General features: G+C 70.0%; 56 protein-coding genes and 1 pseudogene (2 of these 57 only partly in view). 30 read left to right on the forward strand and 27 right to left on the reverse strand.

The window, feature by feature from the left end; translation table 11 throughout:
• Together DMH01_RS33750 and DMH01_RS33755 are read right to left on the reverse strand one after the other, a co-directional pair.
• Positions 1-693, reverse strand: the 5' portion of a protein-coding gene (locus DMH01_RS33750) for an ABC transporter permease (RefSeq protein WP_125682015.1). 27 nt of this gene lie to the left of the window's left edge; the window shows 693 of its 720 coding nt (coding positions 1-693); the start codon lies at positions 691-693; the stop codon falls past the left edge of the window.
• An 18-nt stretch (positions 694-711) separates the two neighbouring features.
• Positions 712-1593 (reverse strand): ABC transporter ATP-binding protein, encoded by an 882-nt coding sequence (locus tag DMH01_RS33755; protein WP_125682017.1) that lies wholly within the window; start codon positions 1591-1593, stop codon positions 712-714.
• Between the two features lie 118 nt (positions 1594-1711).
• Here DMH01_RS33755 and DMH01_RS33760 point away from each other — a divergent pair, with 118 nt between their 5' ends.
• Both DMH01_RS33760 and DMH01_RS33765 read left to right on the forward strand, forming a co-directional pair.
• Complete coding sequence (locus DMH01_RS33760; RefSeq protein ID WP_125682481.1) at positions 1712-2815, forward strand: sensor histidine kinase; 1104 nt, start codon at positions 1712-1714, stop codon at positions 2813-2815.
• Complete coding sequence (locus DMH01_RS33765) at positions 2812-3414, forward strand: response regulator (protein WP_125682019.1); 603 nt, start codon at positions 2812-2814, stop codon at positions 3412-3414. Before DMH01_RS33760 ends, DMH01_RS33765 begins: the two co-directional genes overlap by 4 nt.
• Before the next feature lie 318 nt (positions 3415-3732).
• Here DMH01_RS33765 and DMH01_RS33770 read toward each other — a convergent pair whose 3' ends face one another.
• On the reverse strand, positions 3733-4302 hold the full coding sequence (locus DMH01_RS33770; protein ID WP_125682021.1) for a helix-turn-helix domain-containing protein: 570 nt from the start codon (positions 4300-4302) through the stop codon (positions 3733-3735).
• A 68-nt stretch (positions 4303-4370) separates the two neighbouring features.
• On the opposite strand from DMH01_RS33770, the gene DMH01_RS33775 reads away from it, so the two are divergent.
• From DMH01_RS33775 to DMH01_RS33790, 4 genes are read left to right on the forward strand one after another with little or no spacing between them, the layout of a single operon-like run.
• Positions 4371-4964, forward strand: a complete 594-nt coding sequence (locus DMH01_RS33775) for a bifunctional 2-polyprenyl-6-hydroxyphenol methylase/3-demethylubiquinol 3-O-methyltransferase UbiG (protein ID WP_125682023.1) — start codon at positions 4371-4373, stop codon at positions 4962-4964.
• The gene (locus tag DMH01_RS33780) at positions 4961-5425 is read left to right on the forward strand and encodes a DinB family protein (protein WP_125682025.1); all 465 of its coding nucleotides are present in this window, start codon (positions 4961-4963) and stop codon (positions 5423-5425) included. The genes DMH01_RS33775 and DMH01_RS33780 overlap by 4 nt, the downstream gene beginning before the upstream one ends.
• Positions 5426-5438: 13 nt before the next feature.
• Complete coding sequence (locus DMH01_RS33785) at positions 5439-6410, forward strand: alpha/beta fold hydrolase (RefSeq protein WP_125682027.1); 972 nt, start codon at positions 5439-5441, stop codon at positions 6408-6410.
• A 36-nt stretch (positions 6411-6446) separates the two neighbouring features.
• Complete coding sequence (locus DMH01_RS33790; RefSeq protein ID WP_125682029.1) at positions 6447-6929, forward strand: DinB family protein; 483 nt, start codon at positions 6447-6449, stop codon at positions 6927-6929.
• 46 nt (positions 6930-6975) lie between these two features.
• Here the strand turns inward: DMH01_RS33790 and DMH01_RS33795 are convergent, their stop codons facing one another.
• The 3 genes from DMH01_RS33795 to DMH01_RS33805 all read right to left on the reverse strand — a co-directional run bounded on the left by DMH01_RS33795 (position 6976) and on the right by DMH01_RS33805 (position 9539).
• A complete protein-coding gene (locus tag DMH01_RS33795) occupies positions 6976-8133 on the reverse strand; it encodes a S1 family peptidase (RefSeq protein WP_125682031.1) in 1158 nt (385 codons plus the stop codon).
• A 221-nt stretch (positions 8134-8354) separates the two neighbouring features.
• Positions 8355-9071 carry a TioE family transcriptional regulator gene (locus DMH01_RS33800; RefSeq protein WP_125682033.1) on the reverse strand — a complete coding sequence of 239 codons (717 nt, stop codon included), beginning with the start codon at positions 9069-9071 and terminating at the stop codon, positions 8355-8357.
• A gap of 21 nt (positions 9072-9092) precedes the next feature.
• Positions 9093-9539, reverse strand: a complete 447-nt coding sequence (locus DMH01_RS33805) for a DUF6194 family protein (RefSeq protein WP_125682035.1) — start codon at positions 9537-9539, stop codon at positions 9093-9095.
• 80 nt (positions 9540-9619) lie between these two features.
• Here DMH01_RS33805 and DMH01_RS33810 point away from each other — a divergent pair, with 80 nt between their 5' ends.
• Positions 9620-10312: a MerR family transcriptional regulator gene (locus tag DMH01_RS33810; protein WP_125682037.1), complete on the forward strand. Its 693-nt coding sequence runs from the start codon at positions 9620-9622 to the stop codon at positions 10310-10312.
• Positions 10313-10321: 9 nt separating this feature from the next.
• Here DMH01_RS33810 and DMH01_RS33815 read toward each other — a convergent pair whose 3' ends face one another.
• Complete coding sequence (locus DMH01_RS33815) at positions 10322-10576, reverse strand: hypothetical protein (protein WP_125682039.1); 255 nt, start codon at positions 10574-10576, stop codon at positions 10322-10324.
• 115 nt (positions 10577-10691) lie between these two features.
• Between DMH01_RS33815 and DMH01_RS33820 the strand changes: the two genes are divergently transcribed.
• The 4 genes from DMH01_RS33820 (at position 10692) to DMH01_RS33835 (ending at position 14785) form a co-directional block, all read left to right on the forward strand.
• Positions 10692-11495, forward strand: a complete 804-nt coding sequence (locus tag DMH01_RS33820; RefSeq protein WP_125682041.1) for a class I SAM-dependent methyltransferase — start codon at positions 10692-10694, stop codon at positions 11493-11495.
• Positions 11496-11555: 60 nt separating this feature from the next.
• Positions 11556-13118: an adenylate/guanylate cyclase domain-containing protein gene (locus DMH01_RS33825; RefSeq protein WP_125682043.1), complete on the forward strand. Its 1563-nt coding sequence runs from the start codon at positions 11556-11558 to the stop codon at positions 13116-13118.
• 212 nt (positions 13119-13330) lie between these two features.
• Positions 13331-14002, forward strand: coding sequence for a papain-like cysteine protease family protein (locus tag DMH01_RS33830; RefSeq protein WP_125682045.1), 672 nt, complete (start codon positions 13331-13333; stop codon positions 14000-14002).
• 9 nt (positions 14003-14011) lie between these two features.
• The gene (locus DMH01_RS33835; protein ID WP_125682047.1) at positions 14012-14785 is read left to right on the forward strand and encodes a hypothetical protein; all 774 of its coding nucleotides are present in this window, start codon (positions 14012-14014) and stop codon (positions 14783-14785) included.
• Here DMH01_RS33835 and DMH01_RS33840 read toward each other — a convergent pair.
• Positions 14772-15686, reverse strand: a complete 915-nt coding sequence (locus DMH01_RS33840) for a helix-turn-helix transcriptional regulator (RefSeq protein ID WP_125682049.1) — start codon at positions 15684-15686, stop codon at positions 14772-14774. The two genes, DMH01_RS33835 and DMH01_RS33840, sit on opposite strands and share 14 nt — an antisense overlap.
• Before the next feature lie 158 nt (positions 15687-15844).
• Between DMH01_RS33840 and DMH01_RS33845 the strand changes: the two genes are divergently transcribed.
• A complete protein-coding gene (locus DMH01_RS33845; protein WP_125682051.1) occupies positions 15845-16927 on the forward strand; it encodes a M20 family metallopeptidase in 1083 nt (360 codons plus the stop codon).
• Here DMH01_RS33845 and DMH01_RS33850 read toward each other — a convergent pair.
• Positions 16840-18924 carry a tetratricopeptide repeat protein gene (locus DMH01_RS33850; protein WP_158633272.1) on the reverse strand — a complete coding sequence of 695 codons (2085 nt, stop codon included), beginning with the start codon at positions 18922-18924 and terminating at the stop codon, positions 16840-16842. The two genes, DMH01_RS33845 and DMH01_RS33850, sit on opposite strands and share 88 nt — an antisense overlap.
• A gap of 165 nt (positions 18925-19089) precedes the next feature.
• On the opposite strand from DMH01_RS33850, the gene DMH01_RS33855 reads away from it, so the two are divergent.
• The 7 genes from DMH01_RS33855 (at position 19090) to DMH01_RS33885 (ending at position 25424) form a co-directional block, all read left to right on the forward strand.
• A complete protein-coding gene (locus tag DMH01_RS33855) occupies positions 19090-19362 on the forward strand; it encodes a hypothetical protein (RefSeq protein WP_034324749.1) in 273 nt (90 codons plus the stop codon).
• A gap of 42 nt (positions 19363-19404) precedes the next feature.
• Complete coding sequence (gene glmS / locus DMH01_RS33860) at positions 19405-21225, forward strand: glutamine--fructose-6-phosphate transaminase (isomerizing) (protein ID WP_125682056.1); 1821 nt, start codon at positions 19405-19407, stop codon at positions 21223-21225.
• 27 nt (positions 21226-21252) lie between these two features.
• Positions 21253-21606 carry a YciI family protein gene (locus DMH01_RS33865; RefSeq protein WP_125682058.1) on the forward strand — a complete coding sequence of 118 codons (354 nt, stop codon included), beginning with the start codon at positions 21253-21255 and terminating at the stop codon, positions 21604-21606.
• A gap of 5 nt (positions 21607-21611) precedes the next feature.
• Positions 21612-22793, forward strand: coding sequence for an RNA polymerase sigma factor (locus tag DMH01_RS33870; protein ID WP_125682060.1), 1182 nt, complete (start codon positions 21612-21614; stop codon positions 22791-22793).
• Between the two features lie 149 nt (positions 22794-22942).
• A complete protein-coding gene (locus DMH01_RS33875; protein WP_125682062.1) occupies positions 22943-23704 on the forward strand; it encodes a DeoR/GlpR family DNA-binding transcription regulator in 762 nt (253 codons plus the stop codon).
• Positions 23701-24594: a carbohydrate ABC transporter permease gene (locus DMH01_RS33880; RefSeq protein WP_125682064.1), complete on the forward strand. Its 894-nt coding sequence runs from the start codon at positions 23701-23703 to the stop codon at positions 24592-24594. Before DMH01_RS33875 ends, DMH01_RS33880 begins: the two co-directional genes overlap by 4 nt.
• A gap of 2 nt (positions 24595-24596) precedes the next feature.
• Positions 24597-25424, forward strand: a complete 828-nt coding sequence (locus tag DMH01_RS33885) for a carbohydrate ABC transporter permease (protein ID WP_199745731.1) — start codon at positions 24597-24599, stop codon at positions 25422-25424.
• A 250-nt stretch (positions 25425-25674) separates the two neighbouring features.
• Here the strand turns inward: DMH01_RS33885 and DMH01_RS33890 are convergent, their stop codons facing one another.
• The 5 genes from DMH01_RS33890 to DMH01_RS33910 all read right to left on the reverse strand — a co-directional run bounded on the left by DMH01_RS33890 (position 25675) and on the right by DMH01_RS33910 (position 35500).
• A complete protein-coding gene (locus DMH01_RS33890; protein ID WP_233621760.1) occupies positions 25675-26910 on the reverse strand; it encodes an HNH endonuclease signature motif containing protein in 1236 nt (411 codons plus the stop codon).
• A 177-nt stretch (positions 26911-27087) separates the two neighbouring features.
• Entirely contained in the window at positions 27088-28437 is a 1350-nt protein-coding gene (locus tag DMH01_RS33895; RefSeq protein WP_125682068.1) for a GH1 family beta-glucosidase, read from the reverse strand.
• An 11-nt stretch (positions 28438-28448) separates the two neighbouring features.
• Positions 28449-29708 (reverse strand): ABC transporter substrate-binding protein, encoded by a 1260-nt coding sequence (locus DMH01_RS33900; RefSeq protein WP_125682070.1) that lies wholly within the window; start codon positions 29706-29708, stop codon positions 28449-28451.
• A gap of 20 nt (positions 29709-29728) precedes the next feature.
• Complete coding sequence (locus DMH01_RS33905) at positions 29729-33376, reverse strand: BTAD domain-containing putative transcriptional regulator (RefSeq protein ID WP_125682485.1); 3648 nt, start codon at positions 33374-33376, stop codon at positions 29729-29731.
• A gap of 60 nt (positions 33377-33436) precedes the next feature.
• Positions 33437-35500 carry a BTAD domain-containing putative transcriptional regulator gene (locus DMH01_RS33910; protein ID WP_125682072.1) on the reverse strand — a complete coding sequence of 688 codons (2064 nt, stop codon included), beginning with the start codon at positions 35498-35500 and terminating at the stop codon, positions 33437-33439.
• A 275-nt stretch (positions 35501-35775) separates the two neighbouring features.
• On the opposite strand from DMH01_RS33910, the gene DMH01_RS33915 reads away from it, so the two are divergent.
• Together DMH01_RS33915 and DMH01_RS33920 are read left to right on the forward strand one after the other, a co-directional pair.
• Positions 35776-36027 carry a hypothetical protein gene (locus tag DMH01_RS33915; RefSeq protein WP_034316198.1) on the forward strand — a complete coding sequence of 84 codons (252 nt, stop codon included), beginning with the start codon at positions 35776-35778 and terminating at the stop codon, positions 36025-36027.
• Between the two features lie 82 nt (positions 36028-36109).
• Positions 36110-36745 carry a response regulator transcription factor gene (locus DMH01_RS33920; RefSeq protein ID WP_125682074.1) on the forward strand — a complete coding sequence of 212 codons (636 nt, stop codon included), beginning with the start codon at positions 36110-36112 and terminating at the stop codon, positions 36743-36745.
• Positions 36746-36792: 47 nt separating this feature from the next.
• Here the strand turns inward: DMH01_RS33920 and DMH01_RS33925 are convergent, their stop codons facing one another.
• Complete coding sequence (locus DMH01_RS33925) at positions 36793-39309, reverse strand: hypothetical protein (protein ID WP_233621761.1); 2517 nt, start codon at positions 39307-39309, stop codon at positions 36793-36795.
• A 78-nt stretch (positions 39310-39387) separates the two neighbouring features.
• Entirely contained in the window at positions 39388-39915 is a 528-nt protein-coding gene (locus DMH01_RS33930) for an EF-hand domain-containing protein (protein ID WP_199745732.1), read from the reverse strand.
• 130 nt (positions 39916-40045) lie between these two features.
• Here DMH01_RS33930 and DMH01_RS33935 point away from each other — a divergent pair, with 130 nt between their 5' ends.
• The 3 genes from DMH01_RS33935 (at position 40046) to DMH01_RS33945 (ending at position 41220) form a co-directional block, all read left to right on the forward strand.
• The gene (locus DMH01_RS33935) at positions 40046-40252 is read left to right on the forward strand and encodes a hypothetical protein (RefSeq protein WP_125682078.1); all 207 of its coding nucleotides are present in this window, start codon (positions 40046-40048) and stop codon (positions 40250-40252) included.
• Positions 40253-40311: 59 nt separating this feature from the next.
• Positions 40312-40488, forward strand: a complete 177-nt coding sequence (locus DMH01_RS33940) for a CsbD family protein (protein WP_125682080.1) — start codon at positions 40312-40314, stop codon at positions 40486-40488.
• Between the two features lie 66 nt (positions 40489-40554).
• A complete protein-coding gene (locus DMH01_RS33945; RefSeq protein WP_125682082.1) occupies positions 40555-41220 on the forward strand; it encodes a pentapeptide repeat-containing protein in 666 nt (221 codons plus the stop codon).
• Here DMH01_RS33945 and DMH01_RS33950 read toward each other — a convergent pair.
• Positions 41205-41540 carry a cupin domain-containing protein gene (locus tag DMH01_RS33950; protein WP_125682084.1) on the reverse strand — a complete coding sequence of 112 codons (336 nt, stop codon included), beginning with the start codon at positions 41538-41540 and terminating at the stop codon, positions 41205-41207. The genes DMH01_RS33945 and DMH01_RS33950 overlap by 16 nt on opposite strands.
• Before the next feature lie 71 nt (positions 41541-41611).
• Here DMH01_RS33950 and DMH01_RS33955 point away from each other — a divergent pair, with 71 nt between their 5' ends.
• Both DMH01_RS33955 and DMH01_RS33960 read left to right on the forward strand, forming a co-directional pair.
• Positions 41612-42556, forward strand: a complete 945-nt coding sequence (locus tag DMH01_RS33955; RefSeq protein WP_125682086.1) for a GlxA family transcriptional regulator — start codon at positions 41612-41614, stop codon at positions 42554-42556.
• A 45-nt stretch (positions 42557-42601) separates the two neighbouring features.
• The gene (locus DMH01_RS33960; protein WP_125682088.1) at positions 42602-42934 is read left to right on the forward strand and encodes a helix-turn-helix domain-containing protein; all 333 of its coding nucleotides are present in this window, start codon (positions 42602-42604) and stop codon (positions 42932-42934) included.
• Here DMH01_RS33960 and DMH01_RS33965 read toward each other — a convergent pair.
• The 4 genes and pseudogenes from DMH01_RS33965 to DMH01_RS43380 form a co-directional block, all read right to left on the reverse strand.
• Positions 42931-43521, reverse strand: a complete 591-nt coding sequence (locus DMH01_RS33965) for a ClpP family protease (protein ID WP_016335566.1) — start codon at positions 43519-43521, stop codon at positions 42931-42933. The two genes, DMH01_RS33960 and DMH01_RS33965, sit on opposite strands and share 4 nt — an antisense overlap.
• Positions 43518-44144, reverse strand: a complete 627-nt coding sequence (locus tag DMH01_RS33970; RefSeq protein ID WP_125682089.1) for a ClpP family protease — start codon at positions 44142-44144, stop codon at positions 43518-43520. The genes DMH01_RS33965 and DMH01_RS33970 overlap by 4 nt, the downstream gene beginning before the upstream one ends.
• A 56-nt stretch (positions 44145-44200) precedes the next feature.
• The gene (locus DMH01_RS43375; protein ID WP_233621782.1) at positions 44201-44593 is read right to left on the reverse strand and encodes a hypothetical protein; all 393 of its coding nucleotides are present in this window, start codon (positions 44591-44593) and stop codon (positions 44201-44203) included.
• 136 nt (positions 44594-44729) lie between these two features.
• Positions 44730-45404: pseudogene (locus DMH01_RS43380) on the reverse strand (serine/threonine-protein kinase); the annotation flags it as partial.
• 117 nt (positions 45405-45521) lie between these two features.
• Here DMH01_RS43380 and DMH01_RS33980 point away from each other — a divergent pair.
• On the forward strand, positions 45522-47081 hold the full coding sequence (locus tag DMH01_RS33980; RefSeq protein WP_125682091.1) for a PucR family transcriptional regulator ligand-binding domain-containing protein: 1560 nt from the start codon (positions 45522-45524) through the stop codon (positions 47079-47081).
• On the opposite strand, the gene DMH01_RS33985 is transcribed toward DMH01_RS33980, so the two are convergent.
• The 3 genes from DMH01_RS33985 to DMH01_RS33995 are packed head-to-tail and all read right to left on the reverse strand — an operon-like array spanning position 47069 to position 49667.
• A complete protein-coding gene (locus tag DMH01_RS33985; protein WP_125682093.1) occupies positions 47069-47938 on the reverse strand; it encodes a polysaccharide deacetylase in 870 nt (289 codons plus the stop codon). The genes DMH01_RS33980 and DMH01_RS33985 overlap by 13 nt on opposite strands.
• Positions 47935-49056: a tRNA-dihydrouridine synthase gene (locus DMH01_RS33990; RefSeq protein ID WP_125682095.1), complete on the reverse strand. Its 1122-nt coding sequence runs from the start codon at positions 49054-49056 to the stop codon at positions 47935-47937. Before DMH01_RS33990 ends, DMH01_RS33985 begins: the two co-directional genes overlap by 4 nt.
• Positions 49053-49667 carry a DUF1989 domain-containing protein gene (locus DMH01_RS33995; protein WP_125682097.1) on the reverse strand — a complete coding sequence of 205 codons (615 nt, stop codon included), beginning with the start codon at positions 49665-49667 and terminating at the stop codon, positions 49053-49055. The genes DMH01_RS33990 and DMH01_RS33995 overlap by 4 nt, the downstream gene beginning before the upstream one ends.
• 151 nt (positions 49668-49818) lie before the next feature.
• Here DMH01_RS33995 and DMH01_RS34000 point away from each other — a divergent pair, with 151 nt between their 5' ends.
• The 3 genes from DMH01_RS34000 to fahA all read left to right on the forward strand — a co-directional run bounded on the left by DMH01_RS34000 (position 49819) and on the right by fahA (position 52465).
• On the forward strand, positions 49819-50370 hold the full coding sequence (locus DMH01_RS34000; RefSeq protein WP_125682099.1) for a MarR family winged helix-turn-helix transcriptional regulator: 552 nt from the start codon (positions 49819-49821) through the stop codon (positions 50368-50370).
• 80 nt (positions 50371-50450) lie between these two features.
• Positions 50451-51293 carry a hypothetical protein gene (locus DMH01_RS34005; RefSeq protein WP_125682101.1) on the forward strand — a complete coding sequence of 281 codons (843 nt, stop codon included), beginning with the start codon at positions 50451-50453 and terminating at the stop codon, positions 51291-51293.
• Positions 51290-52465 (forward strand): fumarylacetoacetase, encoded by a 1176-nt coding sequence (fahA, locus tag DMH01_RS34010; protein ID WP_125682103.1) that lies wholly within the window; start codon positions 51290-51292, stop codon positions 52463-52465. Before DMH01_RS34005 ends, fahA begins: the two co-directional genes overlap by 4 nt.
• A gap of 318 nt (positions 52466-52783) precedes the next feature.
• Here the strand turns inward: fahA and DMH01_RS34015 are convergent, their stop codons facing one another.
• From DMH01_RS34015 to DMH01_RS34025, 3 genes are all read right to left on the reverse strand, one after another.
• Positions 52784-53128, reverse strand: coding sequence for a hypothetical protein (locus DMH01_RS34015; protein WP_125682105.1), 345 nt, complete (start codon positions 53126-53128; stop codon positions 52784-52786).
• 423 nt (positions 53129-53551) lie between these two features.
• Complete coding sequence (locus DMH01_RS34020; RefSeq protein WP_125682107.1) at positions 53552-53989, reverse strand: hypothetical protein; 438 nt, start codon at positions 53987-53989, stop codon at positions 53552-53554.
• Between the two features lie 101 nt (positions 53990-54090).
• A protein-coding gene (locus DMH01_RS34025) for a vWA domain-containing protein (protein ID WP_125682109.1) crosses the window boundary here: on the reverse strand, positions 54091-54695 show its 3' portion. Its footprint extends 103 nt past the window's final position; 605 of the gene's 708 nt are visible here — the last part of the coding sequence; its start codon lies beyond the right edge, outside the window — the gene reads right to left on this strand; the stop codon is at positions 54091-54093.

The raw sequence follows: 54695 nt of genomic DNA on the forward strand, positions 1-54695 counted from the left end.
CCGCGCCGCCAGGGCGATGGCGACGACGACCCACGCCAGTGTCGGGGCGAGCAGGAGCAGGGAATCGGTGAGGGCCACGCCACCGTTCCAGGCGTTGACGGCGAGTTCGGTGGCCGAGCCCCCGGGCAGCAGCCGCTTGAGCAAGGTCAGGTCGTCGGTACCGGAGATGCCGACCCAGCTGGCGACGGCGATCACCCCGAGACTGACCGGCAAGGTGGTGACCTGGGCGTGCTCGGGGGAGTTGGTCAGGCCCGCGGTGGCGAGGCCGAGGCCGATCATCATGGCGACGCTGGCGAGCACCGCCGCGACCAGCAGGGCGACGTCGGCGGGTGTTCCGGCGACCGCGCCCAGCACGACCATGATCACCGCCACCTGGACGAGTGAGATGACGGTGACCGGCAGTACCAGACCGACCAGGATGGACGCGTCGCCCGCCGCGGTGGAGCGCAAGCGTTTGAGGAAGAGATTCTGCCGCCGCGAGGCCAGCGTGGTCACCGCGCTGGTGTAGAGGCCGAACGCGCATACGGTGAACATCACGATCGCCGCGATGTACCCGAGACTGCCGATCTTGGTGAACACTTCGTGCTGATAGACGAAGAACGCGGAGATGGCCAGCGGCATCACGAAGCTGGTGATCAGGACCGAGCGGTTCCGGAAGATCTGGATCAGTTCGCTACGGGCTATCGAAAGCATGGCTTGAGTCCTTTGTGGCTAGTCGTTGTCGATGGCGCGGAACACGTCGTCGAGCCGCGTCGGGCCCGCTTCGAGATCCGCTAGCTCGACCGCGTTGTCCCGTGCCCACCGCAGCAGGACGTGCAGGTCCTTCTGCAGGCCGAAGGTCTCGATGACGAACTTCCCGTCGTGTTCACGCTTGCGCTGCAAAGGCAGCGCCGGAGCCGACGGCGGCAGGGAGAACCGGATCACGGCGGGCAGCGTCCGCGTGAGTTCGGAGACCGTGCCCTCCTGGTGGAAGGTGCCCCGGTGCATCAGGCCGATGCGGTCGGCGCGCTGCTGGGCCTCTTCCAGGTAGTGCGTGGTGAGTACGATGGTCGAACCGTCCTCGCGGAGTTTGTCGACCGCGTCCCACAGCGCGTCCCGGGACTGGATGTCCAGACCGGTTGTCGGCTCGTCCAGGAACACCAGCCGCGGCGAGCCGTACACCGCGGTCGCGAAGTCGAGCCGCCGCTTCTCGCCACCGGAAAGCTGGGACACCTTCGTGTTGGCCTTGCGGGTCAGGTCCACGACGCCGAGGACCCGTTCGAGCCGGTCCGTGCGCCGGGTCAGGCTCCCGATCAGGCGGATCGATTCCTTCACCGTCAGATCCGGTGAAAAACCGCTCTCCTGCAACATGATGCCCATCTCGGGGCGGATGGCGGCGCGGTCCCGCGGGCTCTTCCCCAGCACCCGCACCGTGCCCGACGTCGGGTTCCGGTGCCCTTCCAGGGTTTCCAGGGTCGAGGTCTTCCCGGCGCCGTTCGTGCCCAGCAGGGCGTAGAACTCGCCCTGCCGGACCTGGAAGGACAGGTCCTTCACGGCGTGGAAGTCACCGTACTTGAGGTTCAGGCGGTCAACGTCGATTGCTGTCGAGGTCATGGCACGATTTCAGCCGCTCGGACGCGGGCCGGCCAGTGCGGTCACGTCATGGTCGGAGATGACGTGGTGTCACTGTTGTCCGCGGCGGCGGAGGGCCGATACTGGACTCATGTCTGATGTGGACACCGAGCCGGCGAAGGGAAAGCTGCGCCGGCTCAACCTCACCATGTTCTTCCCGCTGCTGGTCGTCGGCGGGGTGATCGTGGTCGCGTCCGACGCGCGGACCTGGTGGCACGCGGTCGTCCTGGGCGCGGGCGTGCTGGCGGCCATGGTCGCCTTCGTGCGGTGGGCGGCGGGCGAGGTCCTGCGGGTGGCGATCCCGTGCCTGGTCGTCACGGCGGCCGTGTGGCCGTTCTCGGTGCTGGTGGCGGGCGGGAGTTCGTCGTTCTTCGGCGTCTTCCTCGTGGGTTGCCTCGTCGTCCCGCAATTGTCCCGCCACCGGGTGGCGGCGGCGGCCGCGCTGGTCGCGTACGTCGCGGGCGTGGGTGCGCTGAGGCTGCTGGTCTCCCACGAGGACGTCTCCGGTGAGCTGGTCAGCTTCGTGTTCGTCCCGGCGGCGATCACCGCGGTCGTGCTCGGGCTCATGTTCCCCAACAAGCGGTTCTACGACGTCGTCAAGGAGCTCGAGGAGTCGCGCGAGCGGGAGGCGGAACTGGCCGTGATCCGGGAACGCGTCCGGTTCGCGAGCGACCTGCACGACATCCAGGGCCACACGCTGCACGTGGTGAAGCTCAAGACCGCGCTCGCCAGGAAGCTGGTGGACATCGACGCCGAGCGGGCCAAACAGGAACTGGGGGAGATCCACGCGCTCGTGGCCGACACGATCACCCAGACGAAGGAACTCGCCTACGCCCAGCGCCGGCTCAACCTTTCCGCCGAACTGGAGAACGCGAGGAACCTTTTCGAGGCCGCGGGGATCCGCGTGCGCGTCAACCGGGAGGCGGACGTCGATCCGGTGGCGGGCAGGCTGCTCGGCCAGGTCCTGCGCGAGACCACGACCAACATCCTGCGCCACGCGCAGGCGACCCGCGTGCGGATCACGCTGTCGGAATGGAGCATCAGTATCGTCAACGACGGTGCCCAGCGAGCGCCGCTGCCCGAACTCCGGGGGCTGGCCGCGCTCGAACAACGTGTCGTCGCGGACGGGGGTGAACTGACGGTGGAACAGGAAGACGGGCAGTTCGTGACGGCGGCGTCCTTCCCCGGCCGGGAGGAACGATGACCACGGTCGTGCTGGCCGACGACGAAGCCCTGCTGCGCAAGGCGATGGCCGCGTTGCTCCCGCTCGAAGGCGAGATCACCGTCCTGGCGGAGGCGGAGAACGGTGAGGAAGCCGTCGAGGCCACCTTGCGGCACGAGCCCGACGTTCTCGTCATCGACCTCGAAATGCCCGGGGTGGACGGGCTGGGCGCGGTCGCGGAGATCCGCCGCACGTTGCCGAACCAGGTCATCCTGATGCTGACCCGGCACGCCAAACCCGGGGTGCTCCGCAAGGCCCTCAAACTCGGTGTCCAGGGCTTCGTGAGCAAGGCCGCCGAGCCGTCGCACATCACGTTCGTCATCGGTGCCCTGCACCAGGGCAAACGCTGGATCGACCCGGACGTCTCCGCGCTCGCCGTCGTCGACGACTGTCCCCTGACCGAGCGGGAGCTGGAGGTGCTGCGGGTGACCGGCGAGGGCTATTCCGTCGCCGAGATCGCCGCCCAGCTCCACCTCGCGCAGGGCACGGTGCGGAACTACCTCTCGAACGCCATGCAGAAGACCCAGACGCAGACCCGGCACCAGGCGGCGCGGTACGCCCGAGAGCACGACTGGCTTTAGGTGCTGTCCTGCAAGTCTGTTCGCGGGCGGGGCCGGCGGTGGGCTGAAGGCTCCCTTCGCCGCGTCTGATGCAGTGAAAGGCGCCTTCGCCTCCGGTCGCCAGGGGCGTGAGTGGCGATTCGGGTTCTATTGAGGGTAAGGCAACGTCGGTGGAGTGGGTGGCGGGAGCTTCTCCCGGTGCTGTGGGGTGTGTCGCGAAAGCCACTTTCGAGACGTCTGGTGTCCCGAAAGTGGCTTTCGCGACATGAACACCGAGCGCGGGTCTTCGAGCGGCACCCCGCCCGCACGCTTTCGGGCACCTTTGACCTCCGGCGCCGCCTAGTGCGCCCGCACGTGCGCGCGTTCACCCTGCGGTCCGAAAAGGACAAGGGTTTCGACGGCCTTCCCGTCGGCCGAGCCGAGCCAATGCGGTAGCGCGGTGTCGAATTCGGCGGCCTCGCCGGGCGGCAGGACCAGGTCGCGGTCGCCGACCACCAGTCGCAACCGTCCATTGAGGACATACACCCATTCGTAGCCGCCGTGGGTCTGCGGCGTGGGTTCCGCCGGTTCGTCCCGGCTGGGGATGAGCATCTTGAACGCCTGCACCCCGCCGGCCCGCCGGGTGAGCGGCAGGAACGTCATGCCGTGGCGGTGGATCGGCTGGAGGTGGATCCGCGGATCGCCGGTCCGGGGAGCGCCGACGAGGTCGTCGAGCGGCACGCCGTACACGCGGGCCAGCGGCAGCAGTAGCTCCAGTGTGGGCCGGCGGCCGCCGCTTTCCAGCCGCGACAAGGTGCTTTCCGAGATGCCGGTCGTCGTCGACAGTTCGGCCAGGGTCAGGCCCCGGTGTTTGCGCAGCGCCCGCAACCGGGGGCCGACCGCGTCCAGTACCTCGTCGGTCTCGTCCATGGCGCCGATCTTGCCAGGTCGGCAAGTTTTCGTGCCAAATCGGATGTTCCGGGGCGAGAGTGGCGATCATGAACGCGACGGAATTCTGGGACGACCTCCACGAACGGCGCGCCGCCGAAACGCCGAAGGTGAACGCGCGACTGGCCGAGATCGCGGGCCCGCTGGCCCCGGGGACCGCGCTCGACCTCGGCTGCGGTGGCGGGGGAGACGCGGTGTGGCTGGCCGCCCGAGGCTGGCGGGTGACCGCGGTCGACATCTCGGGAGCGGCCGTGCGCTCGCTCCGGGCACGCGGCGAGCCGATCACGGCGCTCCGCGTCGATCTCGCCGAGGATTTCCCCGACGGCACCTTCGATCTGGTGTCGGCGCAGTACTTCCACACACCGTTCGAGCTGGACCGTGCGCGGGTGCTGCGCACCGCCGCGGGCTCGGTGAACCCCGGCGGGCTGCTGGTCGTCGTCGACCACGGCTCCGCCGCGCCCTGGTCGTGGAGCCAGGATGCCGACTATCCCAGTCCAGACGAGGTGGCGGCCGGACTGGAACTCGACCCGGCGGACTGGTCGATCGACCGCGCGGAGGCGGCGGAACGCCTGGCCACCGGTCCGGCGGGCCGGACCGCGACCGTGATCGACCACGTCCTGGTGCTCCGGCGGACCGGGCGATGAGCCGCAAACGCGATGCCGGGCCACCTGCGACGGGTGCCGGGGAGAAGGACGTCCTCGCCGGGTTCCTCGACTATCTCCGCGCCGCCGTCATGGCCAAGGCCGAAGGGGTGCCGGAAGACCGGGCTCGCGCTCCCGGCGTGCCGTCCGGCACGAATCTGCTGGGCCTGGTCAAGCACCTGACCCACGTTGAACGTCACTGGCTGCTCGGCCACCGCGTCACCGACTGGAAGGCGACGTTCCACCCGGGTCCGGACGACACGACGGCGTCGATTCTCGCCGCCTACCGGGAAACCGTCGCCGACGCGAACGCCGAGATCGCTTCCTGGGACGACCTCGCCGCGACCGGGCCCCGCCAGGGATCACGGCGCTGGACGCTGACCCACCTGATCGAAGAAACCGCACGGCACGCCGGGCACGCCGACATCCTGCGCGAACTGATCGATGGCGCCACCGGGCGCTGAAACGGAGATTCCCATGATCCACCGAGCCGCCGCGTTCGCCGCGGCCCTCGTTCTGCTGACGGCCTGCGGTTCGCCCCCGGCCGCCGCCCCGCCCCACGAGAACGTCACCCGCGGCGACGCGGCGTTCGCGCGGCAGTTCCGGCACGAGTTCGCCGATGTCGACGGCGTGAAGATGCACTACGTCACCGGCGGAAAGGGCGCCCCGCTCGTCCTGCTGCACGGCTGGCCGCAGACCTGGTACGGCTGGCACCGGGTCATGCCCGCGCTGGCCGAGCACTTCACGGTGTACGCCCTGGACCTGCCGGGCCTCGGTGACAGCGCCGGCTCGCCGCCCAGCTACGACAAGGCGACGCTCGCCCGCTATGTGCACGGCCTCGTCGCCGGACGGCTCGGCCTGCGCGACGTCCGGATCGCCGGGCACGATCTCGGTGCCGCGGTCGCCTTTCAATACGCGGCGCAATTCCCCGGCGATACCACCAAACTCGCGTACCTCGATCTGCCACTGCCCGGCCCCGCGCTCGACGCGACGGCCTACCGGAACCTGAGCTGGCACATCGCCTTCCATGCGCAGAAGACGGTTCCCGAAGCCGTCGTCGGCGACGACGTCCGCGAATACCTGTCCCTGTTCTATCCGCAGGTCGCCTACTCCGGCACGGCTTTCGGCGGACCGGGGGCGCCGTCGCCGTTCGACGACGCCGAGATCGACGAGTACGCCCGCACCTATACGAGGCCGGAGGTCCTGCACGGCGGTTTCGAGCTCTACCGCACGCTCGGGCAGGACGCGACCGCGAACGTCGGCGCCAAGCCCATCACGACTCCCACCCTGCTGATGACCGCCGAAGGACTGCTCGAACCGCAAAAGGCCACGCTGGCGCCTCGCGTCGCCGACCTGGCTCGCGCCGTCGAGGTGCCGAGGGCGGGACATTGGCTCGCCGAGGAGAATCCGGAGTTCGTGAGCGCCGAGCTGGTCGAGTTCTTGAAGTAGTTGCCCAAGATCGAGAACCTTTGCGATGCTTCCCGCATGTCCACGCTGGAAGTCCTCGACCACCCGTTCCGCGAACAGTTCGAGGTCTTCCTCGACGAGCACCGTCGTGTTCTCGACGAGTCGCTGGAAGGGCTGACCGAGGAGGAGGCCCGCCGGTCGCTCGTGCCCTCCCGCACGACCCTGCTCGGGCTGGTGAAGCACGCGACCTTTGTGGAAAAGGTGTGGTTCGTCGAAGCCGTCACCTGTCGCCCGCGGACCGAGATCGGCCTCCCCGAGACGCCCGACGAATCGTTCATCCTCGCCGAGGAGGACACGATCGACTCCGTGCGGCAGGCGTACCGCGAAGCCTGCGAGGCGTCGCGCAAGGCGGCGGCCGCCCTCGATCTGGACGACCTGCTGCACGGGAACCGGCGCGGCCCGCTCCCGCTGCGCTGGGTGTACCTGCACGTCCTGCGTGAGCTCGCCCAGCACGGCGGCCACGCCGACATCCTGCGCGAGCAGATCCTGAGCTCCCGGTGACGACGATGGCGGGGAGCGCTCGCTCCCCGCCATCGTCGTTCTTGGGTCAGGAACGGGTCAGCGTGACCCCGTACTTGTTCGCCGCGTCCACGACGGGCTGGTAGTAGGAATACGAACCGGTGGCGTTGGCACCCTGGTTCCAGCCGCAGTCGTGCCCGTCGGCGGGGCCGCCGGAGGTCATGCCCTGCGCGGTGTTGCCCGCGATGTAGGCGCCGCCGCTGTCACCGCCCTCGGTGCAGACGGTCGACTTGGCCAGGCCGGTGGTGGCGACGCTTTCGCCGCTGTAACGGACGGTCTGGTTGTACGCGGTGATCTTGCCGCAGGTCCAGCCGGTGGTGTTGCCCGCCTTGCACAGCGTGGTGCCGACCGGCGCCTTCGAGCTGCCGGTGATCCGCACCGTGGTGCCCATGCGGGTGTCCACGTAGCCGCGGCCGGTGTCCTCGGCGTCGATGTCCATCAGGCCCATGTCGGCCGACGGGAACTGGGTGGCCACGCCGCGGCCGATGTGGACGCCGCTGCGGTTCAGGATGTCCGGGTTGCCTTCGACGCAGTGTCCCGCGGTGAGCATGACGTTGTTGCCGCTGCTGGTGGTGCCGGGGAAGCCGAGCGAGCAGTTGGTGCCGGGGACGAGGTCCATGATCTGGCCGGGGATGACGTCGGCCTGCGTGGTGTTGCCGTTGGCGACACCGGTCTGGACCGACACGCCCGGCAGCGCGGTGAGACGGCGGACGAGGGCGCTGTCGGCGCCCGGCTGCACGGTGACGACGACCTGGTCGGCCGCGAGTTCCGGGCCCCAGGACTGCACCTGGCCGACGTCCTTGCCGATCACGGTGCCGACCTTGGCGGACAGGGCGTTCAGCGCGTTCTCGCCGCGGGCGCCGGTGCGCGGGGTCAGCCCGGCGGAGCGGAGCTCCTTGGCCGAGCCGGCGTCGGCGTTCACCACGAGGGCGCCGGCGTTGTCGAAGTACGCGCCGTCGGTGTGGAGGCCGCGTGTTCTGATGCTGTCCAGCGACGCGATCAGGTTCTTTTCGTGGTCCAGCTTCTGGGCGGCCTGCAGCGGGCTGACCTTGAGCTGGGCGGCGAGGGTTTCGAGCATCGTCTGGTCGTAGGCGGTGACCGGCGCGGCGGTCGCCGGCACGGCGAGCGCGCCGATTCCGGCACAGACACTCAGCAGGGTGAGCATGACGGGTCCGCGAATTCGCATGCGAATTTCCTTCGATAAGGAGGGAACGACGAACCGCCGGAATATGTTCGGAAAGCGCAGGGGACCGGGCGGTTCATCTCGACGTCACGCACAGTACGAGCGCCCGTACGGCATGCCGTAGCGCCGAAAGTAGGATCCGTGATCACGGACCTACTTTCGTATGCGGAAAACGTGAATTGCCCGCGTATTAATTGCGCGAAAGTGCCATTGGCGCAAAAGTGTCAGCGGTCTCGGGCGGCGCCGAGGTAGGTGTCCAGCGCGGCGGCGCCGGAGAGCAGGGCGCGGCCCCTGGCCGTGAGACGCGAGTGCCAGTCACTCAGCGTCGACTCGAGCGGCACGACGCCGCCGGCCGAGCGGACCTGCTCGAGCAGTGGCGCGATCCGTTCCAGGAGATAGCCGCCGCGCCGGAGCTGATGCGTCAGTTTCGCGTCGCGCACGTCGGCCGCGCTGTAGACGCGATAGCCGGTCTTCGGGTCGCGTTCGGGGCGCAGAAGCCCCGCTCGTTCCCATTCGCGCAGGGTGGCGGGCCGGACGCCGAGCTTCCTGGCCAGCGGGCCGACGAACATGTCGCCCCGCTCCTGCGCCACGGGCTCGAGATCGCGGAGCGCGGCCGCGACGGCCTGGAGGGTGCGGCGATCGTCGAGCAGCTGCGCGTGGCTTTCGTCGACGAGCCGGAGAGCCTCCTCGACCGCGTCCTGGTTGACCGCCCGCATGATCGACGCCGCCGTCGCGTGGCCGTGCCCGGGCACGAGGGCGAGGAACGCGCGCAGGGCTTGCGCGTGCAGTGGCGTGTAGGTGCGATAACCCTGCGGTCCGCGTTCGGCGGCGGGGAGGATGCGGTCATCCTCGTAGTTGCGGACCGCCTGCGTGGACAGGCCGTGTTCGCGCGCGAGGTCGACCGGCCTGAGCCGCTCACGGGATCGAAGGTTCCGGCCCACCGCCCCACGATATTCGCTCCGCTAACCGCGCGAGGAATCCGCCCGCCGTTCGTACCGGGCCCTGGCCAGCCGATACGCCGTTTCCAGCAGTTCGCGGACGGCCGTTTCGGTCCGCGACGCCGGGTTCACCACCGCCAGCCAGCCCGCGGTCCCGTACACGGGATGGGCGATCAGGGTGTCCGTGGCGGCGGGGTCCTGGCCGAGCGGGCGGGTGAACTCCTTCTTGCCGGCGTGGACGTTCACGCGGAACGCGTCCGGGCGGTCCAGCCGCGAGCTTTCGTCGCCGGGGTAGTTCTTGGTCACGATCGTCGCGAAGGGCTGGACGTTCGTCGGGACGACACCGTCGGGGGAGTAGTAGAAGAAGGCGTCGCCCCAGCTGAGTTCCGGCCATTCGTCGCCAGGGCCGGGGGTGAGGGTCAGGACGCCGTCGAGGCCCGAGACGAGGCCGATGATCTCTTCGATGGTCATGTGCTCAAGCGTGGCATTAAAGTGCTTATGGAGGCTTCGAGCGGATTTTCGACGGAGTGCAGGTGTCAAGTCTCAAATCGATGCGTACGGCGGACGTCGCACGGCAGGCGGGGTACTCCGTCCAGCAGGTGCGCAACCTCGAACGCGACGGCGTGCTCCCGGCGGCGTCGCGGACGGCCTCGGGCTACCGGACCTACGGCGAGATCCACCTCCGGTCCGCGCTGGCGTACCGCGCGCTCGCCGCCGGTGTCGGGCCGGTCGAGGCCAAGAAGATCGTCCGCGCCGTGCACCGGGATCCGCTCCCCGCCGTGCTCGCGCTCCTCGACGCCGCCCACGCCGGGCTCGACGCCGAACGCGCGGATCTCCGGGAGGCCAGGGAAGCCGTCCGGGTGATCTCCCGCGAACCGATCGAAGACGTACGAGGGTCGGACTCGATGAGCGTCTCCGAACTCGCGTCGGCGCTCGGCGTGCGCCCGTCGACGCTGCGGCACTGGGACACGGAACGGCTCGTCGTCCCCGGCCGCGATCAGCGGGGGACGCGGCGGTACACGCCGTCCCAGGTGCGGGACGCGCGGATCGTGCAGCAACTGCGGCTGGCAGGCTATCGCGTCGCGCCGCTTCGGGCCTTGATGCCGGAGCTGCGGCGCTCCCGGCGGCTGGAGGACGTCGCGTCCGCGCTCGCTGCCAGGGACGCCGGGATCGCGGCACGCTCACGGGCGCTTTTCGACGGCAGCGCCGAACTTTCCCGGGTCGTGAGTGATAAAGCGGGTTAGAACGCTTTTTCAGCGTGTACAGCGCCAGAAGACCGTCGCCGTATAGGGCGAGAGGATCAGTTTGTAGTACTCCTCGCAGTCGGTGAACCCGGCCCGTTCCGCCTGGGTCTCGGCGTCGTGGCGGGCGTAGATGAGCGCGAGGCCGAAGTCGCTCGACCCGTGCCCGACGAATTCCCTGGTCTCCTGCGTTCTCGCGATTGCCGGGGTGGTGATCGTGCCCATCATGGTGGCCGCGCAGAGCAGCGCGAGCGATGTTCTCCTCATACCGACCACGCTAGGGCCGGAACGGTGCGCGATTCGCCCACTGGATGGACGTTCCCGCGGCCTCCGTCCGTCGTAGGCGGGTTCGCACGGGCCGCGAAACGGATATCTTCGCGGCATGTCTTCTCGCAAAGTGGGAACCCAGCGGGCCTTCGACGCGGCCGCCGCCGATTTCGCCGCGCTCGGGCGGCATCTCTGGGAGCCGATCGGCGCCGCCACGGTGGCGGCCGCCGGGCTCGGTGAGGGGAACCGTGTCCTCGACGCCTGCTGCGGCACCGGGGCGTCGGCGATTCCCGCGGCGCACGCCGTCGGTGCCGGCGGGGTGGTGGACGCGATCGACCTGTCGGGGCCGATGATCGGCGAACTCCGCCGCCTTTCGGCCGATCTGCCGCAGTTGCGCGCGCACGAGGCCGACGCGACGGCGTGGGACACGGGCGACTACGACGTCGTGCAGTCCGCGCTCGGCATCTTCTTCTTTCCCGACATGACGGCCGGAACCGAGCGGCTGATCGGCCGGGCCCGGTCCGGCGGCCGGGCCGTCTTCACGATCTGGCGCGGCGGGTCCATGGTGGCGGCAGGCCGTCATCTCGGCCGCGCGGTGGCGGCGGTGACCGATTCCGCGCCGCCGCCGGCGCGTGAGCCGAGTTTGATCGACCGCGTCGACCAGGCCGGTCCTTACGCCGAATGGCTCTCCGGGCGTCGTCTGTCCGATGTGGACGTCGCGGTGAACGAGCTGCGGCTGGCCATGACACCGGAGATCGCGTGGCTGGTCGTCATCGGCTCCGGATTCCGGGGCCTGCTCGACGGTCTCGAACCCGGCGTCGTCGAGCAGGTGCGTGAGCGCTACCTCGATTCCTTGCGGGAGGAAGGCGTGACCGAACTCGACGCCACCACGCTGATCGGCTCCGGCACCGTCCGCTGACGACCGCTTCCGCTTCGGTGTACAGTCGTTCACTCAACCGGGGTGAACGGCGGGACACGGGTGCGACCAGACAACGACTCCTCTGTTCGGGGCCGCGGACAGGGGCCGTTCGGCTCCTGGCTGCTCGGCCCGCTCGACCAGGATTCGGCCGTGTTGCGCCGCCGCGTCCAGGGCTTGCTCACCGGGACGCTGATCGCGACCAACGTCATCGGCGCGCTGGTCGTGGTCGGGCTGGCGGCACTGCTCATGCCCGCTCCGGGCATGTCGGGCGACCTCGTCCGCGTGACCGCGATCGCGGTTCCCGTCTACGTGGTCTCCGCCGTCGTCGTCGGCGCGCTGTGGGGCACCCGCGGCGCGCTGCGGACACTGCGCTGGGCCGCCGACGGCCGGACGCCGAGCGACGAGGAACGAGCGGCCAGCCTCCGCGTCCCGTTGCGTCTGACGCTGGTCCAGGCGGTGTTGTGGGGCGTCGCGACGGCGGTGTTCGGCGTGCTGGCCGCCTTGGTGCAGCCGCGGGTCGTGCTCACCGAACTGCTCGTGGTCGCGTTCGCGGGGGTGGTCGTCTGCGCGATCGCCTACCTCGCCGGGGAATTCATCCTGCGGCCGTACGCGGCCCTCGCCCTCGCGGGCACCTCGCCGGACCGGCCGCTCAGCGGCGGGGTCAATCTGCGGATGCTGCTGTTCTGGTGCCTCGGCACGGGGGTGCCGGTGGCCGGGCTGGTGGTCACGGCGGTGCTGGCGTGGGTGCGCGGCGACGTGTCGACCACGAAGCTCGCCATCTCGGTCATCGCGCTCGGCCTCGTCGTACTGGTCTTCGGCCTGCTGGTGACCGTGTTCACCGCCCGCGCCGTGGTGAACCCGATCCGATCGGTGCAGCACGCGCTGGGCCGGGTCCGGGCCGGTGACTTCGCCGTGGAGATCCCGGTCTACGACGGCACCGAACTCGGGCTGCTGCAAGCGGGTTTCAACGGGATGGCCGTCGGTCTCGCCGAACGCGAACGTTTGCGCGACCTGTTCGGCAGGCACGTCGGCGAGGACGTCGCGAGCGAGGCGATGCGCACGTCTTCCGAACTCGGCGGCACGGTGCGGACGGTGTCGGTGTTGTTCGTCGACCTGATCGGGTCGACCGCGCTGGCCGCGAGCCGCCCGCCCGAGGAGGTCGTCGGCCTGCTCAACCGGTTCTTCGCGGTGGTGGTCGACGAGGTCGACCGCAACCACGGGCTGGTCAACAAGTTCGTCGGTGACGCCGCGCTGGCGATCTTCGGCGCGCCGGTCCGGCTGGAGGACCACGCGACCCTCGCGCTCGCTGCGGGCCGGGCGATTTCGCGCAGGCTGGCGGCGGAGGTACCCGAATGCCCGGCCGGGATCGGCGTGGCGACGGGTGAGGTGGTCGCCGGCAACGTCGGCGATCCGCGGCGGTTCGAATACACGGTGATCGGCGACCCGGTCAACGAAGCCGCCCGGCTGACCGAACTGGCCAAGAACGTCGAAGCCCGGCTGCTCGCTTCGTGGACGGCGATCGAGTCCGCGGCCGATGACGAGGCCGCGCGGTGGAAGGCGACGGAGGACGTCGTCTTGCGGGGCCGCGCCCGGCCCACCACACTCGCGACCCCCAAGTCCTGACCCGTGGTGGATTCACAGCCTTTGTGAAGGGGCCGTGAATCTTGCGCGGCGGCCGTCGCCCCGTCACCGCGCACCCCTTGTTTCCTGGCACGCGAGCGCGTCCCGGTCCTGTGAACGCTCACAGCCGCTCCTTCGCGCCTGGTGAGGGCGTTGTTCCCGAAGCCGGTGCGGCGCACGGTGATCTCCCCATCCCCGTGTCAAAGGAGACATCTGTGAAGAGCCTTTCGAGGGCCACGCTGGCCACCGGAGCCGCCGTCTTCGCGCTGAGCATGCTGCCCGCCACCGCCCTCGCTCAGCCCGGCGATGCCGGGGACCGGTCCCACGGTCTCGTCCAAACCCAGATCCACACCCAGGTGCGCGAGATCGCGCCGGTGGCCGGGACCGCGATGACGGTCGCCGCGACGTCGGCGTCCAAGCAGCTGAACTACACCCAGCAGGTGCAGCAGTACAACCAATGGTGCTGGGCGGCGGACGGTTCGAGCATCGAGCGTTCGCAGGGCGGGACCGCCACCCAGGCCCAGTTCTGCGCCGCGGGCAAGGGCACGTCGGCCGGGTACTGCCCGAACCAGCCCGCCCAGATCCCCGAAATCGTCCGCGGGTTCCGCGGGACCGGCTTCTCCGCGCAGGACGCGGGCGGGCCGATCGGCTTCAGCTCGGTCGTCAGCCAGGTCGACTCCGGGATCCTGAACCTGACGGGGATCTACTGGACGTCCGGCGGCGGCCATGCCCAGGTGATCTACGGCTACGACTCGACCAGCCAGTCGATCATGGTCGGCGACCCGTGGCCGTCTTCTCCGCGCTACAAGACCTGGAACTACAACCAGTACCGCAGCAACGCCCAGTTCCGCTGGAACGACACCATCGTCAACATCCGGAAGGGCTGAGCCGCCGCCATGAACAAGACCTGCCGGAAGTTCTCCGGTTGTCTCGCGGTGGCCGTCGCGACGGTGCTGTCCGCCACCCCGCCCGCCACGGCGAGCGAAGGAGTCGCCCCGCCCTCGGCCGACGACCTCGCGGCCGCCGTGCGCGTCGCCGGGCAGCCCGACGCGATCGGTCTCGCGAGATCGAACTTCCGGCAGGTCGACCGGATCGAACCGCAGCGGATCACCATGGGGGACAGGGGAATCCCGGTCTACACCCTCAATCCCGACTTCGTCAGGGGCATCGCCGGTGCGCCGGCCGGTGCGTTGAGTTCCATCGCCGTGACGGCCACCGCCGATTCCGGCCAGAAAGCCACCCTGCAGGCGATGCCCGACGGCCCGGGAAAGTGGGTCGCGGCGAGCGTGTTCTCCGGCAACGACGAAGAGACCTTGAGCGCGCGGCTGAAGCCCGGTTCGGTCCTGCTCAACGAGCCGCAGATCAACGGCTGGTACGAACTGGGGCCCGGCGGCGTGGTGCTCCTGCGGGCGAGCCTGCCGCAGTCGCCGGTGGGGGAGTTCGTCCCGCTTTCCGAGTACCAGCGGCAGGTGCAGGGCCGCTACGCCGACAAACTGCCGGGATCCGACTACCAGCGCGACCGCGGGATCGGCTTCACCCAGCAGGCGGTGCCGCCGCCCGGCGACTCCGGGTTCCCCGTCTCGATCGTGGCGGGCCTGATCGCCGCCGGTGCCGGGGCGGGTGTCGTGCTGGTCGCGGTGTGGCGGAAACGCCGGCTCACTCCCAGATGAGGTCGATCCCCGCGATCCCGACGCCGAGATCCTCGAAGTAGGCGCTGACCGTCGCGCCCGGCCCGGGATGCAGCGGCTCGCTGACCACGGGAGCGAGTTCTTCGCGCTCTCGCACGGTTTTCACGCAGCGCGCGGGTATCGCGCCGTCGTCGAAACGGATGCGGAGCAGATACGCCGACATGCGCGACCGCACCGTCCGGTGGAAGCAGGTCGAACGGACAGACGCGGCCAGCCGCAAAGTGAACGCGAAGGTGTGCGTTTCCCCTTCGGCCAGGCCACGGTCGAAGAGGAGCTCGAACACCATCCCCGGCGACGAGGCGCTTCGGCGCACTCTTCCTCTGCGGCAGCCATCGGTGGCGGACACCGTCGTGGCCTCCATGTCGGTGCCGGGCTCGTCCTGATGGGTCACCACGAAACCGTCCGCGCCGGGCTCCCGCGCCCGCACCACCATGGTCGAGCCGATCTCCGAGATCCGGCCCTCCGAGGTCATGGTCAGCACGTCGACGACCGTCACGACGTCGAGCTTCGCGTTTCCCACCGCACCGGGGGTTTCGCTTAGTTCGTCCAGCAGTGAGCAGGTCTCGGCCCAGCTCTGCCGCAACTCCGGCAACGAGGGCCTGCGGTCGTCGCCGGGAGACCGCCGCTGCGGGCCGATCAGGACGACCAGGCTGTCCGCGGGCAGGCCCAGCACCGCTTCGAGCGCGCGGACGACGTCGAGCGAGCGCGGTGTCGACGGATGCCGGAGCCCGCGCTGCCAGTAGCTCAAGGTCGATTCGGCCACGGAAACGCCGCGTGCGGCCAGATGCGCGCGGATCCGGGACAGGGAAAGGCCGCGGTGCTCCACCGCTTCGGAAAGCGCGCGGGGGAACGAACCGGATCTGACCTCGCGTTCCTGGTACATGGGCAACCCCCGCCGACGCCGGATTGGTGCGAAGCATGCGCAGTCCGGCGCCGGTCGGCAACCGCCTAAGGTCGAAAACCGGACTTTCAGGCGAATTCGAGCCGCAGGCTTTCGAGGCCGCGCAGCGACGGCGTTCCCGCCTGCGCGAAAGTAGGCGCATGACTGTCGACGCGATGATCGAAGACCTCAGGACCCTCGTCGAGATCGAGTCGCCCTCGGGGGACATCGAGGCTTTGACGGCGTCGGCCGAGGCGGTCGAAGCCCTCATCGAGGCTCGTCTCGGCGGAACGGCGAACCTGGTGGAGAGCGCGGCGGGACCACACGTCCGGTGGTCCGGGGCCGGTGAACCGCGCGTGCTGATCCTCGGGCACCACGACACCGTGTTCCCGATCGGCACCCTGGCGCGGCGTCCGTTCGCGGTGACCGACGGCCGGGTGACCGGGCCCGGGGTGTTCGACATGCTCGGCGGGCTGGTCCAGGCGATCCACGGCCTGGCGGCGCTCGGCGACACGACCGGCGTCGAGATCCTGGTGACGGCCGACGAGGAGACGGGCTCGCACGAATCCCGCGCGCTCATCGAGGAACGCGCCCGCGCGTGCGGCGCGGTGCTCGTGTTCGAAGGAGCGGCCGACGGCGGTGGCCTCAAGATCGGCCGCAAGGGGTGCGGCACGTTCGAGGTCGTCGTCACCGGCCGGGCGTCGCACGCCGGCCTCGAACCCGCGGCCGGGGTCAACGCGCTGACCGAAGCGGCCCATCAGGTGCTGGCGATCGCCGCGCTCGACCGGCCAGAGGCCGGGACCAGCGTCACCCCGACGGTCGCCTCGGCGGGAACGGCGAGCAACGTCGTGCCCGCGTCCGCGACCGTCGTGGTCGACGTGCGGGTCGAGTCCGCCGAGGAGAAGGAACGCGTCGAGGCCGGTTTCGCCGCGCTCACCCCGCGCCTGCGAGGGGCGGAACTCGTGGTGCGGGGCGGGATCCACCGGCCGCCGATGCCCGAGTCGGCCGCCGCGGACCTCTTCGCCGTCGCGCAACGGCTGCTGCCCGGAGTCGCCGGGGTCTCCGTCGGCGGCGGGAGCGACGGCAACCTCACGGCCGCGATCGGCGTCCCGACCCTGGACGGGCTCGGCGCCGTCGGCGGCGGTGCGCACGCCGATCACGAGTACCTGCTGGTCGAGTCGATGGCCGAGCGGGCGGAGCTGGCCGCTGGACTTGTTGCCTCCTTGATGCGCTCGCGCGCTTGAGCGGCGCGTTGTTCGTTGCCGTACCTGGCGAAGAGCACGGCGGCCTCGGTCCAGCATTCGATGGCTTCACGCACTTTGCCTGTCTCGTGAAGTGAAGTTGCGAGTGTGTAGGAGGGGTGGGCGATCGACAGCGGCGCGCGAATCGCCCGGGCCCGTGCGATGGCGGTCCGGCACATTTCGATGGCCTTCCCGTGGTCGCCGATGTCCTGCAGCAGCTTGGCGAACGCGTTCATCGCGCCGACCTCCCCGGTCAGATCGCCGACGCGGCGGCGGAGGGCGAGTCCTCGCTCACAATGCGCGAACGCCAGCCGATACTGGCGAAGCCCTGCATACGCGAGGCCGAGGTTGCCTTCGATGACACCTTCCATGCGTACGCCTTTGGGGATCATGCGCAGTGCCTCGGAGAACGAAGTGACCGCTTTGTCGAAGTCTTCCCGTTCGTTGTGGGTCAAGCCGACTCCGTTGAGCACCGACGCCTGGTTGTACTCGTCGCCGAGTTCGATCGAGAGGGCCATGGCCCTCTCGAGGTCGGGCAGTGCTTCAACCCAGCGGTTCAACAGCGTGAACGCCTCCGAGGTGATCAGCAGGAGTCTGATTTCAGCGGCGTCATCACCGGTTTTCCTGGCGGAGTCCAACCCGGCCAGCCCGGACTCCAGCCACTCGTCGTGCCTGCCGAGCAACAGGAGGAACCGGAGTCCTTCGGCGAGGGAGATCACCACCTGATGCAGTCCGTTGGTGGCGGCGTGTCGCAGAGCGGCCAGGCAATTGAAGCGTTCGGCCTCGATCCAGGCCATCGCTCCTCCCTGGTCGTCGAAAGGAGGCTTGGGGACCGGCATCGCCGCGGGCGAAAGCAGCCTGAGGTGCCCGGAGAAGAGGACGACATCGCACGCATGGGCGGTGTGCACATACCAGTCAAGCAGTGCCTTCAGAGCGTCATCGCGGTCTTCGGCGCTGTCCACGACCGTCGCCTGCTCCAGGGCGTAGGCGCGAAGAAGGTCATGGAAGCGGTAACGGTTGCCGGCAGAGGGCTCGAGCAGGTGTGCCGACGCCAAGCCGCCGAGCAGTCTGCGCGCGTTCCGCACGTCGAGTCCGCCGAGGGCCATCGCCGCGTGCAGGCTCAGATCCGGGCCGGGGTGGAGGCCCAAGCGCCGGAACAACGACGCCTGCTCCGCGGTGAGGCGCTGATACGACGAATCGAACACAGCCCGGACCGCGGCCCGGTCGTCTCCCGCGGTACTCAGGGCGTCGATGCGGTCGCGGTCGTCGAGCAGTTCGGAGACGACGTCCGTGACCGTGGTCCGCCCGTCGGCGCCGACCCGGCTGGCGGCGATCCTCAGTGCCAAGGGGAGCCGCGCGCACAGCCTGATCAGTTCGGCGACCGCGACCGGTTCGGCCGCCGCCCGCTCCGCTCCGATGATCCCGGTCACCAGTTGCAGCGCTTCGCCGAAACTGAGGAGATCCAAGGTGATCCGGGTGGCGGATTCGGTCACGACGAGGCCGGTGAGGCTGTCCCGGCTGGTCACGATGGCCATGCAACCGGGTGAGGCGGGAAGCAACGGCCGGACCTGGTCCGCGCTGTTCGCGTTGTCCAGCACGATCAGGATCCGGCGACGGGCCAGCAGGGAGCGGTACAGCCCGGCCTGGGCCTCGATGCCTTGCGGCAGGTCGCCGGGCGGTGTGCCCAGCGCGAGGAGAAAGCCGTCCAGCACCTCGCCGGGGCCGGCGGGATCACCGGGTCCGTAGCCCCGCAGGTTCACGTGCAGGGTCCCATCGGGGAAGCGGTCTTGGACCAGATGCGCCCAGTGCACCGCCAGCGAGGTCTTGCCGATGCCCGCGGCGCCGTCCAAGGCGGAGATGACCACGGCGTCGGAGACGCTGTCCGGTCCGTTCCCGGAAAGAAGCGCGTCGAGGGCGGCCACGTGGTCGGCCCGGCCGGTGAAGTCACGGACCGCCAGGGGTAGCTGCCGGGGAACCACGAACTCGGGGACGCCGGTCATCATTCGAGTCTGGCGGCGAGGTCGCGCCGACAGTAGCGGGCAAGGGAACCGCCACTCTGATGGAGCACCCCCTGGCTCGTTGGCGAACAACCTCTCGGCCGCCGACTGACTGCCAGTTCTTGCCCGATTTCGGGCAAGAACTGGCGTTTCGATAGCCCGATGTGCATGATGGGCTCCGTGGAGGACGCGGACATCGTCGAGCAGGTGGCCTTGTCGACGGGTCTGTCGACGGCCATCGCCGCCCGTGTCGTCGAGGACGTCCTGGCGTTCTACCGGCAGCCGGTCGAGCAGTACGTCCGGGAGCGGCATGCCCGGTTGCAGGCCGAGGGCAGGAAGAACCCGGAGATCTTCCCCCGTATCGCCGGTGAGCTGAGCCGTCGTCTCGTCGCGCCTCCCGATCTGTCCGAGCGGCAACTGCGCCGCATCGTCTACGGCTGACGGACCACACCCGTCCGTTTTCTTTTGTGAGGTTGACTCGTCATGTGCGGAATCGTCGGCTACATCGGCGGCCAGAACGCCGCCCCGATCCTGATCGAGGGGCTGACGCGGCTGGAGTATCGCGGCTACGACTCGGCCGGGATCTCCGTCCTCGGCGGTAAAGGCGCCCAGGTGCACCGGATCGTGGGGCGGGTGCGGAATTTGACGGCCGCCCTGCCGAAGCGGCTCGCGGGCAAGGTCGGCATCGGGCACACGCGGTGGGCGACGCACGGCCCGGCGACCGAGGCCAACGCCCATCCGCACGTCTCCGAGGACGGCCGGATCTCCGTGGTGCACAACGGGATCATCGACAACGCCGACGCGCTGCGCGAGCAGCTCACCCAGGCCGGGGTCACGCTGTCCTCCGAGACCGACACCGAGGTGCTCGCCCACCTGATCGCGCGGTCGAGCGCGAAGACGCTGGAAGACGCGGTCGTCGAGGCGGTCTCCCTCGTCACCGGCACTTACGCCATCGCCGTGACCGACACCGGGCACCCCGACCGGGTCGTGGTCGCGCGGAACGGTTCGCCGCTGATCATCGGCGTCGGCGACCGGGAGATGTTCGTGGCCAGCGACCTGTCCGCGCTGGTCCGGCACACCTCGCAGGTGGTGCATCTCGACGACGGCGAGTTCGCCAGCGTCTCGGCCACCGGCTACCGCACCTTCACCGTCGACGAGAGCGACACCGGCAAGGCCGCGACGGCGATCGACATCCAGGCCGACGACCTCGACCTCGGCGGTCACCGGCACTACATGTACAAGGAGATCCAGGAGCAGCCGGAATGCCTGGAGCGGATGATCCGGGGACGGCTGGACGACCGGTTCGGAGTGTCCCGTTTGGACGGTCTGAACCTGACTCCCCGTGATCTGCGCGGCTTCGCACGGGTGAAGATCCTCGGCTGCGGTTCGGCGTACTACGCGGGCCAGATCGGCGCCACCATGATCGAGGACCTGGCGCGGGTCCCGGCCGACGCGGAGGCCGCGTCCGAGTTCCGCTACCGCAACCCCATCATCGAAGCGGACACCCTCTACATCGCGGTCAGCCAGTCCGGCGAAACGGCGGACACCGCGTTCGCCGTGGAAGAGGTCAAGCGCAAGGGCGGCCGGGTGGTCGGCCTCGTGAACGTCGTCGGTTCGACGATCGCGCGGGCCTGTGACGGTGGCCTGTACCTGCACGCCGGCCCGGAGATCGCCGTCGCCTCGACCAAGGCGCTCACCAACATGGCCGTCGGGTTCGCGATGATCGCGCTGGCACTGGGTCGCGTCCGCGATCTGTCCAATGCGGACGGACAGCGGATCGTCGCGGCACTCCGCGCGCTGCCGAAGCAGGTCGCGGCCATCGTCGAGGCGGAGTCGCAGATCGCCGAGCACGCCAAGATCTGCGCGGACGCGCGGAGCCTGTTCTTCATCGGCCGGGTCCGCGGCTTCCCGGTGGCACGGGAGGGCGCGCAGAAGTTCAAGGAGATCTCGTACCGGCACGCAGAGGCCTACCAGACCTCGGAGCTCAAGCACGGCCCGCTCGCGCTGATCGACGAGGAGCTGCCGACGGTCGCGATCGTGCCGTCCGACGACCTCGCCGACCGCAACCTGGCCGCGATGCAGCAGATCAGGGCGCGCAAGGGGCAGGTGCTGGCGATCACCCACGACGACGTGGACTTCGGCGATCTCGACGTGCCGCGGTTCGTGGTCCCGCGGTCGGAGCCGGAACTCGACCCGATCCTGCTCACCATTCCGCTGCAACTGCTGGCCTACCACGCGGCGCTGATCCTCGGCCACGACATCGACAAACCGCGTAACCTCGCGAAGTCCGTCACCGTGGAATGATCTCCTGAGCCGTCGAAGGGGTCCGTAATGAGGCAGTACCTGCTCGCCGTCCAGCTCGACGAGAGCGAACGGGACGCGCCCGAGGAAGAGGTCCGGGCGATGCTGGCCAGGACGGGCAAGGTCACCGACGAGATGAAGGCCGCCGGGTCCTGGGTCTTCGTGGGCGGGCTGGAGCACTCGGACGTCTCCACGGTCGTCCGCCCCGAAGGCGGCAAGGTCACGATCACCGACGGGCCGTTCGCCGAGACGAAGGAACAGCTCGGCGGCTTCTGGGTGATCCAGGTCGACGACCTCGACCAGGCGCTGGCCTGGGCCGGAAAATGCGCGCTCGCCTGCGGGCAGCCGATCGAAGTGCGGCCGTTCGGCGACCCGTCGCGGTGACGCCGATGGATCTCGACGGGATCTACCGGGCGGAGTACGGCCGGTGCGTGGCCACCCTGACCCGCCTCCTCGGCGACATCACGCTCGCCGAGGAGGCGGTTCAGGACGCGTTCGCGACGGCGATGGAGAAGTGGGCGGAAACGCCGCCCAATCCGGGCGCGTGGATCGTGACCACCGCCCGCAACCGCGCGATCGACCGCCTTCGCCGGGAATCCACCCGCGAGGCCCGGCACGCCCAGGCGCTGCTCCTGCACTCCCAGGACGAGCCGCGGGAGGTGGGGCCGGTGCGCGACGACCAGCTCCGCATGATCTTCACCTGCTGCCATCCGGCGCTTTCACCGCTCGCGCGGACCGCGCTCACCCTGCGCCTGATCGGCGGGCTCGAGGTGGGGGAGATCGCGCGGGCGTACCTCGTCCCGGAAACGACCGTGGCCCAGCGGATCGTCCGCGCGAAGAAGAAGATCCGCGACGCGGGGATCCCGTACCGGGTGCCGGGGACCGGCGAGCTGCCGGATCGGCTGGACTCCGTGCTCACCGTGCTCTACCTGGTCTTCAACGAGGGGTACACGTCCACGTCGGGCGACCTGCTGCGGACGGACCTCTGCGTGGAGGCGGTGCGCTTGGCGAGGGCGCTCGCCGATCTGATGCCCGAGGAGCCGGAGGTGATCGGGCTGCTGGCACTGCTCCTGCTCACCGAAGCCCGGCGCCCCGCGCGGGTGGGGCCTTCCGGTGAGCTGGTGGTGCTCGCGGAGCAGGACCGGTCGTTGTGGAACCGGGAGCTGATCGTCGAGGGCCACGAACTGGTGCGGCGATGCCTGCGCCTCGGCCGTCCGGGCCCGTATCAGGTGCAGGCCGCGATCAACGCCGTGCACACGGACGGCGAGTCGACCGACTGGACCCAGGTGCTGGCGCTCTACGACCAGCTGTGGCGGCTCACTCCGACGCCGGTCGTCGCGCTCAACCGCGCGGTCGCCGTCGCCGAGGTACACGGCCCGGCGCCGGCGCTGGCCGGGATCGAGGAGCTGGACCTGCCCGGGTATCACCATCTGCCCGCCACGCGGGCGAACCTGCTGTCCCGCCTCGGCAGGACTTCGGAGGCCGTCGCTGCCTACGACGAGGCGATCGCCTTGGCCACGAACGACACGGAACGGGCTTTCCTGCGGGCCAAACGGGCAGTCCTGGCGTAGTTTCGGGCAACCGTCGGCGAAAACGCCGCGCACGCTATGTCCTCAATGGACAGAGCGGCGGATTCCGGATGAGGGGTTCCGTTGTCGGACCGCCGAGAAACCAACTATTGTCGCCATGACCGCTCATCCGCCAGGGCAGGAGGTGACCGTTGTACGCCGAAGAGCGGCAGCGCGCCATCCTCAAGCAGGCCCGGCAGAACGGCCGAGTCGACGTGGCGACGCTCGCGGCGGCTTTCGAGATCACCAGCGAGACCGTCCGCCGCGACCTGACGGCGCTGGAACGCAGCGGAGCGGTGCGGCGGGTGCACGGCGGCGCGATCCCCGTCGAGCGGCTGGGTATCGAGCCGGGGCTCGACGCCCGCGACGCGGTGATGAGCGCGGAAAAGGACCGCATCGCCGTGGCGGCGCTGGAGCAGATCCCCGACGGGGGCGCGATCCTGCTGGACGCGGGCACCACGGTGGCCCGGCTGGCGAACCTCGTCCCCGCCGACCGCGGGCTGACCGTGGTCACCCCTTCGCTGCCGAACGCGTTCACCCTCGCCAACCGGCCCGGCGTCACGCTGATGCTGGTCGGGGGACGGCTGCGCGGCCACACCATGGCGTCCGTCGACGGCTGGGCGCTCGACGCACTCAAGGACACGTACGTCGACGTCGCTTTCCTCGGTACCAACGGCCTTTCCGTCGAGCGAGGGCTCACCACCCCGGACACCGCCGAGGCGATGGTGAAGCGCGCGGCCATCGCGTCCGCCCGGCGGACGGTGCTACTGGCCGATCACACGAAGATCGGCGACGATCATTTCGCCCGGTTCGGGGGCCTTTGCGACGTCGACACGCTGATCACCGACAGCGGCGTCGAGCCGGAGGAGATCGACGACATCAGCCGGGCAGGCGTCAAGGTGATCATCGTTTGAAGCGTACGGGCGAGCGGCTCGCCGGATACTTGATGACAGCGCCGTTCTACGTCCTTTTCGGCGTGTTCGGACTTTTCCCGTTGCTCTACACCGCCTGGGTGGCGCTGCACCATTGGCATCTGGTCAACGGTGACACCGGGTTCGCCGGGCTCGGCAACTTCGCCGTGCTGCTTCAGGATCCGCATTTCTACAACGCGCTCTTCAACACGGTCAGCATCTTCGTCCTTTCGACCGTCCCGCAACTGCTGGCCGCGCTCGGGCTCGCCGCCCTCCTCGACCGTCCCTTGCGGGCGCGGACCCTGTGGCGGGCCAGTGTGCTGCTGCCCAACGTCGTCTCGGTGGTCGCGGTGGCGCTGGTGTTCAGCCAGCTGTTCGCCGAGGACTACGGCGTCGTCAACTGGGTGCTGGGCCTGGCAGGGCTCGATCCGGTGGACTGGCGTTCGGACCGGTTCGCCTCGCACGTCGCGGTGAGCACGATGGTGATGTGGCGCTGGACCGGCTACAACGCGCTGCTCTACCTCGCGGCCATGCAATCCGTGCCGCAGGAGCGCTACGACGCCGCGATGCTCGACGGCGCCTCGCGCTGGCGGACCTTCTGGTCCATCACCGTGCCCGCGATCCGGCCGACCATCGCCTTCACCGTCGTCATCTCGACCATCGGCGGGTTGCAGCTGTTCGCCGAGCCGCAGCTGTTCGACGACACCGGCGTCAACGGGACCGGCGGCGCCGACCGGCAGTTCCAGACCCTCGCCATGTACCTGTACGAAAAAGGGTTCGGCGAGTTCGACGCCGGATACGCGGCGGCCATCGCCTGGGTGCTGTTCCTGTTCTCGGCCGTGTTCGCGCTGGTCAACTTCTCGCTCGTGCGCCGGATGCGGGGCGGTGAGTGACCGTGGCGGCCAGGGAACGGACCGGATTCGTCGTCTACGGGCTCCTGCTCGCCGTCGCCGTCGCGTCGATCTTCCCGTTGTACTGGTCGTTCGTCGTGTCCTCGAAGGACAACTCCGCCCTCGGCGAGACCACGCCGCCGCTGCTGCCCGGCGGCAACCTGATCGAGAACGTGGGCAGGGTCTTCGAGACCGTCGACTTCTGGCTGGCGATGCAGAACTCGCTGATCGTCGCCGGCACGGTCACCGTGTCGAACGTGCTGCTCTCGAGCATGGCCGGATTCGCCTTCGCGCGGCTGCGCTTCCCGGGCCGCGACTCGCTCTTCCTGGTGGTCATCGGCACCGCCATGGTTCCGGCCCAGCTCGGCGTCATCCCGCTGTACCTCGTGGTCGGGGAACTCGGCTGGTACGGGCGGCTGGAGGCGGTGATCGTGCCCGGGCTGGTCGGCGCCTTCAGCGTGTTCTGGATGCGGCAGGCGTGCGAGGAGGCCATCCCCGGCGAACTGCTCGACGCCGGACGCGTCGACGGCTGCTCGACGGCGCGCCTGTTCTGGCACGTCGCCATGCCCGCCATCCGTCCTCAGGCCGCCGTGCTCGCCATGCTGACGTTCATGACCGCGTGGAACGACTTCTTCTGGCCGCTGATCGTGCTCGATCCGAACGCGCACCCGACCGTCCAGGTGGCTTTGTCGCGGCTGGCGAGCGGCTACTTCACCGACTACTCGCTGATGCTCACCGCGGCCACGATCGGTGTGCTTCCGGTGATCGTGCTGTTCATCCTGCTGGCCAGGAAGGTGGTCGACGGCGTGATGCGGGGCGCGCCGCGGGCCTGACGACCACGGCCGGGTCTGGGCCCTGTTCTCGTGGCCGGGTGGTTGCCGTTTTTCGGCGAGGGCAGGTTGTTGTGTGGTCGCTTGGTGCGGCCGCGGTTGTGTCGAGTGGCTGGGCCATGGCCGTTTTCGGCGTCAGGAAGGCCCACGGCGTGATCACGAGCGGAGTCCTGCCCGATCGGGCCGTAGCCGTATTTCGGCAACCAAGTCGGCGCCGCTGGTTGTGGACACGTTGCCGTTTTTCGGCGACGGTTCAGAACGGTGGTTCCTCGGTGCGGGGTTCGTGCAGTGGCGGTGGCGAGCTGTCGTAGCTGTGTCCCGTGGGTGTGGTGATGGTGAGGGTGCCGTCTTCGGTGAGGTGGTAGATCCAGCCGGGTTCGTCTTTCAAACGGTGGTCGCGGCGGCACAGATCGATCAGTTCGGTGTTGGCGGTGTGGCCGCCGTGCTGCCACGGCACTGAATGGTCGAGGTCGCAGGCTTGGGCGACGCGGTGGCAGCCGGGTCTTCGGCATTCCCGGTCCCGGACCCGCACGAACTCGCCCAGTCCGGCGGTGGGCCGGTAGCGGTCGCGGCCGAGGTCGAGGACTTGTCCGGAGAGTGGGTCGGTGATGATCCGCCGCAACACCGTGTCCGGCCCGGACGCGATCTGCCGGGCCAGTGAGGCGGGGATGTGCCCGTGTCCGGCCAGTTCGGCGGGATCCTCGTTGATCCCGAGGTAGGTGTTCAGGTCCATGTAGAGGAACACTTCGGACCGTTCGGTCTTGCCGCCTTGGCCGCCCAGCAGGAGGTCGAGGGCGATGTCGGCGCGCAGCTGATCCAGGGTGCGGGTCTCGTCCCCAGTCTTGAGGGCGCGTGCCTCACGATCGATCCGCGTGTAGGCGGCGGCGACTTTCTCGACGGGGCCGTCTTCGACCTCGATCGAGGCGACCCCCATCTCGCCCTGCCGGATCGACAACCGACGCCCGCCACGATGCCGCTCCGCCCGTCGAGCAGCACCCTCCCGGTCGGCCACCACCGCCGCATGATTCGCCGCCTTCCGGATCTGCTCCGAATTCCGGCCCGGCAGCCGGTCCTCCAACACCTCGTCCACCGCGCGGGCATCCTCGTCCGACAACCACGCCGTCGCGGTGGCGACTTTCATCGCCCCGTAACCACCTACCTCGCCGCGGTCCAGCAGCCCGAGTGTGCGGGGCAGGCGGGTGGTCAACGCCGCCGCCGTCGACACCAGACCGGCCGCGTGAGCGTCCACAACGGACAGAGCGAACGCGACCTCCTGCACCACACTCGACGCCCCACCACGGTGCCGATTCAGCTGAGCCAACGCGCGGAACCGGACCGCCTCCAACCGCGCGATCCCCTCCGACGCTGCGACAGCCGCGTCGACAGCATCACCGTCGCCCAACGAATCCAGCCCGGCATTGACCTCCTTCAGTGCATCAGAAGCAGTGATTTCCTTGAGTAGCGCCACAGTGGCGTTGCGGGTGTCCACACACAGAAGCTACAACCGACCACCGACAGTTTCCGGCACCAGTGCGTCGCCGTTTTTCGGCGATGACCGAAGGCCGTTTGATGCCAACGCATTCGCGAACCGCAGCATGTGCCCACAGAACAAGCGACCGCCCATCGACAGACTCCAGCGCGTCGCCGTTTTCCGGCAACAACGCCGTCACAGCCCGTTGCGCGCCACCACATCCGCGTAGAACCGGGCGCTGTCCTTGAGTACCCGCTCCTGTGTTTCGAAGTCGACGTGCACGAGGCCGAACCGCTGCGTGTACCCCATCGCCCACTCGAAGTTGTCCAGCAGCGACCAGGCCATGTAGCCGCGGACGTCGGCGCCGCGTTCGATCGCGTCGTGGACGGCGGCGAGGTGTTCGGCGAAGTAGCGCACGCGTTTCTCGTCGTGTACCCGCCCGTCGACGACCTCGTCCTCGAACGCGGCGCCGTTTTCGGCGATCACGAGCGGCAGGCCGGGGCAGTGTTCGTGCAGCCACAGCAACAGATCGGTGAACGAAGAGGGTCGCTGTTCCCAGCCGAGCGAGGTCAGGTCGCCGCGGGGCGGCTGGACGTCCATTCCGCGCAGGCCGGGCAGCGGGCAGTTGCTGTCGGCCTCGGGATCGTCGAGCGGGACCGCGCGGGCGGGCGCGTAGTAGTTGACGCCGAGGACGTCCAGCGGCTGCGCGATGATCTCCAGATCACCGTCGGCGATCGCCGGTTCCAGCGTGCCGAGATGCGCCAGATCCGCCAGCAGTTCGGGCGGATAGCCGCGGCCCAGCAGCGGATCGAGGAAGAACCTGTTGTGCAGGAAGTCGAACTTGCGCGCGGCCTCGCGGTGCGCGGTGTCGTCCACATCGGTCAGGACCGGGGCGAAGTTGAGCACGATGGACACTTCCTGCTCACCGCCGTTCGCCCGCAACGCCTGCGCGGCCTTGCCGTGCGCCAGCAGGAGATTGTGCCCGGCGACCAAGGCCGCGCCCTCGTCCCGGATGCCGGGCGCGTGATCGCCGTTGCCGTAGCCGATGAAGGCGGCGCAGAACGGTTCGTTGATCGTGGTCCACTGCCGAACCCGGTCGCCGAGTGCCTTGTGGACAGTCAGCGCGTAGTCGGCGAAGAGGCTCGCGACGTCACGGGCGGGCCAGCCGCCTTCCGCTTGCAGCGCTTCCGGCAGATCCCAGTGGTAGAGCGTCACCATCGGGGTGATCCCGTGCTCCAGCACCGTGTCGACAAGGCGATCGTAGAAGGCGAGGCCGCGTGGCTCGACCGTGCGGCCATCCGGCATGACCCGCGACCATGCGACGGAAAACCGGTAATAGGGCACGCCGAGCCCGCTCAGCAGCCCGATGTCCTCGCGGTAACGCCGGTAGTGGTCGCAAGCCGGGTCACCGGTGGCCAAACCCGGCCGCGCGGTGAAAGTGTCCCAAATGGACGGTCCACGGCCGTCCACCGTCGTCGATCCCTCGATCTGGTACGCCGCCGTGGCCGTGCCCCACCGGAACCCGGCCGGAAACCTGCGTGTCACGCCGTCTCCACTCACTTGTCGGCCGCGGCGCGGCCTTCGGTCGCTGCCTGGCTCCATGCTTGGTCGAGCGATTGCTTCCCCTCTTCGACGCGGCCGAGGGCGTGCCCGTAGACCGGCCGCACCTCGCCGTCGCGCAGCCCGCGGTAGTTCGGCCGCAAAGCCTCGGCGGAGGCCGCGAAGATCTTGCCGATCGGCGCGCCGCTGAAGTACTGGCTGGTGTGGGAAAGCACGGCGGTGTCCTGATACGCGCCCAGCGCGCTCGGCAGCAGCCCGCTTTCGAGGAAGATCCGCTTCTGCTGTTCGGGCGCGGTGAGCCAGACGGCGAGGTCGTAGGCTTCCTTGCGGTGCGCGCCCTGTTTCGGGACGGTCAGGAACGAGCCGCCCCAGTTGCCCGCCTTGCCCGGAACCGAGGTGACGTCCCATTTGCCCGCGAGCTCAGGTCCGCCCGCCTCTTCGATCTGGGTGAGCATCCACGCGGGACAGGTGATGGCGGCGAACCGGCTCTGCTTGATCGCCACCGTCCACGGCTGGGTGAAGGTGGTGACGGCGGCCGTCTCCTTCTTCAGCGCCATCCCGCCCGCCAGCTCGAAGGCCTTGCGCACGTTGGGGTTCGTGTCGGCGATGAACCGCTCGTCCTTGGAGAAGTAGTTCTCCTGCGCCTGGTTGAGCATCGCCGTGTAGACGGTGCCCGCCGAGTCGGCGAATTTGACGTCGTCCGGTGCCTTGGCGCTGAACCGTTCGCCGGTTTCGGCGAACTTCTCCCAGGTCGGCCACAGCGCGGCCACCTGGTCGCGGTCGGACGGCAGGCCCGCGTTCGCGAACAGGTCGCGCCGGTAGCAGAGCGCGAGACTGCCCATGTCGGTGCCGAGGCCCATCACGAACTTCCCGTTTTCGGCCGTGCCCTGGTCCCATTTCCAGGCAGGCCACTGCTCGCGGAGCCCCTGGGCGCCGAACTCGGAGAGATCGCTGAACTTGTCCGTCGACTGGCGGAACTTCGGCAGATACTGCTCTTCGATCGCCACCACGTCCGCGCTGCCGCGTCCCGCTCCGAGCCCGGTGGCGAGCTGGCGGTGATGCGTCTCGAAGTCGGCGACCCGGCCCTCGACGGTGATCCCCGGGTGGGCCTTTTCGTAGTCGTCGAAAAGCTTTTCGTACCCGAACTCGCCGAAGGTGGCGACGGTGAGCTTGATCGGGCCGCCGGCTTCCGGCGCGCTCGAACAGCCGCTGAGCAGCAGCACGAGTGCCGTCAATCCGGCCAGTACGCGGGTCATGGTTCTCCTCGGTCGTGCGGTCACGCGAGTCGTCTCGGCAGCTGGTCGCCGACGGTCAGCCGGGAATCGGCGTGCAGTTTGGTCAGGACCCTGGACACCAGCGACTGCACCGTCCGCCTCGGCAGGCTCAGCTCGGCGGCGATCTCCGGGTTCGACAGCTTCGCCGCCACCAGCCGCGCGACCCGCAGTTCCAGCGGCGACAGCGCCCCGCTGTGCCGGGGGCTCCGCTCGGCGCGGCTCAGCACGCCGTAGCGGCGCAGCCTGCTTTCCGCCCGGCGGATGCTCCAGGTGGCTCCGACGTCGCCGAGCACCTCGCACGCTTCGGTGAGCGAACGGGTCGCCGCTTCGAGATAACCGGCGCGGCCGAGCAGTTCGGCGGCGTCCTCCAGTGCGGCCGCGAGTTCGATCGGGCGGTGGACCTCGCGGTAGTGATCGGCCGCGGCCAGCATGCCTTCGGGGTCGCCGTCGATCAGCGACCGGCACCGGAGCGCGGCCGCGGTGGCCCTGGCGGGGACGGTCTCCTGGCTCGCCTCCTCGGCGCAGACGGCGAGCGCTTCCTGCGCGACAGCGTCGTTTCCGGCGGCGAGCGCGACGCGGACGACGTCGGGAAGCCATTGGTGGCGCAGCATCATCCGGGCGTAGTCGGGCCGCAGCACCGGCGCGAACAGCCTCAGCGCGTCGTCGAGTTCGCCGCGTTGCTCGGCGGCCATCGCTAGTGCCGCCAGGTAGAAGTCGCAGCTCTCGCGCTCGGACGAGTTCGACGGCGAGTGTGCTTCGGCCGCTTCGAGATGGGCGCGGACGGCGACGCGTTCGTCGCGTTGGCCCGCGATGAGGGCGGCGACCCCGTGCAACAGCAGGGCGGCGGCGCCCGGCTCGCGGACACCGTAGAAGGTGATCGCCGGGCCGTCCTCGGTGACCGAGTCCAGTTCGGCCAGCGCCTCGTCCCAGCGGCCGGTCCAGTAGTAGTGCACGGCGGCCGAGACCTGCGGGCCGGTCGGCAGGCCGTGCCGCGCGGCCGTCTCGTACCCGGCGTGCAACGTGGCGTCGGCTTCGGCGAGCCGGTCGAGGTTCTGCAGGGTGAACAGGCGGTTGTCGAGCAGGTCGAACCGCAGGGTCGCCAGGTCGGGCTCGTCACCGGTGGTCTCGAGCGCCGCGTCGATCGCGGTCAGCGCCCGGTCGTGCTCGCGGCGGATCGAGTGCACGAGCCACAACGTCTGCTGCGCGTGCGCGGCCGGGTAGCGCTCACTCGCCTCGGCGTGCAGGGCCCGCGCGATCCGTTCGGTCTCGTCGAGATCGGCGAGCGTGCCGCGCCGGAAGTTGGCGAGCAGCGTCCGGGTACTGGTGCGCCACAGCTCCGGCATCGTCGGGTCGTCCGCGGTGTCGGCGAGTGCCTCGATCGCGCCCGGCGTGTCGCCCCGGCGGTACCGCAGCGCGGCGAGGAAATGCCGCATCTGCGCCAGATCCGCCTTGTCGGTGACGATCTTCACCGCCTGCTCGGCTTCCGCCTCGGGAGCGAGTTCGAGCCGGAACAGCACCCGCACCAGCGCCGCGATCAGCGTCTCCCGCTGCTCGCGGGTGGGCACCGTGCTGTCGAGCGCGCCGCGGAGCAGGTCGGCCGCGATATGCGGGGCGCGGTTGGACACCGCGACGTGGTTGGCGGTGAGCCAGCCTGCCAGCCACGGGTCGAACGGCACCGGCCCGGCCGCCAGCTGCTCGGCGACCCGTTTGATCGGCGCGCCCGCCCGCGCGAGCGATTCGGCGGCGCGCCGGTGCAACGCGGCACGGACCGGTTCGGCGATGGCGCCGTAGAGCGCCTGCCGCTGGAACGGATGGTGGAAGGCGAGTTTGTCGCCGGCGTACTCGATGACGCCCGCGGTGGTGGCGGGTTCCAGCTCCCGCAGGACCTCCAACGGGCCCTTGTCCGCCAGCGCGGCGAGGTCCTCGACGGCGAACTCCGCCCCCAGCAGCGAGGCGGTCCGCAGGATCTCGGTCGTGGCGGGGTCGAGGCATTCCAGCGTCCTGGCCACCGCCGCCAGCAGCGACCGCGGCGCGTTCTCGGTGCCGTCCAGCGTCACCTCGGCCACGCCGTCCTTGCTCCGCAGAGCGCCGGTGCGGACCAGGTCGTACGCGATTTCCCTGGCATAGAGCGGGTTCCCGGCCGCGCGCCGGACCAGCGGGCGCAGGCTCGGGCCGAGCTTGGCTTCGAGGACCACCTCGAACACGGCGGCGATGTCGTCGTCGGTCAGCACTTCGACCGGCATGATCTCGCCGTCCCTCGCCTCGACCCCGCGACGGAGCTGGGCGAGGTCGCGGCGGCCGTGCCCGGTGCGCGTGGCGGCGACCAGCAGGAGCGGCAGCTGGCGGGTGGCGGCGGCCAGCCGCTGCCACAGCAGCACACTCGCCTCGTCCGCCCAGTGGAGATCGTCGATGACCAGTACCAGCGGGCCCGCCGCGCAGGTCTCGTCGACCAGCGCCAGCAATTTGTCCACAGTGGACAAGATTGGGTCGGCGGGGCCCCAGTTGCCGTGCGCGGGTTCGGCGTGCAGCTCGCCGGCCAGCCGGGCCTTGGCCGGATCGGCCGCGCCGTGGTGCACGCCGAGGCATTCCATGATCACCTGCAGCGGGAACCGTTGCCGCAGCTCGTCGGCCGCGGTCCAGGCCAGCTGGCAGCCCCGCGCCGCGGCGCCCGACAGGCCGGCGATCAGCAGTTCCGATTTGCCGATGCCCGGTTCGCCTTCGAGCCAGACCGGGCGGCCGCGGCCGGCGAGCACGTCGGTGACGAAGCCGTCCAGCCGCTCGACCTGGCGGGCACGGCCCGGCAGGTACCCCTGGCCGCCGCGGTCGATCGCCTTGGCGACCGGCGGCGGCACGACGCGGACCGGAACCGGTTTCGGTCGGGTGACAGGTTTTTCGCTGCCGTCCAGGATGCGCTGGTGCAGATCCCGCAACGGAGCACCGGGTTCGACACCGAGTTCGTCCCGCAGTATTCGCCTGGCTTCGCGGTACGCGCTGAGCGCTTCGATCTGCCGCCCGCTGGCGTGCAGGGCGCGCATGAGCGTCTCGTGCAACGACTCGCGTAACGGGTGCCGCTGCACCAGCGCGGTCAGTTCGGCCACCACTTCGCGGTGGTCACCGATGCCGAGCAGGGCCGTGGCGCGCAGTTCGGTGGCGGTGAGCTGGAGTTCGGTGAGCCGGACGCGTTCCGCTTCGGCGAACGGGCCCGGCACGCCGGAGTAGGCCTCGCCGCGCCAGAGACCGAGCGCGGTGGTCAGCCGCGCGGCCGCGCCCTGCTGATCGGTCTGGGCGAGCAGTGCTGCTCTGGCGGCCGCGGCGTCCTGTTCGAACCGGTTGACGTCGAGCGCTTCCCGGTCCAGCCGCAGGACGTAACTCGACCCGGTTGAACTCAGCACCTCGTGTGCGTCACCGCCCGCCTTGCGGATCGCGCCGCGCAGACCGGAGACATAGGTGTGGACGCTGCCGGTGGCGCTGGCGGGCGCCGACTCGCCCCAGACGTCCGAGATCAGCTCGCCGAGGGAGATCGCCTGGCCGCGGCGCGCCGCCAGGGTGGCGAAGACCGCGCGCTGCCGGGCGGGCCCGAGCTTCAGCTCGACGTCGTCGAGCCAGGCGCGAGGCGGCCCGAGCAACTCGACGCGCAGCCCGTTCGTCAAGCCGGCTCCATTTCTCGTCATGCACCGAAAGTGGCCGGATCACTACTGTGTCCCCGCAGTTTAGGACGTCCTCGGTGCGGTTCGGTTGCGCACCCGGGCGAGGGTGTGCAGCGGCGCGCACCAGGGCTGCGCCGACCAGGAGGGCGTGGCCGCCGTTTCGGGCAACAGGAGCGCGGCGAGCTCGCCGGCCAGGCTCCGGTGCTGCTCCTCGGTCAGATTTCGTTGGTGGGAAAGCAAGTGGAGCAGTTCGACCGCCGGGCCGGTGGACAGCGCGCGGACGTTGTCGAGCAGCCACTGCGGGATCCAGCGGGCCGTCAGCTCGTCGCCGACCTGGAGCAACTGCTCGGCGACGCGGTCCGCGGGGGCGCCGGAGCCCGCCATGGTCGCGGCGATCTCCTGGTGCAGCACGGCGCGGATGGCGGGCGGGGTGTTCGCGGCGCACACCTCCCGTACCAGCGGGACACGGAACCGCAGCCGATCTCCCTCGGTTTCCAGCACACGCGCGGCGAGCGCCTCTTCGACCGCTTCGATGAGCGTCCGCAGTTCGCGGCCGGTGACCCCGGTCAGATCGGCGACCGTGAACGACGAGCCCAGCAGCGCCGCCGAATTCAGCGTTCGCTTGCACGGCACGGAAAGCGCGGCGAGATGATCTTCGACCACGGCGGCGATCCGGCTGTGCGGAGTGATGGCGGGCTCGCGCCCGTCGGCGAACTCGGCGAACAGCTCGCACAGGTAGCCGACGTTTCCGGCGGTGTACCCGGCGGCGAACCCGAGGAAGTCCTCGCCCGGATCCCTGGCCAAGGTCTCCTCGGCGAGCGCGGCGACGGCCGGGCCGTCGAACGGCGGCAGCGAGACGACGTCGCCGTCGAGCCGCGAGCGGAGGACTTCGAGGGTGCGGCGCCGGGGGAGGGGCCGCGCCGAACCGATCAGCAGCAGTGGCAGGTGCGCGGTGAAGCGGTGCAGCCGCTGCCAGGCGAGGAGGCTTTCCTCGTCGGCCCAGTGCAGGTCTTCGAAGACGAGTACCCAAGGCCCGTCTTCGCACAGTTCGGTGACCGTTTTGCCGAGATCGGCGAGGGCTTCGCCGCCGAGGCAGTCGGCGATGAGGCTCAGCGGGACCGCGCTCGTCAGCTCGTCGGCTTCGACCCAGCGCGTGCGGCTCCTCGCCGTGGCGAGGGCTTCGGCCAGGAACGCGGTCTTGCCGCTGCCTGCCTCGCCGTCCAGCCAGATCGTGCCGCCGCGGCCTTCGTCCAGCAGCGCGGCCAGGTGCCGGTGCACCCGGCGGAGTTCGAACTCCCGGCCGACGAAAGCGGACGGTCGTCCGGGCGGGGTATGGGCCTGCCGATGCCGTTCCGGCCGGTCCTGGTGGTGCAGTGCCGGATCGTCGTCCAAGACCCGCTGGCGCAGGGCGAGCAGTTCCGGCCCGGGTTCGAGGCCGGACTGCTCGATGATCGTCTCGCGGGCGCGGTCGAACGCGGCCAGCGCCTCGGCCTGCCTGCCGGACCGGAACAACGCGGTGATCAGCATCCGGTGCAGGCCTTCGCGCAACGGATGGCGCTCGACCAGCACGGCGAGCTCGCCCACGAGTTCGCGGTAGGCGCCGAGGTGCAGCGCGACCTCGGCTTGGCGTTCGAGCGCGCTCATCCGCAACTCGTTCAGCCGGGCGCGCTGGGTCTCGGCGAACGGCCCGGGGATCCCGTCGAGCGCGGAACCCCGCCATTGCCCGAGCGCGGAGCGAAGCGACTCCAGCTCCCGTTCGTGCGAACCGGCGATCCGATGCGTGCGGGCCCGCTCCAGCTCGGCTTCGAAGACGTGGACGTCGATCTGCTGCCTCGGCAGATCGAGGCTGTAGCCGGCGCGGCTGGCGACAAGCGGTTCGCCCGCCGGCTCCAGCGCGCGGCGCAACGCGGAGACGTAGGTGTAGACGATGCCGGTGGCGCTGTCCGGGGGCCGCTCGCCCCAGACGGCGTCGATGATCTCCTTGCGCGAGACGAACTGGCCGGCGCGCAGGGCGAGCGTCGCGAACACCGCCTGACGCTGGGCGGGCCCCAGCGCGATCTCGCCTTCGCCGTGGCGGGCGGGGGAACCGCCCAGCAGCCGCACCGTCAGCGAGGAAACCTCGTCCATGACCTGCCGCCTGTGCGTCCGACTGCCGAAAAGAGTGTCCTGCTCAGCGAAAGCCTAGTGGCGGCGATGTGGGTTTCGCAATCAATCGGGCACTCACCGTGTGGGTTTCGGCGGTTGATCCCCGATCATGCCGTTTCGTGGACTGTCGGATGTCCGTTCATGTGGGTTTCAGGCCGCGTTCAGCCGAGGGGCGACCGGGCAAAGCCGGGCGTTCTCGGGGGCAGAATGTCGTCCGGCTCTGGTCGAAGGCATGCGCGGCTGTGCATGCTGTGACAGTGAGCCAGGATCAGGAACACTTCGCCGGTGACGTCCTGCTCAGCCTCGCCCGGAACGGTAGGCTGGTACTCGACGCCGATGAGGCCGAAGCCCGCATCACCGACCTTCGGCGGACGCTGGCCTTCGGCTACGCCCTCCTCGCCGACCCGGACTACACCGGACCCGAGGGCAGGCTCCGCGAGATCCTGGACGAGCTGCCCAAGTACGTCGAGGCGTTTCAGCAGGCCACGAAGTCCTTCACGCCTCGTTGAGAACTCGTGGAGACTTCGTGAAGAGCTCCTTCGCAGACTGTGTCCCATCCGACTGGGGCCGCGGACAAGCGGAGGGGACGAAGTGGACACGGAAACCCGACAGATCACCGTGGCGGTGCACGCGCCCGACCCGATCACCACCGCGGGCTTGGCCAGCCAGCTGGGCACGCAGCAGGGGATCGACATCCGGGACTGGGACCAGCGCGCCGAGACCGACGTACTGGTGTTCGCCGCCGAATGCCTGACGCCGGAGATCGTGCTCTGGCTCCGGCGGCTCGCCGCCGAGGACGGCAAACCGGTGGTGCTCGTGGTGAGCCAGATCAGCGAGGCGGAACTCGTGCCCGCCATCGAATGCCGGGTGGTGGCGGTCCTGCCGCGGTCGGCCACGACCGGCGAACGGCTGGCGCACGCCGTCCGCGCGGCGGCCACCGGCGGCGGAGTGCTCCCGCCGAGCCTGCTCGGTGAACTGCTCAAGCACGTCGAGCGGCTGCAACGCGAGGTGCTCGATCCGATGGGCGTCAACACCGCCGGGCTCACCACCCGGGAGATCGACGTGCTGCGACTGATGGCCGAGGGCAAGGACACCGTCGAGATCGCCGGCGAACTCAGCTACTCGGAACGCAGCGTGAAGCACATCATCCAGGGCATCACCGGACGGCTGAAGCTGAAGAACCGGCCGCACGCCGTCGCGTACGCGGTGCGGGCCGGGGTGATCTGAGGCGCCACTCACCGCCGCGTAGACGGCGACCCGGAAGTCCGGCGTGTTCACGAGGCGTATCGGCCGTTCAGCAGTGCCGTGGCCAGTTCGATCCGGGAGCGGTAGCCGGTCCGGCTGAAGAGCAGGCTCAGCCGTCCGTCCACACTCTTGCGGCTGGTCTGCAGGGTCTTCGCCAGTTGCTCGTTCGTCAGCCCTTCGCCCGCCAGCAGCGCCAGCAGGTGCTCGTTCTCGGCGGCCGTTTCCTCCTGGTCACCTGGGGGAGTGATCCCGTTGTCCCGCATCAGATTCCGCAGCCGTGCGCGGTACAGCAGCGCGTCGAGCGAGCCGAGCGTCTCGTAGACCTCGATGAGCACCTTGGGATCCGTCGCGTGGTGCCGGACCAGGCGTTCGGCCGCGATGACGAGCTCCAGCGGCTGTTCGCGTTCCCTGGCCAGCCACAGGCATTCGGCGTCCGGCTCCTGTCCGAGGCAGGCGCGGACCAGATGGCGATGCAGCAGCACCCGTCCGGTCGGCATCGCGGAAGCGAGTTCCTCCAGCGCGTCGAGCGCCTTCCTGGCCGCGGCCCGGTCGTTCTTCCGCAACGCGAGTTCGGCGAGATCGGCCCAGGCGATGTCCGTGCCGACGGCGAGCCCGCAGGTGGCCGCGTGCAGGCGTTCGGCGGCACGGTCGGTCTCGCCGAGGGCCATGTCGACCCGGGCCTCCGCGATGTCGAGCAGGTGCGCCAGCATCGGCGCCGTGGCGCGGGCGGCGGTCAGCAGCTCCCGTGCCGCGGTGAACCGTCCCTGCGACAGCAGGACCGACACGATCGACAGGTGCATCGCGGCCGAGCCGGTGTCGTAACCACGCCGCGAACGGTCGGCCACGCTGCGGTGGGCGAAGTCGATCGCGCGGGCGGGCTGCCCACGCATCACAGCGAGCATCGAACGCTCGCTGTCCCGCAGCCCGGTTTCGGGGAAGTCCTCGTCGGCGAGCAGCTTCTCCGCGCGTGCCCGTTCGCCCAGCACCAGCAACGCGGTGACGTACGAGGTGAGCTGGTCGTTCCGGTGCCGCCGCGCCGTCCTCAGCGGCCACCGCTCGCGTTCGGTCAGGTTCGCGCCGAACCGCGCCGGGCGGCCGGCCCAAAGCTCGGCCAGACTGCCGAAGAGTTCGCCCAGCATCGCGGAAACCGTCGATTCGGTTCGCCAGGAATCGTTCTCCGCCAGCAGTTCGGCCGCTTCCGCCCAGCGGTCCAGCAGGCTCAGCGCGATCGCGCTCGAGGCCACCGACCAGTCCGGCGGGTTCGTGGCGATCCTCGCCAGTTCGGCCGTGTCGCCGGAGTTGTGCAGCGCGCAGACGGCGATGGACTGGGCTTCTTGCGCGGCGTCGGCGGACAGCCGGTCGGGGAATTCCTCCAGCAACCGCCGCGTCCCCGCGAGACTCTGTTCGTGGTCTCCGTTCAGGTGACACCACATGGTGTGGAGAAGGGTCACCCTCGCCCGCTGCGGCCGGTCCTCGGTCAGCTCGACCGCGGCGCGCAGCCATCGCGCGCCGCGGGTGGTCTGGTCGTCGGGCAGGAAGGCCGCGTTGTCGAGAAGCTCGGCGAGGGCGCGGCGCGGGTCGATCAGCTTGCCCGCCTCGGCGATCCGGTCGGGGAGGTAATACTGGTCGGACGTGTGCGCGGTCCCGTTCCACAACGCGGTGACGGCGGCCGCGGAGAGACGACGGCGTTCGAACGGCCCGAGTTCGGCGATCAGCGCGTACGCCACCACCGGCACGGTGAACCGCCAGCCCCGGCCGCGGTGCAGAATCCCGTCCGCACGAAGGGTTTCCAGTATCGCGAGCGTTTCCGCGGGATCCTGCGCGAGGACCTCGCTGATCAGCGACGGCATCGCCGCACCGAGCGGATGCAGCATGGCGGCCGCCTTCGCGACCGCGAGCCGTCCGGGAGCAGGCTGCGTGGAGCGCGACGGCACCGGCGTGCCCGGAACGAGGAACGCGCGCCGGTCGACGATCCGGATCGCGCCCTGCGCGCGCAGCAGGTCCAGCGCCTGGCGCAACGCGGCGGGCACGCCTCGGCTGAGTTCGTGCAGCCGGTCCCGCAGGAGGGCGCTCGGAACGGCACCCAGCGCCTCGACGACCGGCCGCGTGATCTCCGCGGCCGTCAACGGCGGCAGCCGGATCGGGTCCACCAGGCCTTCGGCTCGCAACCGCCGCACGACGGCGAGCCGTTCGGCGACGTCACGGACCGGGGTTCGCGTGGCGCAGACCAGCTTGCCCGGCGAGCGGCGGATCAACGCCGCCAGCTCCGGGAGGGAATCGTTCCCCATCCACTGGGTGTCGTCGAGCAGCAGCACATGCCCGTCGCCGACGACGGGAGGCCAAGGATCGCTCCCGGGCGCGAGGTCGCCGTCCTGCGTGAAGCGCACGGTCGAAACCCCTTGCCCCGACGCGGAAAGCCGCTCGGACAACCGGGCGAGCAGCGTGGTCCGGCCGACGCCCGCCGGCCCGGTCACCCAGACGCAAGGCGCGCCTTCGCCGGTGACGCGCTCCAGGATCCACTCGGCCACCTCGTCCACGCCTGCCATCCTGAGCGGGGTGGCGATCCACGACGTGGTGGACGGCCGGGTCTGGCCCGTATGGCCGCCGGGTCCGCCCGAAAGCCGTCAGGCGGCGAGCGGGCCGAAGACCAGGGTGCCCGGCGCCCTCGCGTCGTCACCCGCCCAGAACTCCAGCCACAGCGCGGCGAACTCGTCCCGGGACAGCATTCCGTCGCCGTCCGAGTCCAGCAGCGGGAAGGTGGCGTCGGTGTCGGTGGGGCGGCCGTTCCAGACCTCGATCAACTGGCGGTACTCCGCCGCGGAGATCAGGCCGTCCCCGTTCTCGTCGATCGCTTCGAACATCGCGTCGGCCGTCGCGGTCACGGCCTCGGGCGTGCCCGGAAGCCTGTCGACCACCAGCAGGACCTCGTCGAGGGTGACCTTGTCGTCCCGGTCGAGATCCGACGCCGCCAGCAGCGTCGTCCACCAGCTCAGCATGATGCCGGTCAGGCGCCGCTCGTCACCCGGGCCGCGCCGCCGCGCCCAGCGGTCGGCCAGCGCCTGGAAGTCCCGCTCCTGGAGAAAACCGTCGCCGTCGACGTCCATCGCGGCGAAGACGCCGGAGATCTTGCGCCGCTGCAAGTCGCTCGCCATGCGTCCGAACGATAGAACCGGCGGCGTAACGGCACATCGGCCATTCAGGGCCACGGCCATCCACGATCGGGGGAAGGGGCGAGGAGCGCCGTACCGTGGACAGGGAACGACCTGCACCCGGAGGTGGCGGATGACGGCCGAAATCGAACGGGCGGCCCACGCCTACTGTCGTGTCTGCAATCCGGACCCCGGCCTCGGCGAGCCGGTCACGGCGCTGTGCGGGGCCACCCATCCGTATTGGGGCCGTCGCGAACGGCCGGTGAACAACTGCCCGGACTGCGTGGCCGTCGTCGCGAAGACGGTGTACCCGTGCGGCCACACGGGTGGCGAGAGATGAGAGTTTCCCCGGCCCGCTGCCGGGTAACCGGAGGCAGCGGACAACGAAGGGAGGCCATGATGAACGACAAGGCCGAGAACAAGGTCGAAGAACTCAAGGGCAAGGCGAAGGAAGCCGCCGGGGACGCCACGGACAACGAGCAGTGGCAGACCGAAGGCAAGGCCGAGCAGGGCAAGGCCAACGTCAAGCAGGCGGGCGAGAAGATCAAGGACGCCGTGAAGGGTGTTCGCGACTGATTCGCGGCCTGGCTCGCGCGTGAAGGGACCCTTCACGCGCGAGCCCCTGCGGTACGGTCCCGGATCATGGACTTCCGGGATTTCGGCGGCATCAAGGTGCGGCGCCCTTCGGTCGAGCGCGACGACCTCGAAAACGAGCCCGCCGTGTTCCGGGGCGATTTCGACTTCGATTCGGTCCACCTCGACGGCGGCGAACAGGACGGGGCCCGCGGCGGCGGTGAGATCGCGCGTTCCCTCGTCTCGGACGTGAGCCTGGCCAACTCCCGGCTCGACAGGCTGACCCTCTCCGACGTGATCCTCGAAGGCGTCGACCTGTCCAACGCGGCGATCCGCGAACTGTCGGCCCGCCGGGTCGAAATCCTTCGCTGCCGCGCCATCGGGCTGGGAGTGGCGATCACCTCCGCGACCGATCTGTATGTCGAGAACGGGCGCTTCGACTACGCGTCGGTGACGGTCGAGCGGGTGAAGGGCTCGGCCGTGTTCTCCGGATGTTCGTTCCGGGAGACGGCGTTCTCCGGTGACCTGTCCCGGCTGACCTTTGTGGACTGTGAGTTCACGGACACGGAATTCGCGGCGACCGCCGCGGTGGGGTGCGATCTGCGCGGTTCGCGCCTTTCCGGCGTCCGTGGCCTGCTGACCCTGCGCGGCGCGAAGATCACCGCTGAGCAGGCCGTCTCGGTCGCGGGGATCCTCGCGACCGAGAGCGGATTGTCGGTTCAGCCCTCCGGATAGAAGACGAAGAGCGTGCACCCGGTCGCCGACGCGGGCACGTGCCATGAACCGGCCGGAGCGTGCAGGAAGGTTCCTGCCGGATAGTCGCGCGCGCCGTCGTTGAAGGTGCCGGAGACGACGAACACCTCTTCGGGGCCCGGTTCGTGGACGTCGCGGTGCGGCCACGAGGTGCCGGGATCCATTTCCAGCACGTTGGCGTGCGCGCCGTCCGCTCCTGTCCACAGTGGACGAAGCCGGATCCCGGGGAACAGCTCGCGGACGGGGGATTCCTTGACGGGGACGGAAGTGTAGCCCTCTTGGGCGAGGATCTCGGGGTGCATGACCTCATCGTGCCGTGATCATCCTGCCGCCGGACAGTGTCAGGGAAGACACCATGGGGTACTTTCCTGCCATGCATCGCGTGATGGCACTGGTGCGGCCGGTGCAGTCGACCTTCGAACTCGGGATCGCCGCCGAGGTCTTCGGCACGGAGCGCGCCGGGGTGCCGCGGTACTACGAATTCGACGTCTGCACGGAGAAACCGGGCCCGGTGCCGACCACGGCCGGGTACGCGATGTCCGTGACCCGGGGCCTGTCCGCGCTGGCGGGCGTCGACACCGTGCTCATCCCCGGTTGGTCCCCGGTGGAGGCGCCTTTGACAGCTCCCGTGCGCAGGGCGCTCCTGCGCGCGCACGCCAGGGGAGCGCGGCTCGTCACGATCTGTTCCGGCGTTTTCGCGCTGGCCCGCACCGGGCTGCTGGACGGCAGGGCGGCGACCACGCACTGGGCGCGTGCTTCCCAGCTGCAGAAGGAGTTCCCGCGGATACGCGTGGAACCGGACGTGCTCTACGTCGACCACGGCGACGTCGCCACGAGCGCCGGGGCGGGCGCGGGGATCGATCTCTGCCTGCACCTGGTCCGGCGTGACCACGGGGCCGCGCACGCCGCCCTCGTCGCCCGGCACATGGTGATGCCGCCGCATCGCGACGGCGGGCAGGCGCAGTTCGTCCCGGCCCCGCCGCCCGGCGACGAGCTGGACGGTCTCCTCGAGTGGGCGGGCGAGCGCCTCGGGACGCCGTTGTCGGTGGGCGATCTGGCCGCGCACCTCAACGTCTCGCCCCGCACGCTCGCCCGGCGCTTCGCCGAGCAGCTGGGCACCACGCCGGGGGCCTGGCTGCTCACGCGGCGCGTGACCGAGGCGCGCACCCTGCTGGAGGAGACCGGCTTGCCGGTGGAGGTGATCGCGTCCCGCGTCGGGCTGACGTCGGCCGTGAACCTCCGCCGTCGCTTCCGCGATCAGGTCGGCACGACGCCCGGCGCGTACCGGCGCGCTTTCCGGGGCTCGGTTTCGCCTTGAGCGGAACGGCGCACGCGCGCCCCCGCGCGGTGTCACGATGATCGTATGGCGGACATCCTCCCTTTCCACCAGAAGCGTCCCGAACCGGAGCCGCTGTGGCGTGACGTGCTGGGCAAGAGCCTGCGCGCCGCGCGGGAGGACCAGGGCGGCCGCCTCGTCGACGTCGCGGAACGCGCCGGGATCTCGCCGCAGTACCTCTCCGAGATCGAACGCGGCCGCAAGGAACCGTCCAGCGAGATGATCGCCGCGGTCACCGGCGCGCTCGGGATCGACCTGGCGGACCTGCTCTTCGGGATCGCGGGCACGATCAGCCGGGGCGGCAGCACGGGGCTCGCGGTCGGCCGGCGTCCGCGAGGACCCGTGCTCATGGCCGCTTAGGCACGCTCGTCGAGGACGCGGTCCGCGAGCCCGTACGCGACCGCGCCCGCCGCGTCGAACACGCGGTCCCGGTCGGTGTCGTGCCGGAGATCGGAAACGGCGCGGCCGGTGTGCGCGGAAAGGATCTCCTCCAGCTGCGTCCGCACCCGCACGACTTCGTCGGCCTGCAGGATGAGGTCCGGGATGGTGCCGCGGCCCTGCGCGGCGGGCTGGTGCAGCACCACCCGGGTGTGGGGCAGCACGAACCGGTGCCCCGCTTCGCCGGCGGCCAGCAGGATCGCGCCCGCCGCCACGGCCTGGCCGACGCAGGTCGTGGCCACCGGCGCCTTGATGAACCGCATGGTGTCGTACAGCGCGAGCATCGCCGACGGGTCGCCGCCCTCGGTGTTGATGTAGAGGTTGATCTCCTGCTCGGGGTTGTCCGCCTCCAGGTACAGCAGCTGCGTGATCAGCGCGTTCGCCACGCCGGAGTCGATCGCGGTCCCGAGGTAGATGATCCGCTCCGACAGCAGATGCGAGTAGACGTCCATGATCCGCTCGCCGGCGGGACTGCGGGAGATGACGTTGGGGATGGTGTAGGTGCTCATGCGCCCGCACCCCTTTCCGTGCCGAGGCCGAGTTTGTGCGTGCGGACGGGGACCACTTGGTCGAGGCGCTCGACGATGTGGTCGATGAAGCCGTATTCGCGCGCCTGCTCGGTGGTGAACCAGCGATCGTGGAGGGAGTCGGCGAAGATCCGGTCGATGGGCTGCCCGGTGTCGTCGGCGATGAGGCCCAGCACCGTGTCCCGTGTGTAGCGCAGGTCGTCCGCCTGCACCTCAACCTCGACGGCCGAACCGCCGATGCCCGCCGAACCCTGGTGCATCAGGATCCGCGCGTGCGGCAGGGCGAATCGTTTGCCGGGGGTGCCCGCGGAGAGCAGGAACTGCCCGGCACTGCACGCCAGCCCCAGCGCGAGGGTGGCGACGTCGCACGGCACGAGCCGCATCACGTCGCGGATGGCCAGCATCGAGGGGACCGAACCGCCCGGCGAATGGATCCACAACGCGATGTCCTTGCGTGGGTCCTCGCTCGCCAGTGACAGCAGCTGGGTGGTGAGGACCGTCCCGTTGTCGTCGTCGAGCGCGCCGTCGAGGACCAGGACGCGCTGGCTGAAGAACCGTTCCCGGAGCCGTTGGTCGAAGAGTGGCTGCTTCTCGTAGTCGGTCATGCCCCGACGATGCCGCCGGAGCCCGGCCGTCCGCCGGTTTCTCTGCTGTGAGCGGATCAGCCCACAGCAGGGCGCTTGGCCGGGACGAACCAGACGACGCCCGCCAGGACGACGGCGAAGACCAGGACGAGGAGATCGAGAGTGAGACCCGGCTGGACCGGAAGGCCGAGGTGCTCCCGATCGCCGCCGAGGAAGGTCAGCAGGCACAGCGACAGCAGGGTCAGCAGCGCGGAGACGCCGAGCATGATCTGTCCTGCTCGCACCTTGGCGAGCAGGCTCGCTCCGCCCGCCACCGCGGCCACCCCGGCGAGCACCAAGCCGATGTCTCCCACCGTGATCGACAGATGCGCGAACTCGAAGAAGTAGTACGCCTGGTGCATCAGCATCGCGTTCGCGAGCAGTGCGAAGCCGAGCACCATGCCCGCCACTCCCGCCAGGACCGCGAACACGGAGGGCGGGGTCAGCCCTGGCCGCTGCGGCGCGGGGGGTTTCGATCCCGCTCGCGGCCTGGGCCAGCAGTGGGAGCGCATGATCCGGCAGCATGCGTGCCTGCGGTGCTTTTGCCAGCAGCCCACGGAGGACGTCCGCGAGCGGCCCGGGCGTCCGGGTGAAGGGCGGCTGCTCGTTGACGACGGCGTACAGCGTGGCCGCGACGTTCGCCCGCTGGAAGAAGTTCCCGCCCTCGCTCGCGCTGAGCAGGGTCACGCCGAGCGACCAGAGGTCGGAGTGGGGAGTGCCTTCGTGCCCCGCGATCGTTTCGGGGGCGAGGAACGCGGGGCTGCCTGACGGATCGAGCGCCTTGGCGATCCCGAAGCCAGTCAGTTTCACCGCGCCGTCGGGAGCCACCAGGATGTTCGCGGGGCGCACGTCCCCGTGCACGACGCCCGCCGTATGCGCGGCCGCGAGCGCGTCGAGCACTTTCCCGCCGATTTCGGCCACGAACCGCGGCGGCAGCGGACCCGAGGACGCCAGCTCCTCCAGCGTCCGGGCTTCCACCGGATCCAGCACGATGAACGCCGCCCCGTCGGCCACCACGACATCGTGGACGGGCACCACCGACGGGTGATCCACGGAGACACGGGCTTCCCGTTGGAGCCGCTCCGCGAGGGCGGGCTCGCGGGTGGGAAGCGGCAGTTCCTTGATCGTGACCCGGGCGCCGTCCGGCCCGTCCTCGGCACGCCACAGCACGGCCGTCCCGTCGCGACCCAGCTCCTCGAGCAGGGTGTAGCGCTCGGCGATCGTGCGGGAAACTGCCGTCACAGTGGTTCTCCTCGAATCCTGAAGGGTCTTCGAGGGACGCTAACCAGCGCTCATGACAAAACGATGAAATGGCCGTTCATCCATAAAGGACGTACCTGGCTGGATATATTCACAGTCATGCTGACCTTGGCGGCCCTGGTCGACGACCCGGCTCTCGAACTGCGGGTGGTCGTCCCCGGCCGCGACGGGGCGCTGGCCGAGCAGGTGCTGTGGGTGCACAACACCGAGCTTCCCGACCCCGGCCCGTACGTGCGCGAGCACGAGGTCGTGCTGACCAACGGCTTGTGGCTGGACCGCGTCGAGCCGGCGGAGTTCGTCGCGCGGGTGGTCGGCGCCGGAGCGGCGGGGATCATCTTCGGCCTGCGCGTGGAGCAACGCGACACTCCTCCGGAACTCGCCGACGCCTGCCGTGAAGCCGGGCTGCCCCTGGTGGAGATCTCGGTGGCGGTGCCGTTCACGGCGGTCACCCGTGCCGCGGCGGCGATCCAGGCCACGGACCGGCAGAACGCGTTGATGTCGCTGGTACGCCGAGGGGACGAGCTGACCTCGGCGCTGTCGCGAGGCGCGGGCGCGTCCGGCGTGCTCGCGGTCCTCCGTCGTGAGCACGAGCTCCCGCTGGCGGTCGTGGACCGGATGGGTCGCGAACTCGCGTCCGCCCGCGCCGGACTGGACGCCGGGCAGTCGCGCGCCGCTGCGGAGGCGCTGGCCGGGCATCCGCCGCCATTGGAGGCGGATCTCGGCGCGGGGACGCGGGCGGCGTTGTTCCCGGTGGGCGCGATCGGCGACGCGGACGCCGCGCTGCTGTGCCTGCGGCCCGTGTCCGACCTGACGCGCGAGGAGCGGGACGCGCTGGAGCAGACCGCCCGCTACCTCAGCCTTGAGGTGGCCCGGCACCAGGCGGTGCAGGCGATCGAGATGCGGTTCGCCGTCGAACTGCTGGACATGGTGCTGTCCGGCGCGCAGCGCGCCGCGGAGGTGCCCGGCAGGCTGCGTGCCTTCGGCGTCGACCCGGACGGGCCCCTGTCCGTGATCGCGCTGGCGTTCGCGGGTGACGACGCCGCGACGCGGGCGGGGATGGCGGAGGCCGTGACGGATTTCCTGCTGGCGGACGGGCTGCCCGCGGTCGTGGCGGCGGGCAGCCAGGACGTCGTCGCGGTGCTGCCGTTCCGTTCGGGACGGCAGTCGCCCGCCGCCTTCGCACCCCGGCTGGCGGCGGCGGTGTCGCACCGCCTCGCCGGAGGGCGCGTGGTCGTCGGGCTCGCCGATCCCGTGGCCGGCGCGGCCGACCTACGCGTGCCGCTGTCACGCAGCCGCGAAGCCTGCCGCGTGCTCCGCGGCAGGCGCAGCGGCCCGGTCGCGGCGAGTTTCGCCGAACTGGGCAGCTATCGCCTGCTGCTGGAGTCGCATGACGAGCAATGGCGGCACACCTTCGCCGACGCCCTGCTCGGCCCGCTGCGCGAGCACGACCGCGTCCGCGACGGCGACCTGGAGACGACCCTGCGGGCCTTCCTCGACCACGACGGCCAGTGGGCGGCCACGGCCGCGGCGCTGTACGTGCACGTCAACACCTTGCGCAACCGGCTGGCCAAGGTCACCGAGCTGACCGGCCGCGACGTCGGGCGGACCGCGGACCGGGTCGACCTGTTCCTGGCGCTGGAGGCGGCTCAGTCCGGATAGACCGCCGGGTCGACTTCGAGGCGCCGCAAGGGTTCCGCGGGCAACGCGGGGTCGGCCAGCGCCGCGGCGGCCACGTCGCGGCACCGGGCGAACCGGACGTCGCCGAGACCGAGCCCGAACTCGATGAGCGAGCGCACCGCCTCCAGCCGTCCCGGCCTGCCCGAAAGGAAGGGGTGCAGGCACAGGTTGAACAGGCATCGGTAGCGGCGCATCGCGTCCAGCTCCGCGCGCCACATCTCCAGCACCCGCACCGGGGACGTGATCACCGAGCCGACCTGAGGCGCGGGAAGGAACGCGTACTGCTCCCAGTCGTCGAGCGACCAGTGCACCGGCAACTCGGCGATCCGGCCGGCGCCGGTTTCGAGCAGGTACGGCCGATCGTCGGCCATCAGCGACGAGTCGTAGCTTAACCCGTGCTCGGCCACCAGCGCCGGAGTGTCCCAAGTGGACTCCCAGCCCGCCGCGCGATGGCCGCTGATCTCGATGCCTTGTGCGGCGAAGACCGCCATGCCCCGTTCGAAATCGGCACGCTGCTCGGCGGCGGTCATCGCGGTCGGCGGCCGGTGGCTGTAGGAGTGGTGGGCCACCTCGTGCCCGCGCTCCACGATCGTGGCGGCGAGGCCGGGCCGCTGTTCGGCGACCCAGCCCGGCACGAAGAACGTCGCGGGCACGGCCAGTTCGTCGAGCAGGTCGAGGATGCGCGGCACCCCGACGCGGGGGCCGTACGCCTGATGGGACATGGTCGAGAGGTGGTCGGCGTAGCCCCGTCCTCGCGCGAGGATCGGGGATTCCGCGTCCACGTCGAAGGTCAGGGTCGCCACCGCGGCCGCGCCGCCGTGCCAGCTGGGTTCCGTCACGCTTGCCGACTCTCCCGCCAGCGGCGCGCGTTCGCCACCGTGACCGTCGGGGAGACCATCGCCCGGTCGAACTCGGCAAGGGGTTCCGCCGCCGCGACGCGGGCGGGCAGATCCGGGTTGGCCAGCGCGCCGTGCCCGAGCGAGAGCAGGTCCGCGTGCCCGCCGGTGAGCACCTCGTGCGCCTGCGTGAGGTCGTGCATCCCGCCGTTGGCGATCACCGGCAGCCCGGTGACCTGCCGGGCGAGGGCGGTGATGGTGCTGCCGTCGGCCAGCTTCGCCGTCTCGATCCAGTTCCGGCCTTCGCTGGCGATGTGGAGGTACTGTGCGCCCGCTTCGGCGACCGCGGCGAAGATCACCTCGGCGTCGGCCCGGCCACCGGGCCAGCGATAGGTGAAGTCGTTGACCTTCGTCTGCGACAGCCGCACGCCGGTCACCAGATCCGGCACCGCCTCGGCGACGGCGGTCACGACGCGGGCGGTCAGCCGGATCCGGTTCGCGACCGGTCCGCCGTAGGAGTCCGTGCGGTGGTTGGTGTAGTCGGTGAGGAACTGGTCGAGGAGGTACCCGTTCGCCGCGTGCACCTCGACACCGTCGAACCCGGCCTGACGGGCACGCGCGGCCGCGGCCGCGAAACCGTCGACGACGTCGTCGATCTCGGCGGTGGTCAGTTCGCGGGGGACCGGCCATGGCCCGGAGCCGCCGTACGCGCGCATCATCTCCCCGCGTGGCTGGACGGCCGACGGAGCGACGGTGTGATCCCGGTGCGGATTGCCCTGGGAGATCGCCCCGGCGTGCATGAGCTGGGCGATCATCCGGCCACCCGCCGCACGGACTCCGGCCGTGACCACGCGCCAGCCCGCGACGTGCTCGTCCCGCGCGAGGCCCGGCTGGTTGAGGTAGCCCTGGCTGGCCGCGATGTCGGGATAGGTGCCCTCGCTGAACACCAGCCCGAAGCCGCCGCGGGCGAATTCGGCGTAGTAGTCGGCCATCTCGCCGGTCGGGGTGCCGTCAGAGCTCGCCGAGACGCGGGACATCGGGGCGACGGCGTAGCGGTTGCGCAGGGCGAGGCCACCGAGCGCGACCGGGGCCAGTGCGGGGTGTTCGACAGTGGTGGTCATGACCTGGTTCCTCCATTGTGGACGGTTTCGATGGCGAGCGGGGAGAGTCCGGCGTCACTGATCCGGACGAGGTCCTGCGGGCAGGCGGAGACCACGACGACGCAGTCCATCTCGGCGCGCAGGGTGACCGCGTCGCCGGGCCGCGAGTTCGCGGTCAGCCAGTTCAGGCGTCCGTCCTCGCCGACCGGGACGCGCATGAAGACGTTGATCGGCTGCGGCGTCGGACCCGGGAAGCCGAGGCCTTCGTCTGCCAGCGCCTCACGCAGGTTCGCGGCGCAGGACCGGTGCCCCGGAGCGCCCAGCGCGGCGTACCGGGCCGGGTCGCACGCCGGGATGAGCATGTCGTGCTCGCCGGGTGAGGTGTCTTCGACCAGCGTCAGGATCGGACGGCGCAGGTCGGTCACGAAGGACTCGCCGACCGCGGGGAACAGCCTGTCGATCCCGGCGCGGGTGTGCGCCGCGCTGTGGTGCTCGGCCAGTTCGGTCCCGCTGCCGGCGAACGCGAACACGTCGCCGACCTGGCCACCGTCGACGTCGATCACCCGCATCAGATCCCCTGCGGCCACGCGGACGGCCCTGGCGGTCCCCGGTGGCACTTCCGTTCTGCTCATGCCTTCAGCAAACAGGTATCACCTGTCGGCTCGCCATGGAGAAACCTCCACTCTCCAGCGCGCTCGATGGACGAAGCTCCATGCGGCACGTTATAGGGGAGCGATAGTTTCGACTTTGACCATTTTCGAGAAGTCGGGTTAGTGTTCGCCGATGGAAGACGTGGACGCTGTGGACGCTGTGGACGCGGCCGGACTGGACTTCTGGTCGTTCGTGGCGCTGGCGAACCGGCGGCTCGCGCACGAGTACGGCTTCCGGCACCAGCTGGCGACCGAGGTGCTGCTGACCCTCAATCGTGCCTCCGACCTGGTGACTTACGATCTCGAAGCCGCGGTGCACCGGCCACGCGGCCGGTCGTGGTCGGCGTTCCGGCTGCTGTTCGTGGTCTGGCTCGCCGGGCCGCTCGAACCGACCAGTGCCGCCCGGCTGACCGGGATGAGCCGGGCGGCGGTGTCGAATCTGGTCAAGACGCTGGTCGCGGAGGGGATGCTCGACCGGGCCCCGGACGAGCGCGACGGCCGGTCGGTACGGCTGTCGCTGACCGAGGCGGGGCACGAGGAGATGGTCTCGGTCTTCCGTGAGCACAACGAGCGCGAATTCGGCTGGACGAACGCGCTGACCGAGACCGAACAGCGCATCCTCGTCATGCTGCTGGGCAAGCTGATCACGAGCCGCGCCGAGTTCGGCACCCGGAGCCGCAAGTAGGCCTTCCCGTCGCGGGGAAGACCGGACTACGCTGCTCGATGGATAGTAAAAGCGTGAACTAAATCGGCGAGGAGGAGACCATGGTGGACGGCGGACGGATTCCCGCGCTCTTCGCCGGGCTGTGCGACGACGCCGCGGTGTTCCCGCCGGGGCTGGCCCCGCTGCCGGATGCGGTCGCGGCGCACGACGAGCACGTCTCCGCCTGGTACGCCGATCTGGTCGGCCCGCTGGTGATCGCCGCCACCGCGCTCGGCGACCTCGCCGAAGTGCTGGGGGACCGGGCGACTCCGCTTCCGGTCTCGGTGACCTTGCCCGGAGGCCCCGCGCAGCTCGACGGCGTGCTCGACGCAGTGGAGAAGCTGCCGGTGAAACTCGACGCGCTGGAGATCGCCGTCCCGGAGGGGATGGGCCCGGACGAGGTGCTCGCCGCGCTTTCCCGGGCCACCGCACCGGTTTTCGTCGAGATCCCGCGTGACGACCGACGTGTTCCGCTGCTGACCGCACTTTCCGGGACCGGTCACCACGCGAAGTTCCGCACCGGTGGCGTCCGTGCCGATCTGTATCCCGGCGAAGCGGAACTCGCCGCCGCGGTCCGGGCGGCCGTCGGGGCGGGCGTTCCGTTCAAGGCCACCGCCGGGCTGCACCACGCCCTTCGCAACACCGATCCGGAAACCGGCTTCGAACAGCACGGCTTCCTCAACCTGATGCTCGCCACCGACGCCGTCCTCACCGATGGCGACGCCGAAGCCGTTCTCGCCGAACGAAACGGCACGGTCATCGCCGAGCGGCTCCGGGAGCTGGACGCGGATCGCGTCGCCGCCCTCCGCGCGGCCTTCACGTCGTTCGGCACCTGCAGCATCACCGACCCCCTGACCGAACTGGCCGGACTCGGCCTGCTCGAGGCGCCCCGAGGAGAGGCATGACCACGATCGACATCCCCGCAGGCTCGCTGTTCGGGATCGACAACCTGCCGTACGGCGTCTTCTCCGTCGACGGCGATTCCCCGCGCGTCGGCGTGCGCGTCGGCGACTCCGTTCTCGACTTGGCCGCGGCGCTCGGCGACGACGTCTTCGCCGAGCCGACGCTGAACCCGTTCATGGCGCAGGGATACGACCGCTGGGTGGCGGTCCGGGAGCGGATCCGTGACCTGGTCGCCGGCGAGGTCCCCGACGCCGCGGTCCACGCGGTCGAACGGGTGACCCCGCACCTGCCGATCGAGGTCGCGGACTACGTCGACTTCTACGCCTCCGAACACCACGCCTCGAACGTCGGCAGGCTCTTCCGCCCCGACGCGGAACCGTTGCTGCCCAACTGGAAGCACCTCCCCGTCGGCTACCACGGACGGTCCGGCACGGTCCTGGTCTCCGGTACGGACATCGTGCGCCCGAGCGGCCAGCGCAAGGCTCCGGCCGACACGGCGCCGACGTTCGGGCCGAGTACGCGGCTGGACATCGAGGCCGAGATGGGCTTCATCGTCGGCACCGGAACCCCGCTGAACACCCCGATCACCCCGGATTCCTTCCCCCGCCACGTTTTCGGCGCCGTCCTGCTCAACGACTGGTCGGCCCGCGACATCCAGGCGTGGGAATACGTCCCGCTGGGCCCGCACCTCGGCAAGAGCTTCGCGACCTCGATCTCTCCTTGGGTCGTGCCGATCCTGGCGCTAGAGGCCGCGCGGATCCCCCTCCCCGGCCAGACGGATCCGGAGCCGCTGCCGTACCTGCGGGAAAGCGACCCGTGGGGCCTCGACATCGACCTCGTCATCGAATGGAACGGCGAGGAGGTCAGCCGCCCGCCGTTCCGCGAGATGTACTGGTCGCCCGCTCAGATGCTCGCGCACCTGACGGTCAACGGCGCCTCCTCGCGCACGGGCGACCTGTACGGTTCCGGCACGATCTCCGGGCCGGAGAAGAACCAGCGCGGCGCGTTCCTCGAATTGTCCTGGGGCGGCAAGGAACCGCTCACGGTCAAGGGGGAGGAGCGCACCTTCCTGCTGGACGGCGACGAGGTCGTGATCACCGGGACCGCGCCCGGCGCGAACGGCTCGCGGATCGGATTCGGCGAGGTGCGCGGGCGCGTTCTGCCGGCGAACTGAGCCGAGGTCGGTAAAGGTACGCCTTCCTGTTGAGGCCTCGCGACCGCAACAGGAAACCGCTGCCGCACCACCGTCTCAGGACGAGATGCTGGAGGGGCCGGACCTCCCGGCACTCGTTCTCGGAAGGCGGACGCACCGTGAAACTCGTAGTCAGCGTGCTCGGCTTGGCCAAGTTCTTGTTCTGGCTCGTTGCGATCGTCGTCGTTTGCGGATTCGTCGCCGGCGCCGGTGGCGCCGGCGACGCCCACCCGGCGTCGCCTGACCGGCGTGCCGCTGTACAGCCGACCTCCGGTTCCCCTTTCCCTCGATAGCCGCGCCTCAAGACGGCAACGGTTCGAGACGCATGCGGGCTTGGATCTTGCCTTTGTGCTTGACGGTCAGGTCCTGCCCGGATATCTCGTAGCGGTAGTCGCCGTTGACCGCGACGAAGCCGGTCGCGGTTTGTTCGGCGGGCAAAGAGATGTGGTTGTCCGAAGTGGTCGGCCTCCCTTTGAGCTGTCCGTCGTAGTGGTAGGACCCCGCCGAGTCGCGGCAGATCGTCACCGTGTGCTTGCCGGTGTCGTACCTGGCCTCTAGTTCGGCACCGTCGCCGTTGCCCGGTAGCCAGCGGGCGGCTTCGACGGGGCACGGCTTCGCGGTCCGTCCAGTGCCGCTCGTGCTCAAGGAACCGAACAAATCACCGATGCGGCCGACGTTGGCGAACAAGACGAGGGCGCCGACGCCTACCAAGACGACACGTATCGCTCTCCGCACCGTGGTGCGTGACACCGGCGCCAGGGGTGGACGGGGAACAGCCCGTCGAATGGCCGGAGCGGGACGTGCGGGCGCCGCGGGTGGTTTGGCCGCAGCGGGTCTGGTCGGCGGCACTGGGGCCATTGAGATGGTGGGCCGGGGAAGGTCCTTGTAGCGGGACTCGACGAAGTCGACTCTCTCGTCGCGCGGGACTTCGAGCGGTCGATGTTCGGAGAGCGCCAGCACGGCCGTCGCGCTGCCGGGCTCACGTCCACATACCCGGCAAGTCGATTGTTGCGCGTAGTTGTTGGTATGGCACGAATCGCATGCCCAGTCAGCGTTGGTCGTCATCACTCACCGTCCGTCATCGCGGACTCGCAGCACTTCTCCGTTGTCGCCGTCCTGAAAGGCGATCCAGTCGTGGTTGTCCGGTGCTCGGCGTACTGCCAGTGGTTCGAGCACTGCGCCGGGAGGTTCATTCGTCCTCGGAGACCCGTCTGGCCTTCCGCGGTCATGGGAGCCCGCCCGGGCCGTAACTTCGTCCACCAAGTGCTGAAGCTCGGTCCTGCACTGTGCCGGAAACCAGAGCGGCAGGTCGACCGAGGCGATCCGGCCCCAACGCACGGTCAGGGTGAGCTGCAGCAGTTCCGTACCGGGAAGCCCAGGCTCGACGGCAATCCGTGCGGCCGCACAGCGTGCCAGAGGGATCCGCAGCATGGTAGGCGGGTCGTCCGGCCGGGTTCGCTCGGTGATGACGAGCAGCGCCCGGTGGCGGACGAGTGTCACGTCCAACCCGAAGATCGTCGGAGGGGACGGTGCCGGTGGTGCCTCCCGGGGTCGTTCCTCCGAGGGGCAGGTCGGCTTGCGGCGGAATCGCAACCGTAGGCGTCGGCTCAAAGACTGCTCGCGATGGTCGCGATGATCTCGTCCATCTCCCACTCCTCGAGGCCCTCTCCGGCGACGGAGGGAAAGAAGAGGGTGTTGTTCCAGTCGTCGGCTATGTCCGCCCACGGATACTCCTCGGGTGCGAAGATCAGCAGTCGTTTGGCCGAGTTCTCCATGAGTGACTCGCGGCTCTGCGCGTGCCCCCACAGGGCGAAAAGCTCGTCGAGCGAACCGGGCGCGGATTGCGGATAACCGCGCGCACCGGTCTGCCGCGGGTCACCCAGCGGGTGGGCGGGTGCGTCGGTGAAGATCACGATCACGTGGCGGCGGCGGTCCAGTCCTGTCTCCCAGCCGGAGTGCATCGCGACCGCGAGCGCTTCGAGCCCGGATTCGGGCACGTCACCACCGCCGCCTGGGCTGAGTGCGCTGACTGTGCGTTCGAATTCGTCGACCTGCGAGGGGATACGGAGGAACTGGCTCTCGGCCAGTGCGTCTTCGGCTCGGTCGCCGAAGTCGCGGAACGCGATCACCTTGAGGCGGAGGCTGCGTATTCCCCTCCCTTTGGCCGCCATCTCCTGCACGAGCCTGCCGGGGAAAGAGAGCGCGCTGTGTT

The sequence above is a fragment of the Amycolatopsis sp. WAC 04182 genome, assembly GCF_003947465.1.
Taxonomy (GTDB): domain Bacteria; phylum Actinomycetota; class Actinomycetes; order Mycobacteriales; family Pseudonocardiaceae; genus Amycolatopsis.

Bases quoted from the DNA above. Each gene is read 5' to 3' on its own strand.
- DMH01_RS33865 (WP_125682058.1), top strand. From the start codon at position 21,253: ATGAGGCAGTACCTGCTCGCCGTCCAGCTCGACGAGAGCGAACGGGAC.
- DMH01_RS33910 (WP_125682072.1), bottom strand. From the start codon at position 35,500: ATGGACGAGGTTTCCTCGCTGACGGTGCGGCTGCTGGGCGGTTCCCCC.
- DMH01_RS33805 (WP_125682035.1), bottom strand. From the start codon at position 9,539: ATGACCATCGAAGAGATCATCGGCCTCGTCTCGGGCCTCGACGGCGTC.
- DMH01_RS34000 (WP_125682099.1), top strand. From the start codon at position 49,819: ATGGAAGACGTGGACGCTGTGGACGCTGTGGACGCGGCCGGACTGGAC.
- DMH01_RS33965 (WP_016335566.1), bottom strand. From the start codon at position 43,521: ATGAGCACCTACACCATCCCCAACGTCATCTCCCGCAGTCCCGCCGGC.
- DMH01_RS33990 (WP_125682095.1), bottom strand. From the start codon at position 49,056: ATGACCACCACTGTCGAACACCCCGCACTGGCCCCGGTCGCGCTCGGT.
- DMH01_RS33955 (WP_125682086.1), top strand. From the start codon at position 41,612: ATGCATCGCGTGATGGCACTGGTGCGGCCGGTGCAGTCGACCTTCGAA.
- DMH01_RS33780 (WP_125682025.1), top strand. From the start codon at position 4,961: ATGAGCCGCAAACGCGATGCCGGGCCACCTGCGACGGGTGCCGGGGAG.
- DMH01_RS33815 (WP_125682039.1), bottom strand. From the start codon at position 10,576: ATGAGGAGAACATCGCTCGCGCTGCTCTGCGCGGCCACCATGATGGGC.
- DMH01_RS33755 (WP_125682017.1), bottom strand. From the start codon at position 1,593: ATGACCTCGACAGCAATCGACGTTGACCGCCTGAACCTCAAGTACGGT.
- DMH01_RS33835 (WP_125682047.1), top strand. From the start codon at position 14,012: ATGAACAAGACCTGCCGGAAGTTCTCCGGTTGTCTCGCGGTGGCCGTC.
- DMH01_RS33795 (WP_125682031.1), bottom strand. From the start codon at position 8,133: ATGCGAATTCGCGGACCCGTCATGCTCACCCTGCTGAGTGTCTGTGCC.
- DMH01_RS33820 (WP_125682041.1), top strand. From the start codon at position 10,692: ATGTCTTCTCGCAAAGTGGGAACCCAGCGGGCCTTCGACGCGGCCGCC.
- DMH01_RS33785 (WP_125682027.1), top strand. From the start codon at position 5,439: ATGATCCACCGAGCCGCCGCGTTCGCCGCGGCCCTCGTTCTGCTGACG.
- DMH01_RS33995 (WP_125682097.1), bottom strand. From the start codon at position 49,667: ATGAGCAGAACGGAAGTGCCACCGGGGACCGCCAGGGCCGTCCGCGTG.
- DMH01_RS33945 (WP_125682082.1), top strand. From the start codon at position 40,555: ATGGACTTCCGGGATTTCGGCGGCATCAAGGTGCGGCGCCCTTCGGTC.
- DMH01_RS33940 (WP_125682080.1), top strand. From the start codon at position 40,312: ATGAACGACAAGGCCGAGAACAAGGTCGAAGAACTCAAGGGCAAGGCG.
- DMH01_RS33840 (WP_125682049.1), bottom strand. From the start codon at position 15,686: ATGTACCAGGAACGCGAGGTCAGATCCGGTTCGTTCCCCCGCGCGCTT.
- DMH01_RS33810 (WP_125682037.1), top strand. From the start codon at position 9,620: ATGCGTACGGCGGACGTCGCACGGCAGGCGGGGTACTCCGTCCAGCAG.
- DMH01_RS33970 (WP_125682089.1), bottom strand. From the start codon at position 44,144: ATGACCGACTACGAGAAGCAGCCACTCTTCGACCAACGGCTCCGGGAA.
- DMH01_RS33770 (WP_125682021.1), bottom strand. From the start codon at position 4,302: ATGGACGAGACCGACGAGGTACTGGACGCGGTCGGCCCCCGGTTGCGG.
- DMH01_RS33790 (WP_125682029.1), top strand. From the start codon at position 6,447: ATGTCCACGCTGGAAGTCCTCGACCACCCGTTCCGCGAACAGTTCGAG.
- DMH01_RS33960 (WP_125682088.1), top strand. From the start codon at position 42,602: ATGGCGGACATCCTCCCTTTCCACCAGAAGCGTCCCGAACCGGAGCCG.
- DMH01_RS33775 (WP_125682023.1), top strand. From the start codon at position 4,371: ATGAACGCGACGGAATTCTGGGACGACCTCCACGAACGGCGCGCCGCC.
- DMH01_RS33925 (WP_233621761.1), bottom strand. From the start codon at position 39,309: ATGGCAGGCGTGGACGAGGTGGCCGAGTGGATCCTGGAGCGCGTCACC.
- DMH01_RS33935 (WP_125682078.1), top strand. From the start codon at position 40,046: ATGACGGCCGAAATCGAACGGGCGGCCCACGCCTACTGTCGTGTCTGC.
- DMH01_RS33930 (WP_199745732.1), bottom strand. From the start codon at position 39,915: ATGGCGAGCGACTTGCAGCGGCGCAAGATCTCCGGCGTCTTCGCCGCG.
- DMH01_RS33765 (WP_125682019.1), top strand. From the start codon at position 2,812: ATGACCACGGTCGTGCTGGCCGACGACGAAGCCCTGCTGCGCAAGGCG.
- DMH01_RS33900 (WP_125682070.1), bottom strand. From the start codon at position 29,708: ATGACCCGCGTACTGGCCGGATTGACGGCACTCGTGCTGCTGCTCAGC.
- DMH01_RS33980 (WP_125682091.1), top strand. From the start codon at position 45,522: ATGCTGACCTTGGCGGCCCTGGTCGACGACCCGGCTCTCGAACTGCGG.
- DMH01_RS33850 (WP_158633272.1), bottom strand. From the start codon at position 18,924: ATGACCGGCGTCCCCGAGTTCGTGGTTCCCCGGCAGCTACCCCTGGCG.
- DMH01_RS33845 (WP_125682051.1), top strand. From the start codon at position 15,845: ATGACTGTCGACGCGATGATCGAAGACCTCAGGACCCTCGTCGAGATC.
- glmS (WP_125682056.1), top strand. From the start codon at position 19,405: ATGTGCGGAATCGTCGGCTACATCGGCGGCCAGAACGCCGCCCCGATC.
- DMH01_RS34005 (WP_125682101.1), top strand. From the start codon at position 50,451: ATGGTGGACGGCGGACGGATTCCCGCGCTCTTCGCCGGGCTGTGCGAC.
- DMH01_RS33870 (WP_125682060.1), top strand. From the start codon at position 21,612: ATGGATCTCGACGGGATCTACCGGGCGGAGTACGGCCGGTGCGTGGCC.
- DMH01_RS33855 (WP_034324749.1), top strand. From the start codon at position 19,090: ATGATGGGCTCCGTGGAGGACGCGGACATCGTCGAGCAGGTGGCCTTG.
- DMH01_RS33950 (WP_125682084.1), bottom strand. From the start codon at position 41,540: ATGCACCCCGAGATCCTCGCCCAAGAGGGCTACACTTCCGTCCCCGTC.
- fahA (WP_125682103.1), top strand. From the start codon at position 51,290: ATGACCACGATCGACATCCCCGCAGGCTCGCTGTTCGGGATCGACAAC.